At 59.5% G+C, this 56,115-nt stretch carries 53 protein-coding genes and 1 pseudogene (2 of these 54 running past the window's edge); 29 read left to right on the top strand and 25 right to left on the bottom strand.

Going from position 1 to position 56,115, the window contains the following annotated elements; all coding sequences use genetic code 11:
• The 6 genes from rlmB to dnaB all read left to right on the top strand — a co-directional run.
• Nucleotides 1–346 carry the final stretch of a 23S rRNA (guanosine(2251)-2'-O)-methyltransferase RlmB gene (rlmB, locus tag AB4N84_RS07640; protein ID WP_460045832.1) on the top strand. 413 nt of this gene lie to the left of the window's left edge, so the window shows 346 of its 759 coding nt (coding positions 414–759); the start codon falls outside the window, past its left edge; its stop codon occupies nt 344–346.
• A gap of 314 nt (nt 347–660) precedes the next feature.
• A complete protein-coding gene (rpsF, locus tag AB4N84_RS07635) occupies nt 661–1,083 on the top strand; it encodes a 30S ribosomal protein S6 (protein ID WP_062379020.1) in 423 nt (140 codons plus the stop codon).
• A 28-nt stretch (nt 1,084–1,111) separates the two neighbouring features.
• Nucleotides 1,112–1,342, top strand: coding sequence for a 30S ribosomal protein S18 (rpsR, locus tag AB4N84_RS07630; RefSeq protein WP_037015707.1), 231 nt, complete (start codon nt 1,112–1,114; stop codon nt 1,340–1,342).
• Nucleotides 1,343–1,384: 42 nt separating this feature from the next.
• Nucleotides 1,385–2,281 carry a YybS family protein gene (locus AB4N84_RS07625; protein WP_074751845.1) on the top strand — a complete coding sequence of 299 codons (897 nt, stop codon included), beginning with the start codon at nt 1,385–1,387 and terminating at the stop codon, nt 2,279–2,281.
• 20 nt (nt 2,282–2,301) lie between these two features.
• The gene (gene rplI, locus AB4N84_RS07620; RefSeq protein ID WP_062379016.1) at nt 2,302–2,748 is read left to right on the top strand and encodes a 50S ribosomal protein L9; all 447 of its coding nucleotides are present in this window, start codon (nt 2,302–2,304) and stop codon (nt 2,746–2,748) included.
• A 149-nt stretch (nt 2,749–2,897) separates the two neighbouring features.
• Complete coding sequence (gene dnaB, locus AB4N84_RS07615; protein WP_074751847.1) at nt 2,898–4,295, top strand: replicative DNA helicase; 1,398 nt, start codon at nt 2,898–2,900, stop codon at nt 4,293–4,295.
• 23 nt (nt 4,296–4,318) lie between these two features.
• On the opposite strand, the gene AB4N84_RS07610 is transcribed toward dnaB, so the two are convergent.
• Nucleotides 4,319–5,491: an alginate lyase family protein gene (locus AB4N84_RS07610; RefSeq protein WP_460045830.1), complete on the bottom strand. Its 1,173-nt coding sequence runs from the start codon at nt 5,489–5,491 to the stop codon at nt 4,319–4,321.
• Between the two features lie 262 nt (nt 5,492–5,753).
• On the opposite strand from AB4N84_RS07610, the gene AB4N84_RS07605 reads away from it, so the two are divergent.
• The gene (locus AB4N84_RS07605; protein WP_460045829.1) at nt 5,754–8,057 is read left to right on the top strand and encodes a YgiQ family radical SAM protein; all 2,304 of its coding nucleotides are present in this window, start codon (nt 5,754–5,756) and stop codon (nt 8,055–8,057) included.
• A 48-nt stretch (nt 8,058–8,105) separates the two neighbouring features.
• On the opposite strand, the pseudogene AB4N84_RS07600 reads toward AB4N84_RS07605, so the two are convergent.
• Nucleotides 8,106–8,594, bottom strand: a pseudogene (locus AB4N84_RS07600) (Hcp family type VI secretion system effector).
• 183 nt (nt 8,595–8,777) lie between these two features.
• Between AB4N84_RS07600 and AB4N84_RS07595 the strand changes: the two are divergent.
• The 4 genes from AB4N84_RS07595 to AB4N84_RS07580 all read left to right on the top strand — a co-directional run bounded on the left by AB4N84_RS07595 (nt 8,778) and on the right by AB4N84_RS07580 (nt 17,676).
• Nucleotides 8,778–9,647, top strand: a complete 870-nt coding sequence (locus tag AB4N84_RS07595; RefSeq protein ID WP_460045828.1) for an NAD synthetase — start codon at nt 8,778–8,780, stop codon at nt 9,645–9,647.
• 1,187 nt (nt 9,648–10,834) lie between these two features.
• A complete protein-coding gene (locus AB4N84_RS07590; RefSeq protein ID WP_460045826.1) occupies nt 10,835–14,128 on the top strand; it encodes a transglutaminase family protein in 3,294 nt (1,097 codons plus the stop codon).
• A gap of 144 nt (nt 14,129–14,272) precedes the next feature.
• Entirely contained in the window at nt 14,273–16,780 is a 2,508-nt protein-coding gene (locus AB4N84_RS07585; protein WP_460045824.1) for a circularly permuted type 2 ATP-grasp protein, read from the top strand.
• Nucleotides 16,780–17,676, top strand: a complete 897-nt coding sequence (locus AB4N84_RS07580) for a transglutaminase family protein (protein ID WP_460045823.1) — start codon at nt 16,780–16,782, stop codon at nt 17,674–17,676. The genes AB4N84_RS07585 and AB4N84_RS07580 overlap by 1 nt, the downstream gene beginning before the upstream one ends.
• A 155-nt stretch (nt 17,677–17,831) precedes the next feature.
• On the opposite strand, the gene AB4N84_RS07575 is transcribed toward AB4N84_RS07580, so the two are convergent.
• Nucleotides 17,832–18,008 (bottom strand): hypothetical protein, encoded by a 177-nt coding sequence (locus tag AB4N84_RS07575; protein ID WP_167362041.1) that lies wholly within the window; start codon nt 18,006–18,008, stop codon nt 17,832–17,834.
• Nucleotides 18,009–18,440: 432 nt separating this feature from the next.
• Between AB4N84_RS07575 and azu the strand changes: the two genes are divergently transcribed.
• Nucleotides 18,441–18,887 (top strand): azurin, encoded by a 447-nt coding sequence (gene azu / locus AB4N84_RS07570; protein ID WP_074751864.1) that lies wholly within the window; start codon nt 18,441–18,443, stop codon nt 18,885–18,887.
• Nucleotides 18,888–19,108: 221 nt separating this feature from the next.
• On the opposite strand, the gene AB4N84_RS07565 is transcribed toward azu, so the two are convergent.
• The 4 genes from AB4N84_RS07565 to AB4N84_RS07550 all read right to left on the bottom strand — a co-directional run bounded on the left by AB4N84_RS07565 (nt 19,109) and on the right by AB4N84_RS07550 (nt 23,604).
• Nucleotides 19,109–20,125, bottom strand: coding sequence for a 2-oxoadipate dioxygenase/decarboxylase family protein (locus tag AB4N84_RS07565; RefSeq protein ID WP_460045821.1), 1,017 nt, complete (start codon nt 20,123–20,125; stop codon nt 19,109–19,111).
• Nucleotides 20,126–20,313: 188 nt separating this feature from the next.
• On the bottom strand, nt 20,314–21,141 hold the full coding sequence (nadE, locus tag AB4N84_RS07560; protein WP_460045820.1) for an ammonia-dependent NAD(+) synthetase: 828 nt from the start codon (nt 21,139–21,141) through the stop codon (nt 20,314–20,316).
• A 62-nt stretch (nt 21,142–21,203) separates the two neighbouring features.
• Nucleotides 21,204–22,403: a nicotinate phosphoribosyltransferase gene (pncB, locus tag AB4N84_RS07555; RefSeq protein WP_074751870.1), complete on the bottom strand. Its 1,200-nt coding sequence runs from the start codon at nt 22,401–22,403 to the stop codon at nt 21,204–21,206.
• A 295-nt stretch (nt 22,404–22,698) separates the two neighbouring features.
• Nucleotides 22,699–23,604, bottom strand: coding sequence for a LysR family transcriptional regulator (locus AB4N84_RS07550; RefSeq protein ID WP_074751872.1), 906 nt, complete (start codon nt 23,602–23,604; stop codon nt 22,699–22,701).
• Between the two features lie 174 nt (nt 23,605–23,778).
• Between AB4N84_RS07550 and amaB the strand changes: the two genes are divergently transcribed.
• The 8 genes from amaB (at nt 23,779) to AB4N84_RS07510 (ending at nt 33,972) form a co-directional block, all read left to right on the top strand.
• Nucleotides 23,779–25,269 carry an L-piperidine-6-carboxylate dehydrogenase gene (gene amaB, locus AB4N84_RS07545; protein WP_460045818.1) on the top strand — a complete coding sequence of 497 codons (1,491 nt, stop codon included), beginning with the start codon at nt 23,779–23,781 and terminating at the stop codon, nt 25,267–25,269.
• A gap of 279 nt (nt 25,270–25,548) precedes the next feature.
• Nucleotides 25,549–26,832: an L-pipecolate oxidase gene (amaA, locus tag AB4N84_RS07540; protein WP_460045817.1), complete on the top strand. Its 1,284-nt coding sequence runs from the start codon at nt 25,549–25,551 to the stop codon at nt 26,830–26,832.
• A gap of 357 nt (nt 26,833–27,189) precedes the next feature.
• Nucleotides 27,190–28,323 carry an ABC transporter substrate-binding protein gene (locus AB4N84_RS07535; RefSeq protein WP_460045815.1) on the top strand — a complete coding sequence of 378 codons (1,134 nt, stop codon included), beginning with the start codon at nt 27,190–27,192 and terminating at the stop codon, nt 28,321–28,323.
• A gap of 186 nt (nt 28,324–28,509) precedes the next feature.
• A complete protein-coding gene (locus AB4N84_RS07530; RefSeq protein ID WP_074751880.1) occupies nt 28,510–29,424 on the top strand; it encodes an ABC transporter permease subunit in 915 nt (304 codons plus the stop codon).
• A gap of 2 nt (nt 29,425–29,426) precedes the next feature.
• Nucleotides 29,427–30,722, top strand: coding sequence for a high-affinity branched-chain amino acid ABC transporter permease LivM (livM, locus tag AB4N84_RS07525; protein WP_074751882.1), 1,296 nt, complete (start codon nt 29,427–29,429; stop codon nt 30,720–30,722).
• Nucleotides 30,722–31,597: an ABC transporter ATP-binding protein gene (locus AB4N84_RS07520; protein ID WP_460045814.1), complete on the top strand. Its 876-nt coding sequence runs from the start codon at nt 30,722–30,724 to the stop codon at nt 31,595–31,597. Before livM ends, AB4N84_RS07520 begins: the two co-directional genes overlap by 1 nt.
• Entirely contained in the window at nt 31,594–32,310 is a 717-nt protein-coding gene (locus AB4N84_RS07515; RefSeq protein ID WP_460045812.1) for an ABC transporter ATP-binding protein, read from the top strand. Before AB4N84_RS07520 ends, AB4N84_RS07515 begins: the two co-directional genes overlap by 4 nt.
• Before the next feature lie 888 nt (nt 32,311–33,198).
• On the top strand, nt 33,199–33,972 hold the full coding sequence (locus AB4N84_RS07510) for an SDR family oxidoreductase (protein ID WP_074751888.1): 774 nt from the start codon (nt 33,199–33,201) through the stop codon (nt 33,970–33,972).
• Nucleotides 33,973–34,251: 279 nt separating this feature from the next.
• Here AB4N84_RS07510 and AB4N84_RS07505 read toward each other — a convergent pair whose 3' ends face one another.
• From AB4N84_RS07505 to AB4N84_RS07475, 7 genes are all read right to left on the bottom strand, one after another.
• Entirely contained in the window at nt 34,252–35,388 is a 1,137-nt protein-coding gene (locus AB4N84_RS07505) for an AGE family epimerase/isomerase (protein ID WP_460045810.1), read from the bottom strand.
• A 317-nt stretch (nt 35,389–35,705) separates the two neighbouring features.
• Entirely contained in the window at nt 35,706–36,278 is a 573-nt protein-coding gene (locus AB4N84_RS07500) for a HupE/UreJ family protein (RefSeq protein WP_074751892.1), read from the bottom strand.
• A gap of 34 nt (nt 36,279–36,312) precedes the next feature.
• Nucleotides 36,313–36,927 carry an urease accessory protein UreG gene (ureG, locus tag AB4N84_RS07495; RefSeq protein ID WP_062378949.1) on the bottom strand — a complete coding sequence of 205 codons (615 nt, stop codon included), beginning with the start codon at nt 36,925–36,927 and terminating at the stop codon, nt 36,313–36,315.
• A 57-nt stretch (nt 36,928–36,984) separates the two neighbouring features.
• Nucleotides 36,985–37,659 carry an urease accessory protein UreF gene (locus AB4N84_RS07490; protein ID WP_460045808.1) on the bottom strand — a complete coding sequence of 225 codons (675 nt, stop codon included), beginning with the start codon at nt 37,657–37,659 and terminating at the stop codon, nt 36,985–36,987.
• The gene (ureE, locus tag AB4N84_RS07485; protein ID WP_074751896.1) at nt 37,656–38,156 is read right to left on the bottom strand and encodes an urease accessory protein UreE; all 501 of its coding nucleotides are present in this window, start codon (nt 38,154–38,156) and stop codon (nt 37,656–37,658) included. Before ureE ends, AB4N84_RS07490 begins: the two co-directional genes overlap by 4 nt.
• Nucleotides 38,157–38,479: 323 nt before the next feature.
• Nucleotides 38,480–39,112, bottom strand: a complete 633-nt coding sequence (locus AB4N84_RS07480; RefSeq protein WP_074751898.1) for a TetR family transcriptional regulator — start codon at nt 39,110–39,112, stop codon at nt 38,480–38,482.
• A gap of 142 nt (nt 39,113–39,254) precedes the next feature.
• Nucleotides 39,255–39,524, bottom strand: a complete 270-nt coding sequence (locus tag AB4N84_RS07475) for a hypothetical protein (RefSeq protein WP_074751900.1) — start codon at nt 39,522–39,524, stop codon at nt 39,255–39,257.
• Between the two features lie 36 nt (nt 39,525–39,560).
• Here AB4N84_RS07475 and AB4N84_RS07470 point away from each other — a divergent pair, with 36 nt between their 5' ends.
• Together AB4N84_RS07470 and AB4N84_RS07465 are read left to right on the top strand one after the other, a co-directional pair.
• Nucleotides 39,561–39,845, top strand: a complete 285-nt coding sequence (locus AB4N84_RS07470; protein WP_460045807.1) for a hypothetical protein — start codon at nt 39,561–39,563, stop codon at nt 39,843–39,845.
• Nucleotides 39,842–41,908, top strand: coding sequence for an AsmA family protein (locus AB4N84_RS07465; protein ID WP_460045805.1), 2,067 nt, complete (start codon nt 39,842–39,844; stop codon nt 41,906–41,908). Before AB4N84_RS07470 ends, AB4N84_RS07465 begins: the two co-directional genes overlap by 4 nt.
• Before the next feature lie 198 nt (nt 41,909–42,106).
• Here AB4N84_RS07465 and AB4N84_RS07460 read toward each other — a convergent pair whose 3' ends face one another.
• Together AB4N84_RS07460 and osmE are read right to left on the bottom strand one after the other, a co-directional pair.
• Nucleotides 42,107–42,637, bottom strand: a complete 531-nt coding sequence (locus AB4N84_RS07460) for a ferritin-like domain-containing protein (protein ID WP_074751906.1) — start codon at nt 42,635–42,637, stop codon at nt 42,107–42,109.
• Nucleotides 42,638–42,772: 135 nt separating this feature from the next.
• Complete coding sequence (osmE, locus tag AB4N84_RS07455; protein ID WP_074751908.1) at nt 42,773–43,111, bottom strand: osmotically-inducible lipoprotein OsmE; 339 nt, start codon at nt 43,109–43,111, stop codon at nt 42,773–42,775.
• Nucleotides 43,112–43,417: 306 nt separating this feature from the next.
• Between osmE and AB4N84_RS07450 the strand changes: the two genes are divergently transcribed.
• The gene (locus AB4N84_RS07450; RefSeq protein WP_074751910.1) at nt 43,418–44,308 is read left to right on the top strand and encodes an esterase/lipase family protein; all 891 of its coding nucleotides are present in this window, start codon (nt 43,418–43,420) and stop codon (nt 44,306–44,308) included.
• A 59-nt stretch (nt 44,309–44,367) separates the two neighbouring features.
• The gene (locus AB4N84_RS07445; protein WP_074751912.1) at nt 44,368–44,604 is read left to right on the top strand and encodes a hypothetical protein; all 237 of its coding nucleotides are present in this window, start codon (nt 44,368–44,370) and stop codon (nt 44,602–44,604) included.
• Nucleotide 44,605: 1 nt separating this feature from the next.
• On the opposite strand, the gene AB4N84_RS07440 is transcribed toward AB4N84_RS07445, so the two are convergent.
• Nucleotides 44,606–45,499 (bottom strand): DMT family transporter, encoded by an 894-nt coding sequence (locus tag AB4N84_RS07440; RefSeq protein WP_074752171.1) that lies wholly within the window; start codon nt 45,497–45,499, stop codon nt 44,606–44,608.
• Nucleotides 45,500–45,650: 151 nt separating this feature from the next.
• On the opposite strand from AB4N84_RS07440, the gene AB4N84_RS07435 reads away from it, so the two are divergent.
• Nucleotides 45,651–45,941: a PsiF family protein gene (locus AB4N84_RS07435; protein ID WP_074751914.1), complete on the top strand. Its 291-nt coding sequence runs from the start codon at nt 45,651–45,653 to the stop codon at nt 45,939–45,941.
• A 232-nt stretch (nt 45,942–46,173) separates the two neighbouring features.
• Nucleotides 46,174–47,184, top strand: coding sequence for an AI-2E family transporter (locus tag AB4N84_RS07430; RefSeq protein WP_074751915.1), 1,011 nt, complete (start codon nt 46,174–46,176; stop codon nt 47,182–47,184).
• Nucleotides 47,185–47,271: 87 nt separating this feature from the next.
• Here the strand turns inward: AB4N84_RS07430 and AB4N84_RS07425 are convergent, their stop codons facing one another.
• A complete protein-coding gene (locus AB4N84_RS07425; RefSeq protein ID WP_074751917.1) occupies nt 47,272–48,537 on the bottom strand; it encodes an Hsp70 family protein in 1,266 nt (421 codons plus the stop codon).
• Between the two features lie 298 nt (nt 48,538–48,835).
• Here AB4N84_RS07425 and cbpA point away from each other — a divergent pair, with 298 nt between their 5' ends.
• Complete coding sequence (cbpA, locus tag AB4N84_RS07420; protein WP_074751919.1) at nt 48,836–49,798, top strand: curved DNA-binding protein; 963 nt, start codon at nt 48,836–48,838, stop codon at nt 49,796–49,798.
• A gap of 2 nt (nt 49,799–49,800) precedes the next feature.
• Complete coding sequence (locus AB4N84_RS07415) at nt 49,801–50,100, top strand: chaperone modulator CbpM (protein ID WP_074751921.1); 300 nt, start codon at nt 49,801–49,803, stop codon at nt 50,098–50,100.
• 148 nt (nt 50,101–50,248) lie between these two features.
• Here AB4N84_RS07415 and AB4N84_RS07410 read toward each other — a convergent pair whose 3' ends face one another.
• On the bottom strand, nt 50,249–51,382 hold the full coding sequence (locus tag AB4N84_RS07410; RefSeq protein WP_074751923.1) for a sensor histidine kinase: 1,134 nt from the start codon (nt 51,380–51,382) through the stop codon (nt 50,249–50,251).
• Nucleotides 51,383–51,563: 181 nt separating this feature from the next.
• Here AB4N84_RS07410 and AB4N84_RS07405 point away from each other — a divergent pair, with 181 nt between their 5' ends.
• Nucleotides 51,564–52,175, top strand: a complete 612-nt coding sequence (locus AB4N84_RS07405) for a thioredoxin family protein (RefSeq protein ID WP_460045804.1) — start codon at nt 51,564–51,566, stop codon at nt 52,173–52,175.
• A gap of 60 nt (nt 52,176–52,235) precedes the next feature.
• Here the strand turns inward: AB4N84_RS07405 and ureC are convergent, their stop codons facing one another.
• From ureC to AB4N84_RS07375, 6 genes are all read right to left on the bottom strand, one after another.
• Nucleotides 52,236–53,936, bottom strand: a complete 1,701-nt coding sequence (gene ureC / locus AB4N84_RS07400) for an urease subunit alpha (protein WP_460045802.1) — start codon at nt 53,934–53,936, stop codon at nt 52,236–52,238.
• Nucleotides 53,937–54,073: 137 nt separating this feature from the next.
• On the bottom strand, nt 54,074–54,379 hold the full coding sequence (locus AB4N84_RS07395; RefSeq protein WP_074751927.1) for an urease subunit beta: 306 nt from the start codon (nt 54,377–54,379) through the stop codon (nt 54,074–54,076).
• Complete coding sequence (locus AB4N84_RS07390) at nt 54,376–54,912, bottom strand: GNAT family N-acetyltransferase (protein WP_074751929.1); 537 nt, start codon at nt 54,910–54,912, stop codon at nt 54,376–54,378. Before AB4N84_RS07390 ends, AB4N84_RS07395 begins: the two co-directional genes overlap by 4 nt.
• Nucleotides 54,913–54,957: 45 nt before the next feature.
• The gene (locus tag AB4N84_RS07385) at nt 54,958–55,506 is read right to left on the bottom strand and encodes a GNAT family N-acetyltransferase (RefSeq protein ID WP_074751931.1); all 549 of its coding nucleotides are present in this window, start codon (nt 55,504–55,506) and stop codon (nt 54,958–54,960) included.
• 28 nt (nt 55,507–55,534) lie between these two features.
• On the bottom strand, nt 55,535–55,837 hold the full coding sequence (gene ureA / locus AB4N84_RS07380) for an urease subunit gamma (RefSeq protein ID WP_062378910.1): 303 nt from the start codon (nt 55,835–55,837) through the stop codon (nt 55,535–55,537).
• A gap of 196 nt (nt 55,838–56,033) precedes the next feature.
• Nucleotides 56,034–56,115, bottom strand: partial view of an urease accessory protein UreD gene (locus AB4N84_RS07375; RefSeq protein ID WP_074751933.1) — the 3' portion only. The gene runs 764 nt beyond the window's last position; 82 of the gene's 846 nt are visible here — the last part of the coding sequence; its start codon lies off the right edge, out of view; it ends in the stop codon at nt 56,034–56,036.

The following is a 56,115-nucleotide window of genomic DNA, read 5'->3' as shown; positions in this document are numbered from 1 at the left end:
TACCGTTCGGAAGGTGGCGTGTGGCGCTGCCGAAGTGATCCCGTTGGTGGCGGTGACCAACCTTGCGCGCACACTGGAAAAACTCCAGCAGCGTGGCCTTTGGGTGGTTGGCACGGCTGGCGAGGCGGAGCAAGAGCTGTATCAGCAGGACTTGACCGGACCGACCATCCTGATCATGGGCGCGGAAGGCAAGGGTATGCGTCGCCTGACCCGTGAGCACTGCGATTACCTGGTCCGCCTGCCGATGGCGGGCAGCGTCAGCAGCCTCAATGTTTCGGTCGCTACCGGTGTGTGCCTGTTCGAAGCCATGCGCCAGCGCAGCGTGAAAGCAGCCGCCAAAAAGTAAGCCGGACTCAGTCCCCGTGGGAACAAATTCATTCGTGATGCGGTATTTCAGTCGATGAGGTGTGTGTCGTCTGTGCAACGGTCTCGCGGATGAATTCGCGCCCACAGGCCCGTATTCCCTCCGGATTGCGTGTTACAACTGCGCTGCTCAAATAATCACCAATTTCCTTGCGCCGACTCTGGCCCTTCTCTACAATTGCGCCCCTTGCTGTCATGGCAGGCGCGCATGTGCCTGTCCCTGTGCAAGATAAACCAGTGTTATTCACTCCTTGTCTGACCGCTTTGGCGGCAGGCTACAACCCGTAAGGAGCATTCATGCGTCATTACGAAATCATCTTTCTGGTTCACCCGGACCAGAGCGAGCAAGTCGGCGGCATGGTTGAGCGTTACACCAAGCTGATCGAAGAAGACGGCGGCAAGATCCACCGTCTGGAAGATTGGGGCCGTCGTCAACTGGCCTACGCAATCAACAATGTTCACAAGGCTCACTACGTGATGCTGAACGTTGAGTGCACTGGCAAGGCCCTGGCCGAGCTGGAAGACAACTTCCGTTACAACGATGCCGTGATCCGTAACCTTGTCATCCGTCGCGACGAAGCCGTTACCGGCCAGTCCGAAATGCTCAAGGCTGAAGAGAACCGCAGTGAGCGCCGTGAGCGTCGCGACCGTCCTGAGCACTCCGACGCTGAAGGCGTTGACAGTGATGACAGCGACAACAGCGATAACGCTGACGAGTAATCCACGGACCTTTTGAGGAGCCTATTACATGGCACGTTTCTTCCGTCGTCGTAAATTCTGCCGCTTCACAGCTGAAAATGTGAAGGAGATCGATTACAAAGATCTCAACACCCTGAAAGCCTACGTATCCGAAACCGGCAAGATCGTTCCTAGCCGCATTACCGGTACCAAAGCTCGTTATCAGCGTCAGCTGGCTACCGCTATCAAGCGCGCCCGCTTCCTGGCCCTGCTGGCCTACACCGACAGCCACGGCCGCTGAGACCAGGTTTAGTCGACAAAAACGCAGTAAGGGATAGATCGCATGCGCGCCATGGCTGAATTCATCATGCGCGGCCGCGTGCAGGCCACTCTCGTAGTGGTGGGATGTGCGGCGTTGCCGCTGTTGTTCTGGTTGAGTGCTGCCGCAGGTTGCCTTGTGCTCCTGCGACGCGGGTTGAGTGGCGCTTCGGGCGTACTCGCCTGGGCTCTGCTGCCGGCTTTGGTCTGGTGGTATTTCGGTGATCCTCGCACCCTGATGGTGTTGCTGGGGTCATGGGGATTGGCCGCTTTATTGCGCGCCAGCGAGTCCTGGGTCCGTGTGCTGCTGGTCAGCGTAGCGGCTGGATTGTTGTACTCGGTAATTCTGGGGGCGGTTTTCCGCGAGCCCATCGAAGCCATGGCGGGGGAGTTGCAGAAACTCCTTCCTCACGTCTTCGGTGATGTCTACCAACAGATGTCGGTAGAAGAGCGAGCGCGTCTGGGAGCATTGATTACGCCGGTCCTCAACGGCCTGATAGCAGCGGTGTTGCAGATCGTCAGCGTGGTCTGCCTGATTCTTGGGCGGTACTGGCAGGCGCTGTTGTATAACCCGGGTGGTTTCGGGCGCGAATTTCGCAGCTTGAGGCTCCCGCGGGCACCGATGCTGGTGCTGCTGGTGTGCATGTTGGTTGCGCCGAATTTCGGTCCGCAACTGGCGATGTTGACACCGTTGTGCAGCGTACCGCTCATGTTCGCGGGGCTGGCCCTGATTCACGGTCTGGTGGCTGCAAAGCGCCTGACACGGTTCTGGCTGGTGGGGTTGTACGTCACGTTGTTGCTGTTCATGCAGCTGATTTATCCGTTGCTGGTGGTGTTTGCCATTGTCGACAGCCTGATTGATTTTCGCGGCCGTCTGGCGTCGAAAGATGCCGATAACGGTTCTGCGAACGGTGAAGGTTAAAGTTAAGAGGTTATTACCAAATGGAACTCATCCTGCTGGAAAAAATCGCCAACCTGGGCAACCTGGGCGATAAAGTAAACGTTAAGGCTGGTTACGGCCGTAACTACCTGCTGCCTTTCGGCAAAGCCACCGCTGCAACCGCTGCCAACCTGGCTGCGTTTGAAGAGCGTCGCGCTGAGCTGGAAAAAGCCGCTGCCGAGAAGAAAGCTTCTGCTGAAACTCGCGCTGCTCAACTGGCTGAGCTGGAAGTGACTATCACTGCCACTGCTGGTGACGAAGGCAAGCTGTTTGGTTCGATCGGTACTCACGACATCGCTGACGCACTGACCGCCTCTGGCGTTGAAGTGGCCAAAGCTGAAGTTCGTCTGCCGAACGGCACCATCCGTAACGTTGGCGAATACGATGTTGCCGTGCACCTGCACAGCGATGTTGAAGCTACCGTTCGCGTAGTTGTGGTGGCTGCTTAAGCTGCTTGATTCCGGTGCTTCGGCGCTGGAGTCCGACCGGTTGACGACGTGTTCGTCAGCAGGTCAACGAGGGGCGCGTTCCTGTTTATCGGGTCGTGCCCTTTGTCATTTCTGAGTATCCTGTTTCAAACCCCTTATTCCGTGTGGCCATGAACGACATTTCCGCTCCCGAGCAATACGACCTGCAAACCGCTGCCCTGAAGGTGCCGCCGCATTCCATCGAGGCCGAGCAGGCCGTACTCGGTGGTCTGATGCTGGACAACCAGGCCTGGGAGCGTGTGCTGGATCAGGTCTCGGACGGCGATTTCTATCGTCACGACCACCGTCTGATCTTCCGCGCCATCGCCAAGCTGGCTGATCAGAACATGCCGATTGACGTCGTGACCCTGTCCGAGCAACTGGACAAAGAGGGTCAGACTTCTCAAGTAGGCGGTCTGGGCTATCTGTCGGAGCTGGCGAAAAACATTCCGTCGGTCGCCAACATCAAGGCCTACGCCCAGATCGTGCGTCAGCGCGCGACCCTGCGGCAGTTGATCGGTATCAGTAACGAAATCGCCGACAGCGCGTTCAATCCTGAAGGACGAACCGCCGAAGAGATCCTCGACGAAGCCGAACGGCAGATCTTCCAGATCGCAGAAGCGCGCCCGAAGACCGGTGGGCCGGTGGGCGTCAACGACCTGTTGACGAAGGCCATCGACCGCATCGACACGCTCTTCAATCTCGGTGAGGGGATCACCGGTCTCTCCACCGGTTATACCGACCTGGACGAAAAGACCAGCGGTCTGCAGCCCTCCGACTTGATCATCGTCGCGGGCCGTCCGTCGATGGGTAAGACCACTTTCGCGATGAACCTGGTCGAAAACGCGGTTCTGCGCAGCGAGAAGGCGGTACTGGTGTTCTCGCTGGAGATGCCAGGTGAATCGCTGATCATGCGTATGTTGTCGTCGCTCGGTCGTATCGATCAGACCAAGGTCCGTTCAGGTCAGCTGGACGATGATGACTGGCCGCGCCTGACCTCGGCGGTCAACCTGCTCAACGACCGCAAACTGTTCATCGATGACACGGCCGGCATCAGCCCTTCCGAAATGCGCGCGCGTACCCGTCGTCTGGTGCGTGAGCACGGTGACGTCGGCTTGATCATGATCGACTACCTGCAGTTGATGCAGATTCCGGGCTCAAGCGGTGACAACCGGACCAACGAAATTTCCGAGATCTCCCGATCCCTGAAAGCGCTGGCCAAGGAATTCAACTGCCCTGTGGTTGCGTTGTCGCAGCTCAACCGTTCCCTGGAACAACGCCCCAACAAACGCCCGGTCAACTCCGACTTGCGGGAATCCGGAGCGATCGAGCAGGACGCCGACGTCATCATGTTCGTGTACCGGGACGAGGTGTACCACCCGGAAACCGAGCACAAGGGCATCGCGGAAATCATCATCGGCAAGCAGCGTAACGGCCCGATCGGCTTCATTCGTCTGGCGTTCATCGGTAAATACACCCGCTTCGAGAACCTCGCGCCGGGGAGCTACAACTTCGACGACGACGAGTAAGGCCGACTGAGTATCGGGGAGCATCAGGCGCCGGTGTCGGCGTGCGTCAGGGTCTCCCACAGGTAATGAAAATAGCCTTTGGCCGGACGCCGCTGGATCAGCCAAAGCTGGGTCTCGGGCAATTTAAAGCTCTGTCGGTTGACGTAATGGTTGTAGGCCACCTCAAATGTTCCGTTCAGATCCCCGACCAGCTTGCCGCCGCATAACCATGGTGGCGTGGCACCTTCATTTTTTGCTCGGGCATGAAACTCCATGCTGTCACGTAGGCGTTTTGATTCGGCGCCGTATAAGTCCAGGCCTTGAACATAAGCGGTTTCGGCCACGTTGATAAATGCTGCCAACCCATAGGCGGTGTGCTCAAGGTCCCTGCAGGTTTCCTGCGCGTGGCCGTCGACGAACGTTTTTTGGCCTTCCCAGTACGCAATCAGTTGCTCATCGGTCTTGGCGCAATCCGGCGGTACGACAGGCAGTGGGCCATCGGCTTCTTGATAAACAAACGCTGGCAACCGCTTCCGCCACTGGGCCACCGCTTTGTCATACATCGCACGGTCATCCAGAAAGATGCCAATGTTGATCTGCGCCTCGATTCCGCTGGCCTGCCAGTTGCCGTAGTGACAAACCCCAATACGTTGCGCTTCACCGCGCTGGATGTCGGGCAGATATTGCGTGCGCAGCATGTGCGAGAAGCGCTCAACATCTGCCTGCGCCCACTTTTGACTGCGGTGGCGGATGATTTCTGCCGCCCGCGTCCATAGTTGAGCCGACCACGCGGCCTGTAAGGGGGCGTTTGAGTTTGTGTGGCCGTGTTGCAGTGTGGCCGCCCAAGCGTTCATGATCGTGATCGCGTTTTCGGCATACCGATCTTCACCACTGTAAGACCACGCCAAGGCTTGGGTGTACGCCGCTTGAGCGTCTCGCACTTCCTCTTCGCAGCCTTTGTCAGGTTTTGAAAACGGGCCACATTCCACGGTTGACCAAGGACTTGGCTGATAATCAAGCGCTGCCAGCGGATCGGTCATCATCGCAAGATAGGCTTCCTTCCAGGGCGAGCGCTGTTCATGAATGGCGTTTCGCACGAAGTCCAATCTCTTTGCGTCGAGCAATATTCCGGGATGCACGAAACCTTCGGCAGAGGCATTGAGGGCGATGCCCCAGGCCAGTGCTGTGAAACCAAGGGTGATAGGGCGTCTGATCATCGTTCGTTCTCTTGTTGTTTTCAGGGATGCGGCCGTCGACACGCATAAAAGGTGCTTATTTGCGGTTAATCAGAGATGCCTTTGACGGGCAAGAGAAATATTGAGCAAGGCCTGCTGGCGGCTGCCCGACGCAGATAGGGGCTTGGCAGGTACGGCGATGGATGGCTTCAATTAAGCTGAGCGTTACAGTCGGATTTGATCAAAATTTGTGCTATATTCCGCGCCCGCGATTTTTCCAACGTGCAAACACGTAGGTCCTGACATGCAAGCAGCCAAGCCGTTATTTGACTATCCGAAGTACTGGGCCGAATGTTTCGGGCCAGCGCCTTTCCTGCCAATGAGCCGGGAAGAAATGGATCAGCTTGGCTGGGATTCCTGCGACATCATCATCGTGACCGGTGATGCGTACGTCGATCACCCGTCGTTTGGCATGGCGATCATTGGCCGGCTGCTGGAGTCGCAAGGCTTCCGCGTCGGGATCATTGCCCAGCCAGACTGGAGATCCAAAGACGACTTCATGAAGCTCGGCGAGCCGAATCTGTTTTTCGGCGTCGCGGCCGGCAACATGGACTCGATGATCAACCGCTACACCGCGGACAAGAAAATCCGTTCCGATGACGCGTATACACCAGGCGGCATGGCGGGTAAGCGTCCGGATCGCGCGAGCCTGGTTTACAGCCAGCGCTGCAAGGAAGCCTACAAGAACGTGCCGATCGTTTTGGGGGGCATCGAAGCTTCGCTGCGCCGCATTGCGCACTACGACTACTGGCAGGACAAGGTTCGCAACTCGATTCTGATCGACGCCAGCGCCGATATCCTGCTGTACGGCAACGCCGAGCGCGCGATCGTCGAAGTGGCCAACCGCCTGTCCTGTGGCGAAACCATCGAAAGCATCACCGATGTGCGCGGCACGGCGTTCATTCGTCGTGACACACCGCAAGGTTGGTACGAAGTCGATTCCACGCGTATCGACCGTCCGGGCAAGGTCGACAAGATCATCAACCCGTACGTCAACACTCAGGACACCGAAGCCTGTGCCATCGAGCAGGAAAAAGGCCCGGTAGAAGACCCGAACGAAGCCAAGGTCGTGCAGATCCTGGCGAGCCCGCGCATGACCCGCGACAAGACGGTCATCCGTCTGCCGTCCATGGAAAAGGTGCGCAACGACCCTGTGCTGTATGCCCACGCCAACCGCGTGCTGCATTTGGAAACCAACCCGGGCAACGCCCGTGCGCTGGTCCAGAAGCATGGTGAAGTCGATGTCTGGTTTAACCCGCCGCCGATTCCAATGACCACCGAAGAAATGGACTACGTGTTCGGCATGCCGTACGCGCGCGTCCCGCACCCTGTGTACGGCAAGGAAAAGATTCCCGCCTACGACATGATCCGTTTCTCGGTGAACATCATGCGTGGCTGCTTCGGCGGCTGTACGTTCTGCTCCATCACCGAGCACGAAGGCCGGATCATCCAGAACCGTTCCCACGACTCGATCATCCGTGAAATCGAAGAAATCCGTGACAAGGTTCCGGGCTTCACCGGCGTGATTTCCGACCTCGGCGGGCCGACCGCGAACATGTACCGCATCGCCTGCAAAAGCCCGGAAATCGAATCCGCGTGCCGCAAGCCGTCGTGTGTGTTCCCGGGCATCTGCCCGAACCTGAACACCGATCACTCGGCGCTGATTCAGCTGTACCGCAGCGCTCGCGAACTGCCGGGTGTGAAGAAAATCCTGATTGCTTCCGGCCTGCGTTATGACCTCGCAGTCGAATCGCCGGAGTACGTGAAAGAGCTGGTGACGCACCACGTCGGTGGTTACCTGAAGATCGCCCCGGAACACACCGAGGAAGGTCCGCTCAACCAAATGATGAAGCCGGGCATTGGCAGCTATGACAAGTTCAAGCGCATGTTCGAGAAGTATTCGAAAGAGGCCGGTAAAGAGCAGTACCTGATCCCTTACTTCATCGCCGCTCACCCCGGCACCACCGATGAAGACATGATGAATCTGGCGCTGTGGCTCAAGGGCAACGGTTTCCGGGCCGACCAAGTGCAGGCGTTCTACCCGTCACCGATGGCCAGCGCGACCGCCATGTATCACTCCGGCAAGAACCCGCTGCGCAAGGTCACGTACAAGAGCGACTCGGTGACCATCGTCAAGAGCGAAGAGCAACGCCGTCTGCACAAGGCGTTCCTGCGTTATCACGATCCGAAAGGCTGGCCGATGCTGCGTGAGGCGCTGGAGCGTATGGGCCGTGCCGATCTGATCGGTCCGGGTAAAAACCAGCTGATCCCGCTGCATCAACCGGAAACCGACAGCTACCAGAGCGCCCGTCGCAAGAATTCGACGCCGGCTGGCAGTCATAAGGTGGCCAAAACCACGAAGATCCTGACCCAGCATACCGGCCTGCCGCAACGTGGCAGCGACGGCAGCAAGCCGTGGGACAAACGCGAAGAGGCTAAGGCTGCCGCAGCGGCTCGCAACAAACAGGCCGCCAAGGAGCGTGCCGATGCAGCCAAAGGCGGTAAAGGCGGCAAGAAGCCATCGCGTCAGCCGGTGTTCCCGCGCTAAGCGATACCGCCCCAAAAAACGCCAGCTTTCGAGCTGGCGTTTTTGTTTTTACATCTTTACGTTTTCGCGGATGTTCCAGCCGAACTTGACCGGGCCGCCGTCTTTGCTGCCATCGGCCTTCTGTGGCTGATAGGCGACTTCGACCTTGCCGAAGTTAAGGGTGATGTCCTCTTTGAGTGTTTCGTCACTGTTTCCCGCGTCCGTTTGATAGGACGCCACCATCACTTCCTTGAGGGTGATGATCATGTATTCGACGGGTGCGCTGCCACCGGCCTTGCGCACCGTCAGAGTGGCTTCTGGATAATGTTTTCCGCTGGAACAGGCCATCATCAAGTTAGGCGAAGCCTTGTCCAGAGACTTCCTCTAGCTCAGGTTCTGCATGCTCACCTTGCCCGCGCCACCACCGCCTCCCTGGTGCATTGAGCCCGATTGCGCCATCCCCCACTGCATCGAATGAATGTCGATTTCATCCTTGTGGACGCTGTCCATCGACTCACCCTTGACGTCGCCCAACTTCAAAAACATATCGATAGCCATGAACACTCCCTGAAAAATAGTCGTCGACGAGTTGTCGTCGCGCACCTTTTCTCACTCGGCTCCCAAGAGCAATACGCTAAGAGCAGATCAGGATCGTTCATACGAGATAAAGAAAAACTTCCTACATCGTCTGCGGTTTTGGATGCCTATTCTCGTTCGCTCTCATTCAACGAAGGAAAAAAGATGAGCAGGCTATCACTTCGGGATGGTTTTTCAGTCGCGCGCAGTCAGGCGAGGGATCGCATTGAAAACGCTATTGATCTCAAGCAGCTATTCCGCGTCATCGATGCCGATCCGGCTATCGTTGGGGCCGGTGTCGTTTACATCGATAGCGATTTCAATGTCGTGACGCTGAGGGAGTTTCAGGCGATTTGCAGTATATCGGTTAAGCGGGTCATTCTGCGTGAAGTGCCAAGGTTTATGGCGGTTCAGGAATTTGCTCGTGAGTTAGAGCATAATCCACGTGAGTCTAAGATAGTAGCTGAGGCAATCGGGGCCGCAATCGCATGTTCCGGTGCTTATTTGAGTTGGAGCGTTTTTTTTGGTGGCGGACTGGCAGCACCAGTGACGGCTGGGGCAAGTGTTTTTGTTTCGGTAGTAGCGCTGTCATCTGCAGTCGCCGGCACAGCTCAGTGCATTGTAGGCGCAGGGCGCATTGTCGGCGAGATATTCGCTCCAAGCAAGTTGGATGAGTTGGATTCACAAGCTTGGTTTGAAGACATGAACTTGATGCTTGATCGAATTACGCTCGCTGGCGCTGGGGCTTCGATATATGTGACCGTCCGATTTGTACTGGCTACACGAGCGGCAACTGGCAAGTCTCTTAATAGCGTCCTCAAGGGGCTATCACCTAGGGAAAGGCTGAATTTGACAATAGAGCTCCATCAGTACCGAATGCAAGCGACTCATCTGTCTGGGCGAATTACTAACTCCGAAATACGTCAGCAACTGCGAATCCAGCGAAAGGACTTGGCAGCTGCCATGTTGGCAGTTTGGGGAAGTTTCAGGTCTGGAAATCTACAGCCTCTGGCTATTGGGCTTTATGAGGAGTAGGTGAATGTTTGGTTGGAAGGATGGTCTAGAATTTCGCCGCAAGCATTTTGGCGTTTTTATGTGCTCGTTCTATCTAGGAGTGGCCTCATGCGCTTTTAGTTTATTTCTTGTAATGGTTACGTATTGGGCTGATTTAGCGTTTCTCGATCAAGCCAAGTTTTTTTGCGCTCTGTCTATTCTGTTTGGAACTTTTCAGACGTTGTTCTGTTTTATGATTGCACGAGGGAGGGCAGGATGGGTTACGGGTATGGTAGGAATTTTTGTGTTCTTTTTCGTCGTATCGCTCGCTGCTATAAGTTACTCGCCTCCGATTGCTTTGTCTTGTCTCGCGCTGATCTGTCCTTTGAGCGGCCTTTATTGCTTGAATTCTGGAAAATATCGTCGAATGGTCCTTTGGCTTGAGGGCAATAAAATGCGACGTCAAAAAACGCTGTAGATGTTGTGTCCTCGACTTGAGCAGAACGGAAATACGGAGTCCGGTAAGGTTGTCGATCGGTAAGTTGCAAGTGCAGGTGGGCGCCTAAGAGGGCTTGCTTTAAAAAGCGCGAAGCAGTTGATAGGAGTTGTTCATGAGGAAACAAGTTGACAACAATTCCGGTGAGGCTAAAAAGGCAGCCCGGGGAATTGAGCCACCCAAAGGTAGGCACTCAAGGAAAGACATAGCGGCAAACAATAGGCTAAGGGATCAAGCAACGGAGGCCGCAGCTCGACAAAGGCAGGCCAGGAACAAGATCACATACCCGATAGGAGCATTGGTCGTACTTCTACTTATCGGTGGGATGGGTTACCAGATCTATGACGGTTTCGCGAGCGGCTACATATTGCTCGGTGGTAGAGGCCAACCTTTTACACGTCATACCCTAAGCGAAGACCCTGCTGGATTTTGGTTGGGGATAACGATGTACACCATTTTTATCATGCTATTTATTGCAGCGCTAAGGCATATGCGTTTGATGTACAAAATGGAAGCCCGAGAGTAGCTTTCCTACCCTGCCGACGCGGAAGCAAAAAAGACTTCAGTCTCCGCCTCATTTCCGTGCGACCCTTGCACCATCCGCCGAAGCTGGCGCAATTTTGGTGCTGTGCTTAGCTGAGCGAGCACCCTCAACGCCGAAGGCGCCGGACTTGCCTGGATGGCATAAGTCTTGCGCGGTTCCGCTACCGTCCAGGCTCGCAGGAGGCACGCCGTGTCGATTCACATTGCCTTGCACCACGTCACTCATTACCGCTACGAACGCGCGGTAGAACTGGGTCCGCAGATTGTGCGCTTGCGTCCGGCGGCTCATAGCCGCACGCGTGTGTTGTCCTATTCGCTTAAAGTCCTGCCTGAGAATCACTTCATTAACTGGCAACAAGACCCGCAAGGTAATTACCTGGCGCGGTTGGTGTTTCCGGAAAAGACCGATGAGCTGCGGATCGAAGTCGATCTGGTCGCCGAGATGGCGGTGTTCAACCCGTTCGATTTCTTCCTCGAGCCCTACGCCGAGAAGATCCCCTTCACGTATGCGAAGGAAGAGCACCACGAGCTGCTGCCCTATCTGGAAAAGCTGCCGTTGACGCCCAGGTTTCAGGCGTATCTGGACAGCATTGACCGCACGCCGATCCCGGCCATCGACTTTCTGGTGAACCTCAACCAGCGTCTGGCCAGCGATATCGGTTACCTGATCCGCATGGAACCGGGCATCCAGACGCCGGAATTTACCCTTGAAAACGCCTCGGGTTCCTGTCGCGACTCGGCCTGGCTGCTGGTGCAGCTGCTGCGTCATCTGGGACTGGCGGCGCGGTTCGTGTCCGGCTATCTGATTCAGCTCAAAGCCGATGTCGAGGCCCTCGACGGTCCGTCTGGCACAGACGTTGATTTCACTGACCTGCACGCCTGGTGTGAGGTGTATCTGCCGGGCGCAGGCTGGGTGGGTCTGGACGCCACGTCCGGGCTCTTTGCCGGTGAAGGGCACATTCCGCTGGCGTGCAGCCCGGAGCCGTCTTCTGCAGCGCCGATCAGTGGCCTGGTCGAGCCGTGCGAAACCGAGTTCAGTCACGAGATGTCGGTGGAACGGATCTGGGAGGCGCCACGCGTCACCAAGCCCTATACCGAAGCCCAGTGGCTTGAGATTCAGGCCTTGGGCCGACAGATCGACACCGATCTGCTTGCGCATGACGTACGTCTGACGATGGGGGGCGAACCCACCTTCGTGTCCATCGATGACCGTGACGGTGGCGAGTGGAATACCGCTGCACTGGGGCCGAAGAAGCGTGAGCTCTCCGCCGAACTGTTCCAGCGTATGCGCACGCATTACGCGCCGCAGGGCATCGTGCATTTCGGTCAGGGCAAATGGTACCCGGGCGAGCAGTTGCCACGCTGGTCGCTGAACTGCTTCTGGCGTCGAGATGGTGAACCGGTGTGGCGCAACAATGCGCTGATCGCCGATGAGAACGAAGATTACGGCACCGACAGCGAGACGGCGGGGCGTTTTCTGCGCAGTGTTGCCGAGCGGCTGAAGCTGCCGGCGCGCTATGTATTTCCCGCTTATGAAGACAACTTCTATTACCTGTGGCGCGAAGGTGCGCTGCCCAAGAACGTCACGGCCGAAGACTCGCGCCTGGGTGACGAGCTTGAGCGGGCGCGGCTGAGCAAAGTGTTCTCGCAAGGGTTGGACAAGGTCATCGGCCATGTTCTGCCACTGGCGCGTACCGCGGCCGATGATCGCTGGCAGAGCGGTCGCTGGTACCTGCGTGACGAGCATTGCCGCCTGGTGCCGGGGGACTCCCCGCTCGGTTATCGATTGCCGCTGGCGTCGCAGCCGTGGGTCAAGGCTGCCGAATATCCGTACATCCACCCGACCGACCACAATCAGGATTTCCCTGATCTGCCGGACCGTGACGAGGTTCAGGCCAAGCTGGACGGTTTGACCGAACAGGAGAATCCGGGTGCTGAGCGGGCGCCTGCCGTCGACGAATCGGCCGATTGGCTGACGCGCACCGCGCTGGGTGCCGAAGTGCGCGGCGGCAGATTGTACCTCTTCATGCCGCCTTTGCAGTCACTTGAGGCCTACCTTGAGCTGGTCGCTGCGATCGAATCAACCGCTGAGGAACTGCACTGCCCGGTCCTCCTGGAAGGCTACGAGCCGCCCAGCGATCCCCGTCTGGCCAATTTCCGCATTACGCCGGACCCCGGCGTCATCGAAGTCAACGTGCAGCCGTCGTCCAGCTGGGACGAACTGGTCGAGCGCACCGAGTTCCTCTACGAGCAGGCGCGCCTGACCCGATTGACCACTGAAAAATTCATGATCGACGGACGCCATACCGGCACCGGAGGCGGCAACCACTTTGTGCTCGGTGGCGCCACGCCCGGCGACTCTCCGTTCCTGCGGCGGCCCGATCTGCTGCGCAGTCTGCTCAGCTATTGGCACAACCACCCATCGCTGTCGTACCTCTTTTCCGGGCTGTTCATCGGTCCGACGTCCCAGGCGCCACGCGTCGACGAAGCGCGCAACGACTCCCTGTACGAGCTGGAAATCGCCTTTTCGCAAATGCCTGCACCCGGTGAAGCGTGCGCGCCTTGGCTGGTCGACCGTCTGTTGCGTAACTTGCTGATCGACGTCACGGGCAACACCCACCGCGCCGAGTTCTGCATCGACAAGCTGTACTCGCCCGATGGCGCGACAGGCCGTCTGGGGCTGCTGGAGCTGCGTGCGTTCGAAATGCCGCCTCATGCTCGCATGAGCCTGGCGCAGCAGTTATTGCTCCGTGCGCTGGTCGCGCGATTCTGGCGTGAACCCTATGCACCGCCCAAACTCGCCCGCTGGGGCACCGAACTGCACGACCGTTTCATGTTGCCGCACTTCATTGAGCAGGACTTCGCCGACGTCATCGTCGACCTCAATGGCGCGGGTTATCCGCTGCGTGCCGAGTGGTTCGCGGCGCATCTGGAGTTTCGCTTCCCGAAGGTCGGTGATTACGCGGTCAGTGGCATCGAACTGGAACTGCGTCAGGCGCTGGAACCCTGGCATGTGCTGGGTGAAGAAGGTGCAGCGGGCGGTGCGGTTCGCTACGTGGATTCGTCGTTGGAGCGTCTGCAGCTCAAGGTCACGGGATTGCCGCCGCAACGCTATGTGCTGACGTGCAACGGCATTCCGGTGCCGTTGCAACCGACGGGGCGTGTTGGCGAGTTCGTCGCGGGCGTTCGATATCGCGCCTGGCAGCCGTTCAACGCGTTGCAACCGACGATTCCGGTTCACGCGCCGCTGGTGTTCGACATTCTGGATACCTGGATGCAGCGCTCACTGGGTGGCTGCGAGTATCATGTCGCGCATCCTGGTGGTCGCAACTACGAAACCCTGCCGGTGAACGCCAACGAAGCCGAAAGCCGGCGCCTGTCGCGGTTTTTCCGCCTCGGCCACAGCCCGGGCAAGCTAGACGTTCCTGCACTCACCATCAACGATGAAATGCCGATGACGCTGGACATGCGTCTGCATCGGTAAGGCCCGGACACATTGCCTGACGTCATGCGTCAGGCAATACGACCCCGAAAGCGGCCGCAGGGAAGCAAGCCACTGCGTGTCATGTTGTCTGCGCTAATCTAACCCCTGCGTAATCAAGCCCTATAGCTGTCTGCCGAGCCTTCCATGCCCGACCTGCTTGACCAATATCCGCTGAGTGCGGCGACTTATCACGAGATGCTCGACGCCAGTGGCGAAGTCCGGCCGCACTGGCTGCGCTTCTACGAGCATCTGCAGCGCAGCACGCCCGCGCAACTGATTCAGCGCCAAGCGCTGCTGGCCCGGCAGATTCAGGAAAACGGTGTCACCTACAACGTCTATGCCGATCCCAAGGGCGCCGATCGCCCGTGGGAGCTGGACTTGCTGCCGCATCTGATTCCGGTCGAGGAATGGCAGCAGGTTGCGGCCGGCATCGCTCAGCGCGCCCGTCTGCTCAATGCGGTGCTGGCTGACCTCTACGGTCCGCAGGACCTGATTGCCGAGGGATTGCTGCCGGCCGAACTGGTCTTTGGTCACAACAATTTTCTCTGGCCGTGCCAAGGCGTGACGCCACCGGAAGGGACTTTCCTGCATGTGTATGCAGTCGACCTTGCGCGCACGCCGGACGGTCGCTGGTGGGTCACGGCGGACCGGACCCAGGCGCCGTCAGGTGCCGGTTACGCCCTGGAAAGCCGCTTGATCGTGTCCCGGGCCTTTCCGGAGCTGTACCGCGATCTGGAAGTGCAGCACCTGTCGGGCTTTTTCCGTTCGTTGCAGGAAACCCTGACACGTCAGGCACCCAGCAGCAACGAAGTGCCACTGGTGGTATTGCTGACGCCGGGACGATTCAACGAAAGTTACTTTGAACACCTCTATCTCGCAGGCCAGTTAGGTTATCCACTGGTCGAAGGCAGTGACCTGACCGTGCGTGATGCCACGGTGTACCTGAAAACACTCAGCGGCCTGCGCCGCGTCCACGCCATCATGCGGCGTCTGGACGATGATTTCTGCGACCCGCTGGAGCTGCGTACCGATTCAGCGCTCGGTGTGCCGGGCTTGCTGGAAGCCGTGCGTCAGGGGCGCGTTCTGGTCGCCAACGCGCTGGGCAGTGGCGTACTGGAATCGCCCGGCTTGCTGGGTTTTTTGCCGAAGATCAATGAGCACCTGTTTGGTGAAGAGCTGATTCTGCCGTCTGTGGCGACCTGGTGGTGCGGCGAACCGCCTGTCCTGGCCCAGGCACTGGAGAAGATGCCTGAGCTGCTGATCAAACCGGCGTTCCCGTCCCAGAGCTTCGCGCCCGTTTTTGGACGCGACCTTAATGACGAGCAGCGCCAGGCGTTGGCCGCGCGCATGCAGGCCCGGCCCTATGCGTACGTGGCCCAAGAGCTGGCGCAACTGTCCCAAGCGCCGGTCTGGCAGGGCGAGGAAGGGCAGTTGCAGCCTCGCGCGATCGGCATGCGGGTGTATGCCGTCGCGACCGAGGACGGCTACCGCGTCCTGCCAGGTGGCCTGACCCGCGTGGCGGCCGATGCTGACGCCGACGTGGTGTCGATGCAACGCGGCGGTGCCAGCAAGGACACCTGGATTCTCGGCGAACGCACGCTGGGCAGCGAACCTTGGAAAGGCCGTCGTTCGTTGGGCGTGCACGACCTGATTCGCCGCGACCCCTACTTGCCGTCGCGGGTGGTGGAAAACCTGTTCTGGTTCGGTCGTTACTGCGAACGTTGCGACGACAGCGCGCGTTTGCTGCGGATCATGCTGGCGCGCTATGTCGACGGCGATGATCCACTGGCGCTGCAGGCCGCTATCGAGCTGGGCGAACGCTTGAATCTGGTTCCCCGCGTGGATGAAGAGGACGAGGAGGGCTCTGCGTTGCATCAACGCTTGCTCGCCGCGCTGCTCGGTGACGATTGGCCGTTCAGCCTGCGTTCCAACCTGCAACGTTTGCAGTGGGCGGCGTCGCAGGTGCGCGGCAAGTTGTCCCGCGAGAACTGGCAGGCGCTGGTGGAATTGCAGCGCGAAGCCACCAACCTTGAAACCGATGACCCTGACTTCGGCGAACTGCTGGATTTCCTCAACCGACTGGTGATGTCTCTGGCGGCGCTGTCAGGCTTCGCCCTCGACGACATGACGCGTGACGAAGGCTGGCGTTTCCTGATGATTGGTCGGCGTATCGAGCGCCTGCAGTTCCTCAGCACGAGTCTGGCAGCGTTCCTGCGCAGCGATGCGGTGTTCGATCAGGACGCGCTGGACTGGGTGCTGGAGCTGGGCAACAGCAGCATTACCTACCGTTCACGTTATCTGGCGTTGCCGCAGTTGATCCCGGTGCTCGACTTGCTGCTGCTCGATGACCAGAACCCGCACGCGGTCCTGTTCCAGCTCAAGCTGGTGACCCGTTCGGTGAAGCGTTTGAACGAAGATTTCGGCGCACCGCAGGATCGCAGTCTGGCAGCGCTGACCCAACGCTTGGCCACGTTCGATCTGGGGTGCCTGGAGGACGGTCTGTTCGGGGAAAGCAGCGTCAAGGCTGCGTTGCATGGGCTGGCGGATTTACTGCACGGCATCGGCGAGGTCAGCGGTCAGGTGTCTGACCGCCTGGCCTTGCGCCATTTTGCTCATGTCGATGATGTCAGCCAGCGCACGGTGTCCGTCTGATGAACAGCGCTCATTACCAGATCCTTCACGACACCCATTACAAGTACGACAGCCCGGTTTCGCTGGCGCAGCAACTCGCGCATTTGTGGCCGCGACGCAGTCCTTGGCAGCGTTGCCTGGAACAGCATCTTGTGATCAGCCCGACGCCCACCAGCCGCCGCGACGAACTGGACGTGTTCGGCAACCCGCTGACGCGCCTGGCGTTCGAGCGCCCGCATGACGAATTACAGGTCAATGCGCGTTTGCGCATCGAAGTGCTGGAGCGTCCCGTACTGGATTTCCAGCAGTCGGCTGCGTGGGATCACACCCGCAGCACGCTCACTTACAGCGCGTCGAAGATGTCCCCGGACATTCTCGATGCGTGCCGCTATCGCTTTGAATCGCCGTACGTGCATTTGAAGCAGTCGTTCGTCGATTTTTCGGCCAGCTGCTTCCCGGCAGGCAGGCCGATGCTGTTGTGCGCGCAGGCGTTGATGGAAAAGATTTTCGACGAGTTCACGTTCGATGGCGAAGCGACTCAAGTGGCGACGCCGTTGGTGGAGGTGCTGGAGACACGGCGTGGGGTCTGTCAGGACTTCGCGCACTTGATGCTCGCGTGTCTGCGTTCACGTGGGCTGGCAGCGCGCTATGTCAGCGGTTATCTGCTGACCCAGCCACCGCCGGGCCAACCCCGGCTGATTGGGGCGGATGCGTCGCATGCCTGGGTATCGGTGTTTTGCCCGGTGCTGGGTTGGGTGGATTTCGATCCGACCAACAATATCCAGCCGGCGCTGGAGCACATCAGTCTGGCGTGGGGGAGGGACTTTTCCGATGTTTCTCCGCTACGCGGCGTGATTCTGGGCGGCGGCAATCATGATCCCGAAGTGCGGGTGACCGTGATGCCGATTGCGGGGTAGGCGGGCGTTGTGCGCATTGCAGGCGCGCGCTTGCCCGCGATAAATGCATCCGGCTACGTAGATGTGTCGGATTTGAATACGCATCGCGGGCAAGCGCGCTCCTACAGGATGTTGCCCCTGCCCAGATTCTGCGGGTCAGGGAACCGCAATTCGGGTCATTCAGCCGGCTTTTCTTCGCTCTGCTGCTCGGCAGTCTCGCCTTCTACAGCCTCATCTTCTCCAGCCAGTGCTTCGGCCTTTTCGGCCTGTTTGCGCTGTGCTTTCTCTTCTTTCTTCTGCTCTTTAGCCAGATCGCGTTGACGTTTGGCAAAGGAATAGTTGGGTTTGGCCATGGGCAATCCTCGAGGCAGGCGATAAGTCCCGTCATTCTGCCTGAGAACGACGCTTACCCGGCGTTGTATTTTTCGCGCAGCCTTCGTCCGCGCTCGCGCAACGGCAAGAATTCAGGCGTTCAGGCCCTGCATCAGGCGCGCCGGTAATCGCTGTAGTCTTGGGCTGCGCTGCTGTAATTGCCGCTGGAACCGCAGGCATAGGCGGCAAGCAAACTGCGAAAAAGGCTATTGAGTTGCATGAAGATCGTCCTAATTGATGAGTGACAGCGCCATCTTAGGAGGGCAGTGTATTGTCCGCTGCTTGATTGTCTCGATGGGCCTGATAGAGCCGACCCAGACATGTTTCATAATAAGCTGTTGATAAATTGTTTAAAGTTAGGGCACTCTTTGTATACAAAAAAACCAAGAGCAACCCCATTCAGGAGACTCATCATGATTCGCAAGCTTGTTGCTGCATCCCTGCTGACGCTGGCCAGTGGGCATTTGTTGGCGGCTGAATGCTCGGTCGAGGTCGATTCGACCGACCAGATGACGTTCAGCACCAAAGCGATTGAGATCGACAAGAGCTGCAAGGAATTCACGGTCAACCTGAAGCACTCCGGCAACCTGCCGAAGAACGTCATGGGCCATAACCTGGTGATCAGTAAAGAAGCTGACATGCAGCCAATCGCCACCGACGGCCTGGCCGCTGGTATCGACAAGCAGTATCTGAAAGAAGGGGATGCGCGCGTCATCGCTCATACCAAGATCATTGGCGCCGGCGAAACCGATTCGTTGAAGATCGACGTGTCGAAGCTGGATCCGGCAGAGAAGTACGGTTTCTTCTGCTCGTTCCCGGGCCACATCAGCATGATGAAGGGCGCTATCACGCTGAAGTAACCCTCGCACGTTCTCGGGAAGACGCAATACCTGTGAGAGACGTCCGAGGTTACGAGGGTATGGGCCGCATTCGGACGAATGCGGTGTGTCATTCAGCAGCGATGCAATTGACCCACCGCTTTCGCCGCGCTTGCCCGCGATAGATGCATCCGGCTACGTAGATGTGTCGGATTTGAATACGCATCGCGGGCAAGCGCGCTCCTACACGAGGTTTCGCGTACTCAGGACGCGGTCATCTTGAAAATCCCCTGCGCGTTGCTGCTGTCGAAGTTCAGGTCGATCTTGCCGTTGTCCGGGTCGATCTTGCGCTGAATGAACTCGACAAACGATCCCGGCACCGTGTGCGTTCTGACGACACCGTCGGCATCCAGCAGGTCGCGGCTCACGGTGCAGGCTTTGTAGGCCGTCTGCATGACGCGTCCTGACCCCGATACCTCAATGCTGTCCTTCATCGGTCGCTCGCGCCGAATCTGTTCTTGAACCGTGGCTTCCAGGTGCTCGACCCGATCGGTCAGGTGGTTGAAGCTGTTGCCCTCGGTGGCGATCCAGGCCATTTCAGCGCTTTCGCTGAGCAACTGGCGGTAATCGTCTTCCCGCACGACACCGTGTTGGCGGCCGAAGGCGCGATACAGGCTCGGCAGCAGCCGAGTGGCTTCTTCGAGGCTGCAATGACGGGTCAATTGCAGGCGCTTGAGGATGCTCAGGTCTTCGTGGCTCAGCGGATCGCGGCTTGAGCCAACGACGCGGCTGACAGCGTTCTGGAACGCTTCGCTCAGGCGACCGGGGTGCAGTTCGGACACGAAAAACTGGGCGATGTCTTCCGGCAGGTCCATCTGGCGATAGCCCCAACCGGTCATGTTCAGTTTGGTCAGCGGATAAGTGCGTACATCGGTGAAACCCAAGGGCTCCAACAGACGGGAAAACGCCAGACGGCCCCGTGGCAGCTCGCCGTTCTGCACCCAGTCCACGGTGCGGATTGCGCCGTGATCGAACACCACTTTACGGCCGCTCTCGTGTTGCTCATCCACGTAACGAAGGCCGTCCGGCACCGCGTCGACCAGCTTGCGGAACAGGCACAGGTTCAGCGCCTCGGCGAGCCACACACGATGAATCGCGTCCTCGCTCCAGGAGAAGCTGTGCAGCGCCTGAGGGACTTCCACACGGTGTTCGAGCCAGTCAGCAGCGGGCTGGCCAACGGTAGAAGCGACGAGAGAGAAGAGGCCTTGGAAAGCAGTCATGGGTAGCGGCTCTGGGCGAGAAGGTCAGGACGCTATGTAAGCCTCGATGGCGAGCGCCATCAAGCGAAAAAAAACGACGGGTTCATTCCGTTTCAGAATGAACGGGGATTTCGGCTGCTGTCATGACACCCCGCCAATCCAACATAGGCGCGCGCCCAGACCAAGCGCGCGCCTACAAAAGCGAAGCGTTACGGCGCGTAAGGCAGGTCGCGCTTGTGCTGGGTTTTGCGGTAGGTGTTGACGATGATGTCGAACGCTTCCTGACGCAGCGGCTCGCCATGCAGGAAGGCATCGATCTCGGCATAGGTCACGCCGTGGGACGCTTCGTCCGGTTTGCCGGGCATCAGGTCCTCGAGGTCAGCAGTCGGAACTTTCTCGACCAGGTTCTCCGGCGCGCCGAAGTGGCGGGCGATGGCGCGCACCTGGTTTTTCACCAGACCGCTCAGCGGCGCGAGGTCGCAGGCGCCGTCACCGAACTTGGTGAAGAAGCCCATGACTGCCTCCGCCGCGTGGTCGGTGCCAATCACCAAGCCGCCGCGAACGCCAGCGATGGTGTACTGCGCGACCATGCGCGTGCGCGCTTTGACGTTACCTTTGACAAAATCCACGGCCGCATCGGACTGGCCTTCGAAGGCTTTCACCTGCTCCACCAGCGCCTTGACGGAGGGCGCGATGTCCACCGTGTGACGCTCGTCCGGGTTGATGAAATCAACCGAGGCAGTGGCTTCGTGCTCGTCGTGCTGAACGTGATACGGCAGGCGCACGGCGATGAACTGATAGGCGGTGTCACCCGTGCTTTCACGCAGTTCCTTCACGGCGCGCTGCGCCATCAGGCCCGCGGTCAACGAGTCGACGCCGCCACTGATGCCCAGCACCAGGACTTTCAGGCGGGCGTTCTGCAGGCAGTCCTTGATGAACTGAACGCGGCGCGCGACTTCGGCTTCCAGTTCACCCTGGTTGGCGAATGGGGCCTGGACCTTGAGCGCCTTGGCGATCTCGAGCTGTACGGCTTGCATGATTTACTCCTTATGCAGAAGAAGAAAAATAGGCATGAAAAAGGGTGCGATGGGTGCTCGAGTCAGGCTGGCACCTTGAATACGTGACGCAGGTAAGACACGAATTCAGGATCTTTGCACTGCGTCTTGCCCGGTTCATCGGAAATCTTCGCCACAGGCTGGCCTGCACAGGCGGTCATCTTGAGCACGATGCTCATCGGCTCGATGCCCGGTACATCGGCGGTCAGGTTGGTGCCAATGCCGAAGCTGACGTTGATCCGACCGCGCAGTGCGCGAAATATTTCCAGCGCTTTGGGCAGGTTCAGGCCGTCGGAGAACACCAGGGTTTTGGTCATCGGATCAATGCCGAGCTTCTGGTAGTGCTTGATGCATTTCTCGGCCCACTGCACGGGATCGCCCGAGTCATGGCGCAAACCGTCGAAGAGCTTGGCGAAGAACAGGTCGAAATCGCCGAGGAAGGCGTCGGTGGTAATGCAGTCGGTCAGCGCGATGCCGAGCAGGCCGCGGTATTCACGCACCCAGCAGTCGAGCGCGGCGATCTGACTGTCGATCAGGCGCGGGCCCAGTTGCTGATGCGCCATGATCCATTCGTGGGCCATGGTGCCGAGTGGCTTAAGATCGAATTTGCGGGCCAGGTGCACATTGCTGGTGCCGACGAACTGACCGGGAAAGTCTTTCTTCAGCACCGAGACCACGTCTTCCTGCACGGCGAAGGAAAAGCGCCGACGGGTACCGAAATCAGCCACCTTGAGTTCGGCCAGCTCATCGGGCGTGGCAGAGGCCGTCAGCCAGTCGAACTTGCGATACAGCTGATCGCGCGCCTGAACCAGCAGGGTGTTGGGGTTGCGGTAGCGATTGCGCACTTCGCTGACGATGGCAAGGATCGGCACTTCGAAGAGGATTACGTGCAGCCATGGGCCGGCGAGGCGGATGGTCAGCTCGTCGTTCTCGATGCTGGTTTGCACGTACCGCAGGTTGAAGCGGAACAGGCCGAGGAAGCGCAGAAAATCCGGCTTCATGAAGGTGATGCGTTCCAGAAAGCCGGTTTCTTCAACGCTCAGGGACAGATCGCAGAGCTGTTCGATCTGGTGGCGTATTTCCTTCAGATAAGGCCGCAAATCTTCGCTGTTACGGCAGCGAAACTCCCATTCAACGTCGACGTTGGGGTAGTTGTGCAGCACAGCCTGCATCATGCTCAGCTTGTAGAGGTCGGTATCGAGCAGGTTCTGCACGATGCGATCCGCGAAAGCGCTCTCACTCATTGTGTCGCTCCAGCCAGCAGCGGCCGCCAGGGTGCGGCCCATGGAATTCAAGTCGGTGTCGCATACAACCTTGTGGCAACGCCTGGTGTTGGCTCCAGGCCACTACGTCCGGTCTGTTATTGACGATGATGGACATAATGCCAGCGCAGAGCGGGTTGGGGCAGAAATGTTTCAGCGGGGCCCGATCACCTGTAGGAGCGCGCTTGCCCGCGATTGCGGAGTGTCTGCAACGCATTAGTCAACTGGAACACCGCAATCGCGGGCAAGCGCGCCTACAGGTATCAGGTGAGGGGCCTCACTGCGGCGTAGGCTGATCCAGCTGCTCCAGCATCCACTCCACGAATACACGAATCTTCGGCACTTCGGCCGCATGTTCCGGGTACGCCAGGTAGTAGGCGTCGCGGCTGGGGAGCGCGTGCGGCCAGGGAATGATCAGCTTGTCGTCTGCCAGCTCTTCCTCGACCAGAAACTTTGGCAGCAGCGCGACGCCGCAGCCGACCTGTGCCGCACGGATGCACATGTAAAAGGTCTCGAAGCGCGGGCCGTGGTAGCTGTGTTCGGTCTGATAACCCTGATCCTCGAACCATTCATGCCAGGCCTGCGGGCGATGGGCGTTCTGCAGCAGCACGAGGTCGGCCAGTTGTGTGGGGTCGGTGAAAGGCGTGTCGGGCAGGCTGCCCGGCGCGCAAACAGGGACCAGTTCCTCGCTGAACAGCTTCACGCTTTCTGCACCCGGGCGCGCGCCCTGACCGAAATAGAACGACATGTCGCAGCGGTTCTGCGCCAGATCGTCGCTTTCCTGTTCGTTGACCAGGTCCAGGTGTATGTGCGGATGACGCAGGCGCCAGCCTTTTAGGCGTGGGACCAGCCAGCGTGCGCCGAAGGTCGACGGCGTGGACACGCGCAGGACCTCGGTTTCGCCGCCGTAGGAGCGCAGGAAGTGCGTGGACATCTCCATCTGCGTGAGCACCTTGCGCACTTCGGCCAGGTACAACGCACCGGCGGGCGTCAGTTGCAGGCGTCGACGCACGCGCCTGAACAACAGGTGCTGGACGAGTTCTTCGAGTTGCGCCACTTGCTTGCTGACCGCACTTTGGGTGAGGTTCAGCTCTTCGGCGGCGCGGGTAAAACTCAGGTGCCGGGTCACCGCTTCGAAACATTGCAGTGCCGTGACGGAAGGCAGGTGGCGTTTGTTCAGCATATTCAGGCCTGTTAAGCGTCAGCATGAAAAAACGGAATGATATCTCGCTTAAACGTCGTTTGTTGGACTGACTGAGTCCAGCTATTACTAGAGCCTGACGCGATGACCCATGCCTGCACAGAATTCCACCATTGCGCATTCGTGTTTACGGCTCAACAGAATCCAGGAGAAATCATGCTTAACGACCTTCTATCCCGCCTCGGCGTCGACCCTGCCCTTTATCAGAAAGGCGACAAGCCTGTTCACACGCCGATCGATGGTAGCCAGGTCGCTTCGGTGAGTTGGGAAGGTGCCGCCGAAGTCGAGCAGCGCATCACCCGCGCCGAGCACGCGTTCGATGCCTGGCGCAAGGTGCCTGCCCCCCGTCGCGGTGAGCTGATTCGACTGTTCGGTGAAGCCCTGCGCAAGCACAAGGCCGATCTGGGTGAACTGGTGTCCTGGGAAGCCGGCAAGATCACCCAGGAAGGTTTGGGTGAAGTGCAGGAAATGATCGACATCTGCGACTTCGCGGTCGGCCTGTCCCGTCAGATGTACGGCCTGACCATCGCCTCCGAGCGTCCGGGTCATCACATGCGTGAAACCTGGCATCCGCTGGGCGTGGTCGGCGTGATCAGCGCGTTCAATTTCCCGGTCGCGGTCTGGTCATGGAACACCGCGCTGGCGCTGGTGTGCGGCAACTCCGTGATCTGGAAACCGTCCGAAAAGACCCCACTGACCGCACTGGCCTGCCAGGCGCTGTTCGATCGCGTTGCGGCTGAGTTTTCTGATGCGCCGCAGTTCCTGGCACAGTGCGTGGTCGGTGGTCGTGAAGCCGGCGAAGCGCTGGTGGACGACACCCGTGTTGCGCTCATCAGCGCCACCGGCAGCACGCGCATGGGCCGGGAAGTCGCGCCGAAGATTGCTGCCCGTTTCGCTCGCAGCATCCTGGAACTGGGCGGCAACAACGCCATGATCCTGACCCCGAGCGCGGACCTGGACCTGGCCGTGCGCGCCGTCCTGTTCAGCGCCGTCGGCACGGCGGGTCAGCGTTGCACCACGCTGCGTCGCTTGATCGCGCATTCGTCGGTCAAGGCCGAGTTCGTCGAGCGTCTGAAAGCGGCTTACGCCAAGGTCCGCATCGGTCATCCGCTGGAAGGCAATCTGGTGGGTCCGCTGATCGACAGGCAAAGCTACGAAAACATGCAGGAAGCGCTGGAACAGGCTCTGAGCGAAGGCGGCAAGGTGTTCGGCGGCAAGCGCCAGTTGGCAGACAAATTCCCGAACGCGTATTACGTCTCGCCTGCCATCGTAGAGATGCCAGAGCAAAGCGACGTCGTGCGCAGCGAAACCTTCGCGCCGATTCTGTACGTGGTCGGTTATGACGAATTCACTGATGCCGTGCGCCTGAACAATGACGTGCCACAAGGCCTGTCTTCGTGCATCTTCACCACCGACGTGCGTGAAGCCGAGCAGTTCATCTCCGCGCTGGGCAGTGACTGCGGCATCGCCAACGTCAACATTGGCCCAAGTGGTGCAGAGATCGGCGGCGCGTTCGGCGGCGAGAAGGAAACCGGTGGTGGTCGTGAATCCGGTTCGGATTCGTGGAAAGGCTACATGCGTCGCCAGACCGCAACCGTGAACTACTCCCGCGAGTTGCCGCTGGCGCAGGGTATTACCTTCGATTGATCCAGTAAGGTAAGTGCTGCCCGTTGTAGGAGCGCGCTTGCCCGCGATTGCGGAATGTCAGTAGGCGTCAACGTCTCTGAACCACCGCAATCGCGGGCAAGCGCGCTCCTACAAGTATTGCCCTGCAGCACATGGTTAATGATCGTGCCCACGCTCTGCGTGGGCATGTGTTGATGGACGCTCTGCGTCCGTTTTTGTATGACGCGCAGCGTCATGAACTGCGTTCCCACGCGGCGCATGGGAACGATCGGTAGACGTGTCTCTTTTCGAGGTTTTGCGATGCCGCTACGCGAAGAATGTCTGTGGGAAACGTTGACGCCGCAGAGGCCTGAGGCGCCAGCGTTGAAAGGGGAAGTGAGCGCCGATGTGTGCGTGATCGGCGCAGGCATCACGGGGTTGTCGGCGGCGATTCATCTGCTCGAACAGGGCAAGACAGTCGCCATCGTCGAAGCTCATCGCACCGGGCAGGGTGGCTCGGGACGTAACGTTGGGCTGGTCAACGCCGGGCTGTGGATTCCGCCTGACGAGATCGAGGCGGGTTTCGGTGAAAAAGTCGGCAGCCAGCTCAACACCATGCTCGGCAATGCGCCGTCGCTGGTGTTCAGCCTGATCGAAAAGTACGGCATCGATTGCCAGGCGACCCGCAAGGGCACGCTGCACATGGCGCACAACGCCAAGGGCGAAATTGACCTTCGCAGCCGCGAAGAACAATGGAAACGGCGCGGCGCTCCGATTGAGTTGCTCACCGGCAAGGCCTGTCAGGAAGCGACCGGCACGAAAGAAATCACCGCCGCCTTGCTCGACCATCGTGCCGGCACGATCAACCCGATGGCCTACACCAGCGGCCTCGCAGAAGCCGTGTCCCGTCTGGGCGGCCAGCGTTTCGACCACTCGCCGGTCAAGCGCCTGGAACGTCAGGGGCAGCGCTGGTGTGTGATCACCGAACACGGATCGCTCATCGCCGATCAAGTGGTGATTGCGTCCAACGCCTATACCGAAGGTGAATGGACTGACCTGCGTCGCAACTTCTTTCCCGGTTATTACTATCAGGTCGCCTCGGCACCGCTGACCGAAGACGCTGCGCAGCAAATCCTGCCCGGCGGCCAAGGCTCGTGGGACACTCGTCAGGTGCTGAGCAGCATTCGCCGCGATGCCGATGGCCGCCTGTTGCTGGGCAGTCTGGGTAACGGCAATCAAAAACCGACCTGGTTCCTGAAAGCGTGGGCCGACCGTGTTCAGCAGCACTATTTTCCGTACCTGAAAAAGGTCGACTGGGAATGCACCTGGACCGGCTGCATCGCGTTTACGCCCGATCATCTCCTGCGCATGTTCGAGCCTGCACCAGGACTGGTCGCGGTGACCGGTTACAACGGCCGTGGCAACACCACCGGCACGGTGGTCGGTAAAGCATTCGCGGATTATTTGTGCAGCGGCGATGCGTCTGTTCTGCCGATTCCCTTCGCCAGCATGCAGCCGCTCTCGGCCATCGGTTTAAGAAGCTCTTTATATGAGGCTGGCTTTTCGCTATACCATGCGGGGCAGTGCCTCAGAATTGTGATCTGAGGCGAAATATCTGTCATAAAACGACGCTTTTTCGCGCATCCACTAACCTGAAATGGTGCGTCCCGTAGCGGTCCCGCACCGACGGTGTGCAGTTCGGTGACGCAGGCTGTAACAACAGGGTTGTACAGGTCAGGTCGCTGTGGTTGCGCGGTTAACTCGGGAGGGTTGCTCTTTAAAAGTCGCAGGGTTGCACCTTGCGCGGTTTAGACGGTTGCACGCCCAGTAAAAAAGGGCCAGAAACAGTCGAATAACAACAAAACGACGACTTTTTTCAGAATAAAAAACCGATGGCACGCCACTTGCTCACAGCAACTCTGTGGTCGCAGTGCTAATTAAAAAACCTAGGAGCACCAACTCATGTCGCAGACGTTTTACAGGAAAGGCTTTCTGGCACTCGCAGTCGCTACTGCAATGGGTGCGGCTACTTTTGCGCAGGCTGACGTCAAGATCGGCGTTGCAGGCCCGATGACCGGCGCTAACGCCTCGTTCGGTTTGCAGTACATGAAAGGCGCTCAAGCAGCGGCTGACGCGATCAACGCTGCGGGCGGTGTCAACGGGGAGAAAATCGTTCTGGTTCAGGGCGACGACGCGTGCGAGCCAAAACAGGCCGTAGCGGTCGCCAACAAAATGGAGCAGGAAAAAGTTGCCGGTGTGGTCGGTCACTTCTGCTCCTCTTCGACCATTCCCGCTTCGGAAGTCTATGGCGACGCCGGCATCATCGCGATCACCCCGGGTTCGACTAACCCGCAGGTCACCGAACGCGGCCTGACCGCCATGTTCCGTATGTGTGGCCGCGACGACCAGCAGGGCATCGTCGCTGGCGATTACATCGTCGACGTGCTCAAAGGCAAGAAAGTCGCCGTCATCAACGACAAAGACACCTACGGCAAAGGCCTGGCTGACGCCACCGCCAAACAGCTGACCGCTCGCGGCGTGAAGCCTGTGCTGGAAGAAGGTCTGACCCGTGGCGAGAAGGACTTCAGCGCCCTGGTCACCAAAATCCGTTCCGTTGGCGCTGACGTCGTGTACTTCGGTGGCCTGCATCCGGAAGCCGGTCCTCTGGTTCGCCAATTGCGTGAACAGGGCCTGAAAGACGTCAAGTTCATGTCCGACGATGGCGTTGTGACCGACGAACTGGTGACCACTGCTGGCGGCGCTCAGTACGTCGACGGCGTGTACATGACCTTCGGCGCAGACCCTCGCATGCTGCCAGACAGCAAGGCCGTGGTTGAGCAGTTCCGCAAGTCCGGTTACGAGCCTGAAGGCTACACCCTGTACGCCTACGCGTCGGTTCAGGCCCTGGCCGCTGGCTTCAACGGCGCCAAGTCGAACAAAGGCGAAGACGCTGCCAAGTTCCTGAAAGCCCACCCGGTCAAAACCGTCATGGGCGAAAAAGCCTGGGACACCAAAGGCGACCTGAAGGTCTCCGACTACGTGGTTTACCAGTGGGACAAAGACGGCAAATATCACCAGCTCGAAAAGCAGAAGTGAGTTGAGCTCCTAGTCGGGAGCGGCGTGTCGCGGGCTTGGAACCTCGACACGACGCTGTCCGGTAATCGGTGCTGCCCTCGGGCAGCGCCGGATTTCTTCTGTTGCCATCGTGCCCGTCCCGCTATCTCTCACGAGGAGATTGCCGGTTCGCGCCAGGTTGGCCTTTCAAGTTCGTGAGCGTGCGTGATGGATGGTATTTTCCTGCAGCAAATGGTCAACGGCCTGACCCTCGGTTCGGTCTACGGCCTGATCGCCATCGGTTACACGATGGTTTACGGCATCATCGGCATGATCAACTTCGCCCACGGCGACGTTTACATGATCTCCGCCTACCTCGCAGCGATCGGCCTGGCCGTGCTGTCCTTCTTCGGTATCGAGTCGTTCCCTTTCCTGATTCTCGGCACGCTGATCTTCACCATCGTGGTGACCGGTGTGTACGGTTTCGTCATCGAGCGCGTGGCCTACAAACCGCTGCGTAACTCGACCCGTCTGGCACCGCTGATCAGTGCTATCGGTATTTCCCTGATCCTGCAGAACTACGCACAGATCGCCCAGGGCCCACGCCAACAAGGCGTTCCAACCCTGCTCGAAGGCGCCATGCGCTTCGAGGTCGGCAGCGGTTTCGTTCAGATCACCTACACCAAAATCTTCATCCTGATTGCCGCGTTCATCGGCATGGGCGTACTGACCTACATCATCAAGTACACCAAGCTGGGCCGCATGTGCCGCGCCACGCAACAAGACCGCAAGATGGCGTCGATCCTGGGCATCAACACTGACCGGATCATTTCCTACGTATTCGTCATCGGTGCAGCCATGGCGGCACTGGCTGGCGTGCTGATCACCCTGAACTACGGCACCTTCGACTTCTTTGCCGGGTTCGTCATCGGGATCAAAGCCTTTACCGCAGCGGTACTCGGCGGCATCGGTTCGTTGCCGGGCGCGATGCTCGGCGGGTTGATCCTGGGGGTTGCCGAGTCGCAGTTCTCCGGTCTGATCAACTCCGACTACAAAGACGTGTTCAGTTTCGGCCTGCTGGTAGTGATTCTGATCTTCCGTCCTCAAGGCCTGCTGGGTCGCCCACTCGTGGCGAAGGTGTAACCATGTCTGCTCCTGTCAAACCCATCGATATCAAACAGAGCCTGATCGACGCGGTCGTTGCCGGCCTGCTGGCGCTCATCGTGTTCGGTCCCATTGTCGGCATCGTGCTCGACGGCTACGGCTTCAACATGCAACCGGGGCGTGTTGCCGCGCTGGTTGGCGTCGTCGTCGTCGGACGCTTCTTCATGAGCCTGTTCCTGCAGACGCCAAAAGGTCAGGCTATCGCGCAGAGCTTCGAAAGCTCGGGTTCTGGTGTGCATGTGCTGCCACCGGGTTACAAGACCCGCCTTCGTTTCATCATTCCGCTGATGATCCTGATCGCCGTGATCTTTCCGGTGTTCGCCGACAAGTACGTGCTGACCGTTGTCATCCTCGGCCTGATCTACGTGTTGCTGGGCCTGGGCCTGAACATCGTGGTCGGCCTGGCCGGTCTGCTCGACCTGGGTTACGTGGCGTTTTACGCCATCGGCGCGTACGGTCTGGCGCTGGGTTACCAGTACCTGGGCCTGGGTTTCTGGTCGGCCTTGCCGCTGGCGGCCATTGCGGCGGCGTTCGCCGGTTGCATCCTCGGCTTCCCGGTCCTGCGCATGCACGGCGACTATCTGGCCATCGTGACCCTGGGTTTCGGTGAAATCATTCGCCTGGTGCTGAACAACTGGCTGTCGTTCACGGGCGGGCCGAACGGAGTGCCAGTGCCCTCGCCGACGTTCTTCGGCCTGGAGTTCGGGCGTCGGGCCAAAGATGGCGGGATTCCGATCCACGAGTACTTCGGCTTCGAATACAACCCGGACCTGAAATTCATCTTCATCTATGCCGTGCTGTTCCTGGTCGTGCTGGCCGTGCTGTACGTCAAACACCGCCTGACCCGCATGCCGGTCGGCCGCGCGTGGGAAGCCCTGCGTGAAGACGAAATCGCCTGCCGCTCCATGGGCCTGAACCACGTGCTGGTCAAGCTCTCGGCGTTCACCATCGGTGCCTCGACCGCAGGTCTGGCGGGGGTGTTCTTCGCCAGCTATCAAGGCTTCGTCAACCCGACCTCGTTCACCTTCTTCGAGTCGGCGCTGATCCTCGCCATCGTCGTGCTCGGCGGCATGGGCTCGACCGTCGGTGTGGTCATCGCCGCGTTCGTGTTGACCGTTGCGCCTGAAATGCTGCGCAGCTTCGCCGAGTACCGCGTGTTGCTGTTCGGCATCCTGATGGTGCTGATGATGATTTGGCGCCCACGCGGCCTGATCCGTATCAGCCGTACCGGCGTACAACCACGCAAAGGCGTGCTGGCTAAAGTGGAGGGCGCGTGATGAGCGACGAAATCGTTCTTTCCGTCGAGAACCTGATGATGCACTTCGGTGGCATCAAGGCCCTCAGCGACGTCAGCCTGGAGGTGCGTCGCAACTCGATCTTCGCCCTGATCGGGCCTAACGGCGCCGGCAAAACCACCGTGTTCAACTGCCTGACCGGCTTCTACAAAGCCACAGGCGGGCGTATCGAACTCAACGCCCGTGGCAAGAAGACCAACGTCATCCAGTTGCTCGGCGAGCAGTTCCGCGCCGGCGACTTCGCGTCGCCAAAACGCTTCGGCAGCCGGCTGTTTTACAAAATGTTCGGTGGCACGCACTTGGTGAACCGCGCAGGGCTGGCGCGTACCTTCCAGAACATTCGCCTGTTCAAGGAAATGTCGGTCGTCGAGAACCTGCTGGTGGCCCAGCACATGTGGGTCAACCGCAACATGATTGCCGGCATCCTCAACACCAAGAGCTATCGCAAGGCCGAAGAAGACGCCATGAACACGGCCTTCTATTGGCTGGAAGTGGTCGATCTGGTGGACTGCGCCAACCGTCTGGCCGGTGAGCTTTCCTACGGCCAGCAGCGCCGTCTGGAAATCGCCCGCGCCATGTGCACGCGTCCGCAGGTGATCTGCCTGGACGAGCCGGCCGCAGGTCTCAACCCACAGGAAACCGAAGCGCTGAGCAGCATGATTCGCCACCTGCGCGACGACCACGACATGACGATCGTGCTGATCGAGCACGACATGGGCATGGTCATGGGCATTTCCGACGATATCGTCGTGCTCGACCACGGCAACGTGATTGCCAAAGGCAAGCCGGAGCAGATCCGCAACGATCCGAAGGTGATCGCCGCGTACCTGGGTGCTGATGAAGAGGAGTTGGTATGAGTAAGCCGATCCTCGAACTGAAAGAGATCGACGTGTACTACGGGCCGATTCAGGCCCTGAAAAAAGTCTCGATGCACATTGATGAAGGCGAAACCGTCAGCCTGATCGGCTCCAACGGCGCGGGCAAGTCCACGCTGCTGATGTCGATCTTCGGTCAGCCACGTGCTGCCAGCGGCCAGATCATTTATCAGGGCACTGACATCACGCACAAGTCGTCGCACTACATTGCGTCCAACGGCATCGCGCAGTCGCCGGAAGGTCGTCGCGTGTTCCCCGACATGTCGGTGGAAGAGAACCTGATGATGGGCACGATCCCGATTGGGGATAAGCACGCGAGCGAGGACATGCAGCGTATGTTCGAGCTGTTTCCGCGCCTCAAGGAGCGTCGCAACCAGCGTGCGATGACGATGTCCGGTGGTGAGCAGCAGATGCTGGCCATCGCCCGCGCGCTGATGAGCCGCCCGAAATTGCTGTTGCTGGACGAGCCGAGCCTTGGTCTGGCGCCGATCATCGTGAAGCAGATTTTCTCGACATTGCGTGAGCTGGCGCAGTCCGGGATGACGATCTTCCTGGTCGAGCAGAACGCGAACCATGCCCTGAAGCTGTCGGACCGCGCCTATGTGATGGTGAACGGTGAGATTCGGCTGACAGGCACCGGTAAGGAGCTGCTGACCAACGAGGAAGTCAGGAACGCTTACCTCGGCGGTCACTGATTTTTCCAGCGGCTAATAAAGGCGCCCCGGGTGGATAACACTCGGGGCGTTTTTGTTTCGACGCATCACCCCCTGACTCAACACAAAATCCCCGTAGGAGACGTCGTAACCTCCGACGTCTCCCACACGGTTGTGCAACGTTCCTGAGTGAGTGGCACGTCTGGTGACCTTTTTTTAAAAAGGTGCCAATTGTGGAAAACAATTTTGAGCAGCTCTCAAAGCGCGACAGTTAGCCGCTGCAAATGGTTGTTTTGTCACGGTTTTGACTTGTTCAGTTTTACTGTGGGCCTGGCTGTGAATAAGTTGGTAGTAGCTGGCTGGAGGCCTTTGTTTACGTGGCTTGTGGCGTGCTGTTCAATATTTGATCAGCGAGTTCGGCCGGTATTTTCAGGCGATTTGTCAACGTTCTTCAGCCTGGTTTTTTATACAGTTTTTACAGTGTCCTGGCCTGTGGATAACTCTGTGTGCAACCGTTGGAAAGACCTTCGCAGATAGCGCAATCCCTAGGTTGCAGAGCGGGATCCTGTCCAACCGTGCAGGTCTCGGGCGAATTGCGTTGCAGATACGTTTCAGCGGGTCAAGTAAAAATGCCGTCCAGCATGCCCTCAGCCCCGAGTGGCGCGGGTTGTGCGTCTTGGAGTTGCCCCCAGAGATTGTGGGTCTGGCTGTGGATAAGGTGGGCAAAACTGCCTGCAGGCCAGATGGCACAAGGCCTTGCCGTTGTTGGTTGTTTTTTGTACAGCGTGTGGGTTGTCTGATGATCTTTACGGCAGGCTTGATCCCGACCCGTCTGCGCGGGCATTCTCCAGAACTTTCCTACACGCAACGCAGGTTGCGTTTACTCCACGCTTATCTGATAAGCCCGCAACCCTCAGTCAGGAGAACGACATGACATCTACCGTGTTCATTACCGGTGCCACCTCCGGGTTTGGCGAAGCCTGTGCACGACGTTTCGCGGAGGCGGGTTGGTCGCTGGTGCTGACCGGTCGCCGTGAAGACCGCCTGCAGGCGCTCAGCGCCGAATTGTCGAAGCAGACCAAGGTTCACACCCTGACGCTGGACGTACGTGATCGCGCGGCCATGGAGAAGGCGATCGACGGACTGCCGGCAGAGTTCGCCAAAATTCGCGGCCTGATCAACAACGCCGGCCTGGCGCTGGGGATCGATCCTGCACCCAAGTGCGATCTGGACGACTGGGACACCATGATCGACACCAACGTCAAAGGGCTGGTTTACACCACGCGTTTGCTGCTCTCGCGCCTGATCGCCTACGGCCGTGGCGCCAGCATCGTCAACCTGGGTTCGGTTGCGGGCAATTATCCGTACCCGGGCGGTAACGTGTATGGCGGGACAAAGGCTTTTGTCGGTCAGTTCTCGCTGAACCTGCGTAACGATCTGATCGGCACTGGCGTGCGGGTGACCAACCTTGAGCCAGGCCTGTGTGAAAGCGAGTTCTCGCTGGTGCGTTTTGGCGGTGACCAGGCCAAGTACGACGCCACCTACGCGGGTGCGGAGCCGATCCAGCCGCAGGACATTGCTGACACGATTTTCTGGATCATGAACACCCCATCGCACGTTAACGTGAACAACCTGGAGCTGATGCCGGTTAGCCAGACCTGGGCGGGTTTTGCGATTGATCGCAGCCGTGGTGAGACCCGGTAGCGTTAGCGGCTCAATACACGACTCGATACTGTAGCCGGCTTGCTGGCGAATGCGGAGCTTCAGACACGAATATGTATCTGACACGACGCATTCGCCAGCAAGCCGGCTACAGGTATCTGGCTGGTTTCAGCCTGACGATGTCCTGCGGGAGCGAATTCATTCGCGTGTAGGAGCGCGCTTGCCTGCGATGAGGTCGGTACATCCGCTGCAAACTCAGCGTCAGACAATCAGTCTTCGCGGGCAAGCGCGCTCCTACACGTCCACGTTCGATGCGGTTGATCAGGCTTTGAAATATTCGGCCAGACCGATATAGCAGGTCGCCAGGTGATAAGGCGTGGTCGACGGCATGTCACTGCGGCTGATCTTGCCTTGGCTGTCCAGGCACTCGTTCCAGCCGGTTGGGTGCAGAAAGTGCTGCTGCAACGCATTCAGCTGGCGCGCCAGTAGCGCCTCACTGCCGGGACGCAGGGTCAGCGCTCGCAGGTATTCGGCTTGCGCCCAGATGCGTTGGGTGCCGTCCTTCACCGACCCGTCCACGTCCAGCATCGCAGCGACAGCGCCGGTTGTTTGATCCACCCCTTGTGCCTGCGCGTGGGCAAAGGCAGTGGTCAGCGAGCCATGCAGCGGTGTGCCGCGCAGGTGCTCGGACGATTCCAGCAGGTAGAACCACTCGAACTGATGGCCCGGCTCGGACCAGTTATCCACAGCGTCCAGCGGTTTCTCCAGCATCACCCCGTGCTCGATATCCACAAAGCGGCGTTGCATCGCTTCGGCGAGGTTGTCCAGCGCCGCCAGCGTGTCAGCGTCTTCGCGCACGTCCAGCGTGGCGAGAAAGGCTTCCGCCAGGTGCATCAGCGGGTTTTGCAGCGGACCTGCGTCCAGCGACGACCAGTCTTCAGCCAAAACCGATTCATACAGGCCGTCGCCATCGGAGAAACGCTGCGCAACGACGTTGAGCGCAGCGTTAAGCACAGACTCCACCAACGGTTCGCGGACTTTCGCCCAATAATGTGCACAGGCGAAGACGATGAAGGCGTGGGTATAAAGGTCTTTACGGCGGTCCAGTGGGGCGCCTTGGGGATCGATGCTGTAGAACCAGCCGCCGTGTTCGGCGTCGTGGAAATGCCGTTGCAGGGAACGAAACAGCGCTGCGGCGCGGACGTCTGCATCCGGCACTTGCGGGTGACCCATGAAGCTGGAGAACAGGAACAACTGCCGCGCGCACGCCATGGCGCGATAACGCTGGGGCGCAAGCGGCTGATGCTGTGCGTCCAGCGCCTCGAAAGGCAGCGCCATCTCGGCATTCCAGCCCGGTCCCTGCCAGAGCGGGACGATCACATCCATGAAGTGTTGCTGCACGGCGCAAAACACAGCGGACAGTTCAGACTTGGCGCGAGGAAGAGAAACGTCAGGCATCGGATGGCGTCACGGCAGGGGCAAATTGCGCGACATGGTAGCAGGGGACGGGGTTTTTGAGTCAGAAGCAGATCAATTGCAGGAGCGCGCTACTACAGGTTCAGGGTTTACCGCCAATGTGAAGGACTGCCTGGCTTTGACAGAGGGGTCGGGCTGCTGACGACATCGATACTGAGGACAGCATCAATACCTGTGGGAGCGAATTCATTCGCGATGCAGTGGCGCATCCGACACTGTTACATCGGCTGTACCACCGTCTCGCGAATGAATTCGCTCCCACGGAGGTTAAAGGTCAGGCGTGAAGTCCCCCGTCGTACTTAACCCGCAAACAACCACACGCCGGTCGCCGCCGACAGCGCGCCAGCGATTCGCACGATCGGCGCGGCTGCGGTGGGCAGCAAGCGCACCACGGCGTAACCCGCCGCATGCAGCGCGGCGGTCGCGCCGACGAAGCCCATTGCATAACCCCACGGGCTGGACATTTCGGGCAGCTCAAGACCATGCGCCACGCCATGGAACATCGCGAACAGCGCCGTGGCGGCCACGGCCATGAACAGCGGCGGACGCACGGCCAGTGCCACGGCCAGGCCCAGCGCAAACACCGAGGCCGCGATGCCGCTTTCCAGCGCAGGCAGTGCCAGACCTTCGAAGCCCAGCAACCCGCCGATCAGCATGGTGCCGACGAAAGTGCAGGGCAGCGCCCAGCGAGCAGCGCCTTTCTGTTGTGCCGCCCAAAGTCCTACGGCAATCATCGCCAGCAGGTGATCGATGCCGCTCAGGGGGTGGCTGATGCCTGCGACAAGGCCGCTTTCGTCGTGGCCCGGGTGCGCGAAGGCCAATGCCGGGGCCAGTAACAGCGCGAGGGTGCTCAGGATTTTTTTGCCGTTCATCAATGATGTTCCTTAATGCGTTGAGGGAAAGAAATCACGCTGCTGTCAGCAGGCCCTGGCGCTCGATGAAGGCGATGATGTCCTCCAGGCCGTGACCGGTTTTCTGGTTGCTGAACACAAACGGTTTGTCGCCACGCATCTTTTTGGTGTCGCGGTCCATCATCTCCAGCGATGCACCCACCAGCGGCGCGAGGTCGATCTTGTTGATCACCAGCAGATCCGATTTGCAGATGCCCGGGCCGCCTTTGCGCGGCAGCTTGTCACCTGCCGACACGTCGATCACGTAGATCGTCAGGTCCGACAGTTCAGGGCTGAAGGTCGCGGACAGGTTGTCACCACCGGATTCGACGATGATCAGGTCCAGGCCTTCGAAGCGGCGGTTCAATTGATCGACGGCTTCCAGATTGATGGACGCGTCTTCGCGAATGGCGGTGTGCGGGCAACCGCCAGTCTCCACGCCGATGATGCGTTCTGGCGCCAGCGCCTCGTTGCGCACCAGAAAGTCGGCGTCCTCACGGGTGTAGATGTCGTTGGTGACCACGGCAAGGTTGTAGCGCTCGCGCAGGGCCAGGCACAGGGCCAGGGTCAGGGCCGTCTTGCCGGACCCGACCGGACCGCCGATGCCGACACGCAGGGGTTGGCTGTTCATCAAATGCTCTCCGTTCATCTTCTTGTGCGTTTCGTGGTGTGGCCACTGCCATAAAAATCAGGATCGAAACAGTCGGCTGTACTGGCGCTCATGCGCCATGCTCGCCAGTGACAGGCCGAACGCGGCGCTGCCGATGTGTTCAGGGTCGAGTTCGGTCGCGTGTTGCTGAGCGCTCTGCAGCAGCGGGAGCAATTCGCTGGTCAGCCGTTGAGCCGCCTGTTGCCCCAGCGGCAGCGTCTTCATCAATACAGCGAGCTGGTTTTCCAGCCAGCTCCAGAGCCATGCTGCCAGCGCATCCTGTGGATGGATCTGCCAGGCGCGAGCCGCAAGCGCCCAGCCGAGCGCAAGATGCGGCTCTTCAATCTGTTGAAGGACGTCCCGCGCTGGCTGATCCAGCTCAGGCAAACCGGTGAGCAGTTGTTGCAACGAGTAACCCATCTGCCGGCTTTCCAGGTGCAGTTCGCGGGTTTCCCGGCTGGCGCGATGCTGTTCGCTCAGCAGCAGCAGGGTCGCCCAGTTTTCGTCGGCGGCAGCCGTGCAATGCGCCAGTAACAGCGGTGCTTCGAAGCGCGCCAGATTGAGCAGCAACTGATCGCCGATCCAGCGACCCGCGCTGGCCGGGTCGGTGACGATGGCATGTTCCACCGCCATCTCCAGCCCCTGGGAATAGCTGTAGCCACCAATGGGCAGTTGCGGGCTGGCCAGACGCAACAGCGCCCAGGCCTTAGTCATTTGCGTACGCCGAATTGGTGGATGCGGGGCGCATAGTTGAAGTCCTCTTCACCCGCGCGGGAGTGGTGATGACCGCCACCGTACGCGCCATGCTCCGGCTGGAAGGGGGCCTCGATGGACTCGGTGGTTGCGCCAAGCTGATCGAGCATGGCCTTGAGCACGTAGTCGTCGAGCAATCGCAGCCAGCCGTCGCCCACTTGCAGCGCGACGTGGCGGTTACCCAAGTGATAGGCGGCTCGCGTCAGCTCGAAGGCGCTGCTGCAGGTCACGTGCATGAGTTGCTCGGGGCGCGCGCAGACTTTCACCACACGACCGTCTTCGGCCTTGAGGAAATCGCCGTCGCGCAACGGCGGCTGGCCGCGCTCAAGGAACAGGCCGACGTCTTCCCCTTCGGCACTGAAACAGCGCAGACGACTTTTGCTCCGGGCCTCGAAATTCAAAAGCAGCTCGGCGGCCCACTCAGTTTGGGGTTCGATTCGTTGATGAATCACCAGCATCGGAAAACTTCCAGCAATGTGCGATGCAATGTTTAGAGCAAGTGGCTTGCCAACTGACGGGGCGGTCAGAAATTGCCTACATACCGTGCGGGGTGATTGAGAATGGGGCGGCCGGATGGAGTGTATTGGTGCGTGTGACTGAATTCGGCACCAATAAAGTGCGCTAGGGGGGGCGTTCGCGGGCAAGCGCGCCATGAAGATTGACCGCAACTCATGTAAGCCGGGCGCTTGCCCGCGGATCGATGAATTATTCGACGACCGCAGCCACTGACTCGCTGCTATCGCAAGCTGGTTCATCCGTAGGGGTGATGCAGCGCGAAGTCTTACTCAGTACTGCCAAGCCCCTGCCAGCGTTTGGCGCCGATAAAGATGAAGCGCAATTGCTGGGTGATCTTCGCACGCGGGGTCAGGTGCTCGGCGAGCGTGACGGGTGGCGGGTCGATGAGTTCGGGCAGCATCGCAAACACGCTTTTGACCACAAGGTCTGCCATGACCGAGAGGTCGTCGGTGTTCAGGTGCTGGAATTTGGCCATCGACGCCAGGTCAGTCGCCAGGTCGGCGATGATCGCCTCACGCAACGCGCCCAGTGCCTGGCGGACTTTCAAGGAGCCGCCATATTGCTCGCGCGCCAGAAACAGGAACTGGGAGCGGTTGGCGGCGACCACATCGAGAAAGATGCGAACCGAGGCATCGATGATGCCGCTGTTGATGTTCTCGTTATGCCGCACCAGGCGGATGGTTTCACGAAAGGTCTGGCCGACCTCGCTGACCAGTGCCAACCCGAGGTGATCCATGTCGTCGAAATGACGATAGAAACCGGTCGGCACGATGCCGGCGGTCTTGGCCACCTCGCGCAGACTCAGGCTGCCAAATCCTCGGCCGCTCTCCATCAATCCCCGGGCTGCATCGAGCAGGGCATGGCGGGTCTGCTGTTTCTGTTCGGCGCGGGGGAGCATTGGATGACGGGTATCTGAATAAAGAATGGTCAGCACTCTATCAAATGCGTTTGCGTTGCGTCGAACCGGGTTTCGGCGCGCGTGAGCCTGGGCGTGAAAAAGCCCGGCATCAGGGCCGGGCTCGTTCGCAGTGACGGGCGATTCAGGAAACGCGCTGGTATTGCTGCACCAGCCGATCCGGGCCGTTGTCAGCAACGCGCTGATAACGGTGCGCCAGGCTGTTGCAGTTTTCTTCGGCAGCCACGCGTTGGTACTGGTTGATCAGGCGATCCGGACCGTCTTGCGCCAAGGTAGGCAGACCCACTTGCTGGGCAGCTTTCACTTCGCCGAGTACGGGCTGTTCGCTGGCAGGCATGGCGAACGCGCTCGAGGCGAGGAGGGAAAGAGTCAGTGCGATCAGTTGGCGTTTCATGGACGGTGCCTCTCGAAAGGGCGGGTAAGTGAACATGTGGCCAATTTTACGGGCGCACAGGATTTAAAGAAGTTTAAAGAGCTGATGGTGACCATCGACAGAATTGATTCAGGCGGCAAAGCCTTCAAGAACGGGGCTTTGCGCCAGGAGGCACGCCGCGCTCGCGGCCATTTTCAATCACGCGAGCAGGCTGCCAGGGAACTTTATCGCCATGGATTTCCGGATTTCATCAAACCCACGGAGCTTTTGTCAGTCGAAGGGCTAAGACGTATGAGACGCGTCCAGGACGGGGCGTCGGTATTTGGGGAGAAAACGCAATGACGCGAGGCCGCAAGATTTTCGCCTGGACGGTTGGCATTCTGCTGCTGTTACTGGCTGTTCTGATCATTGTTATCGCGACGTTCGACTGGAATCGGCTCAAGCCGACCATCAACGAGAAGGTGTCTGCCGAGCTGCACCGCCCGTTTGCCATTAACGGCAATCTGGCCGTGCTGTGGCGCCGAGAGCCGGATGAAGGCGGTTGGCGCGCCTGGATCCCTTGGCCGCACATGTCGGCCGAAGACATCGCGTTGGGCAACCCCGAATGGTCGAAGAACCCTCAAATGGTGACCCTCAAACGCGTAGAGATGCGTTTGGCGCCCCTGCCGTTGCTGGCGCAGCGCGTGGTGATCCCTCGCATTGACCTGACCGAGCCGAACGCAAGGATCGAGCGTCTGGCGGATGGTCGCGCGAACTGGGTATTTGATCTGCCAAAAAGCGACCCGAACGCCACACCTACCAGCTGGGTGGTGGACATCGGCTCCATCGGGTTCGACAAAGGCCTGGTCAGCTATAACGACCAGATGATCAACACCTCGGTCGACGTGGTCATCGACCCCTTGGGCAAGCCGATCCCGTTCAGCGACATCGTGGGCAGCGGCGAAGCGAAGAAGGTGTCGGACAAGGGCGCGTCAGCGCAGGACTACGCCTTTGGCTTCACCGCCAAAGGTCAGTACCACGGCCAGAAGCTCAACGGCAGCGGTAAGGTCGGCGGCTTGCTGGCGCTGAAGGACGCGGCCCTGCCGTTTCCGGTGCAGGCGGATGTGAGCGCCGGCAACACGCGGGTGGCGGTCGCTGGCACGGTTACGGATCCCCAAAATCTGGGCGAGCTGGACCTGCGTCTGAAACTCTCGGGCGACAGCCTCGGCAATCTGTATCCGCTGACGGGCGTGACGCTGCCCGACTCGCCGCCGTATTCCACCGACGGGCGCTTGATCGCCAAGTTGCACGACCCGGCGGGGGCTTCCTTTCAGTACAAAGGCTTCAACGGCAAGATCGGTAACAGCGATATCCATGGTGATCTTGGCTTCGTCGCCAGCCAGCCACGGCCGAAGCTGACCGGCGCGCTGGTGTCCAATCAGCTGTTGATGGCCGACCTCAAGCCGCTGATCGGCGCTGATTCCAACGCGGAGCAGAAAACCCGTGGCGGCGCGAGCAAGCAGCCGACAGACAAAGTGCTGCCGGTCGAAGAGTTCAAGACCGACCGCTGGAGCGCCATGGACGCGGACGTCGAGTTCACTGGCAAGAAGATCGTGCAAAGTGCCGAGTTGCCCTTCACTGACCTTTACACCCATATCGTTCTCAACGACGGTCAGTTGAGCCTGGAACCCCTGCGCTTTGGCGTGGCGGGCGGCAAGCTGGACGCCGACATCAAGCTCAATGGCCACAGCCAACCGCTGGAAGGTCGGGCGAAGCTCTCGGCGCGCAACTTCAAGCTCAAGCAGCTGTTCCCGACCTTCGAGCCGATGAAAACCAGTTTCGGTGAGTTGAACGGCGACGCCGACATAAGCGGTAAAGGCAATTCCGTTGCGGCGTTGCTGGGTACAGCCAATGGCGAGATGAAAATGGTCGTCAACGACGGTGCCGTCAGCCGGGGACTCATGGAGATCGCCGGGCTTAACGTTGGCAACTACGTGGTGGGCAAGCTGTTCGGAGACAAGGACGTGAAGATCAATTGCGCGGCGTCACATCTGGGCATCAAGGACGGTCTGGCGAAGACCAACCTGTTTGTCTTCGACACCGAGAACGCGATCATTTACGTGGACGGCACCGCGAATATGAAGACCGAGCAGCTGGACATGAAGATCACGCCGGAATCAAAGGGCTTCCGTGTCTTCTCGCTGCGTTCGCCGCTCTACGTACGCGGGCCTTTCATCAAGCCGAGTGCGGGTGTCGAGTCAGGCCCGTTGCTGTTGCGTGGCGCTGGCATGGTGTTGTTGGGCGCGGCGGTTGGGCCTGCTGCAGGTCTGTTAGCGTTGGTCGCCCCGAGTGGTGGTGAGCCTAACCAGTGCGCCCCGTTGCTGGAGCAGATACGCGCAGGCAAGGCGCCCAAGACGGTGAAGTAAAGCCCGGAATACTTGCGCCGATCCTGTAGGAGCGCGCCTGGTCTGAGCCGCATCCGGACGACGTCGGCGTGTCAGACACAGTTTGTTCACTGACAGATCGCAGTCGGGGACAAGCGCTCCTACAGGGATTTGTATCCAGCCCTTCACCCACAAAAAAGCCAGGACATCGGTCCTGGCTTTTGCATTGCCGTTAAGGCATCACAGCCCGTCGAGAATGTCCGCCATGTCGTCGGCGTGTTCTTCTTCCTGAGCCAGAATCTCTTCGAAGATGCGACGCGTGGTCGGATCCTTGTCGCCGATGTACTGAATGATCTCGCGATAGCTGTCGATGGCGATGCGCTCAGCGATCAGGTCTTCGGTGACCATTTCCTTCAGCGTGTTGCCCGCCACGTACTGCGCGTGGGAGTTCTTGGACAACAGGTCGGGATTGAGTTCAGGTTCGCCACCCAACTGCACGATGCGCTCGGCAAGTTTGTCGGCGTGCTCGGCTTCCTGCTCGGCGTGCTCGAGGAACTCGGCGGCAGCCACTTGAGCTTTCACGCCTTTGGCCATGTAGTAGTGGCGCTTGTAGCGGAGCACGCAGACCCATTCGGTTGCCAACGATGCATTGAGCAGGCGAATAATTTCTTCGCGGTCGCCATCGTAGCCTTCGGTCACGGCACCGTTTTCAACGTTGTGACGCGCGCGCTCGCGCAAGGTGCTGATATCGGTTAAATGCACATCGCTCATCATTTTTCTCCAAGTGCTGATCCGGTTTTAGCCGTCTCGCTCTTGATGCGTCGGTCGCATGGACCGACGCCTGGCAAGATCGGGTCTTAAGGTGTGAGTGGTGGGCGGCGAGAAAAGTTTGATTTGTTTACCGACTTACATCGCCCGCTCGTTGGCCTCACGCTGCTCGCAGGTCATGAAGCCCTTGCTGTCCACGCGGTCGTTGGCGCCGAACGTCACGTAATAGGCCTGCTGATGACCTTCTTTGTTGAGGATGTAGTTGTTGCAGGTGCCCGGGTGAACCTTGCGATGCACGCGAGTGGAAGGTTCGCCGCCGATGGTCAGCACCTGCTGCTCGGTCATGCCGTCTTCCACCTGCTTGACCAGCGGCTCGTTGCGATACGTCGCGTAGTCCACAGGGTTTTGCAGGGTTGTCGACGCACAGCCAGCCAGCGCGGCCATTGCAAACAGTACTGCCAGAGATTGCTTGTACATAACCGGTCACTCCACAGAAAGGCCCTCATTGGCCCGTTGCATGTATGAGCATCGGTCCATTGAAAGAGTTCGATTGAAAGATGGCGATGGGGCATTACTTCGGCTGTCATGATGGATGAATGGTTTGCGGCTAACGTTTATCTGTTCGGCGATCAATGTGGGTGGCCGAACGCTGTACCTGTGGGAGTGAATTTATTCGCGATTGGCCGGATTAGCCGATAGAGGTTCGTCGCCTGGCCGACCTCATCGCGAATGAATTCGCTCCCACGGGGTGATCCGTCTTCGACATAAGGACTCAAGTCGCCCATGACGCAAGAACAGGCCACGCGGTATCCGATTGTGCTGGTACCCGGTTTGCTGGGGTTCGTGAAGCTGGTGGTCTATCCGTATTGGTTTGGCATCGTCACCGCCTTGCGGCGCGGCGGGGCGACCGTCATTCCGGTAATGGTCTCTGCGGTCAATTCCACCGAGATCCGTGGCGAGCAGTTGCTGGCTCGAATCGAAGAAATCCTGCGGGAAACCGGCGCAGCCAAGGTGAACTTGATCGGCCACAGCCAGGGGGCATTGACCATTCGCTACGTCGCAGGCGTGCGTCCGGATCTGGTGGCTTCGGTGACCTCGGTTGCCGGGCCTAACCACGGCTCGGAACTGGCCGACTACCTCGAAGAGCATTTCCCTCAGAGCACCGTGCGCGGACGGTTGGTCAACGCGGCGATTCGCCTGACCACGCTGGTGCTGGGGGTGCTGGACACCGGGTATCGCGGCACCCGGCTGCCTACCGACGTCGACGCGGCTCACCACTCGCTGACCACCACCGGCGTCGCCCGATTCAACAAGCTGTTCCCGCAGGGTCTGCCTAAAACCTGGGGCGGGCAGGGTGACGAACTGGTCAACGGGGTGCGCTATTACTCCTGGTCCGGGACGCTGCAACCCGGCCGTACCGATCGCGGGAAGAACCTGTTCGATACCACTAATCTCACCTGCCGAATATTCGCTCGCACGTTCAAGAAAGAGCGAGGTCAATCTGATGGCATGGTCGGGCGGTTCAGTTCCCATCTTGGCACCGTCATCGGTGACGACTTTCCGCTCGACCATTTTGACATCGTCAACCAGCATCTCGGTCTGGTGGGCAAAGGGGCCAATCCTGTGGGGTTGTTTCTCGAGCACGCCAGCCGCTTGAAAGCTGCCGGTCTTTGACTTTATGAGACGTAGTTCGTGATCAGTAGGCCCCAACGGGTCGCTAAGGAAGTGATGCGATGAGCGATAAAGAACTGTATGAGATCGAGTACACGCTGGCCGGTGAACACCATGTCGATGTGATCGAGGACCTTGACGTGCCGATTATCGAGGTCGTCCACGAACTGGCGCTAAAGCACCACGTAGCGTTGGACGACGATCCGCTCGATGCCGGTAATCCCCACGTGGATCTGCCCCATGTCGCGGGCATCACCGACGTGTCGATTCACAGTGCCGAGGCCGCTGAAAAAGCCTGATTCAGGCCCCGCGCCGGGTTGTCTTCTGGCGCAGTGGTGTGGTCCAGCGTTCGGCCAGGATCACGCCACTCAGCGTCAGAGCACCGCCGATGAAGTGGTAAGCGGCCAGTTGCTCTCCCAGCGCCAACGCTGCAACCAGGGCCGTGAGAATCGGCACCAGGTTGAAGAACAGCGTTGTGCGGCTCGGGCCGAGAATGCCGATGGCTTTCATCCACAACAGCGGCGCGATCATCGACGTCGGGATGCACGCGTAGAGCACCAGAGGAATGTTGCTGGCACTCAGACCGGTCTTCTGTGAAATGAGGAACAGCGGAAACAGCGCTACGATGGCCACCAGAATCTGCAGATACAGCAGTTGCAACGGGGGCATGCGCAGCTGCCATTTCTTCAGCAGCGTGCTGTAAGTCGCGTAGGCCAATGTGGCCACCAGCATCATCAGGTCGCCCAGATTGACGCCATGCGCGATCAACACGGCCCAACTCCCTTGCGAGACCACCAGCAGAACTCCCGCAAACGACACCAGTGCGCCGACCAACGCGCCTGCGGTCAACGCCGTGCCGAGGCTGGCAATCGACATGCCCAGTGTCATGACCGGCACCAGTGAGAGGATGATGCCCATGTTGGTGGCCGTGGTGATGTTCGCCGCGTAATACGCCAGGCTCTGATAAATCGCCATGCCCAGGATGCCCAGCACGACCACTTTGCCCATGATCGGCTTGATCGCGGCACGGTTACGCAGCACCGGGCCGAGCAGGAAGGGCGTGAACAGCAAGCCCGCGAGCAGCCAGCGGTAAAAGCCGATCTCTGCCGGAAAGATGCGGCCTGCGGCAGCTTTGGTAATGACGTTGTTGCCCGCCCAGATCATGACGGTGAGCAGTGGATAAAGGTATTGCATGAAGGATCCGGCAGCAGAGTGAGGCGCCATTATCGGCTTGTCAGCCTCTGCGTCTACCTCATGGAGAGGATTCTCTGAAATATGGCGCAACATTCTTTGACTACACTGCTTCGAAAGCTGCGCGCGTGCGCGGCGCTCTCGGAGAATGTCGATGAAAATGCTGCGTGTTCCTCTGCTGGTCATGGGCTTGTTGATGTGCGCTCAAGGTTTCGCCGCCACCGCGCAGCAGAACAAAATGACCACCTGCAATGCCGACGCCACCGCCAAATCGTTGAAGGGCGATGAGCGTAAAGCGTTCATGAGCACCTGTCTCAAGGCGGCGCCCGCTCCGGCGGCGACTCAGCAGGAAAAGATGAAAACCTGCAACGCCACGGCCACGACGCAGGCGTTGAAAGGCGATGCGCGCAAAGCGTTCATGAGTGATTGTCTGAAGAAAAAGTAGGATATTTGTTACCTGGATTTTCAGGTAACGCGGGTCTGTGGGAGCGAATTCATTCGCGAAAAATCGGGTAGCCGACCAATATGTGTCGGCCGCGCGGGTCAATCGCGAATGAATTCGCTCCCACCGTTGTTCATGGCCCCCGATCAAGCGACTAACGACACGTTCGGCGCTGGTCCTCAACCGGGAACGCTGGCAGACTGCCCATCTTTTCAAGCCGCTCGTTTGAGGCTGTATGCCAACGTTTTCGCCGCGTCATGTGTATCTGGCCAGTTGCATCCTTGTATTCGGCGGCCTGCTGCTGGTACTCCCGCTCAATCTGTTGCCCAGTCTGCTGGCTGGCTTGCTGGTCTATGAGCTCGTGGACATGCTGACCCCGCAGTTGCAACGGCTGATTGCCGGTGAGCGCGCGCGTTGGCTGGCGGTCGCCTTGCTCGGCACGATTGTGGTCACCGTGCTGTCGCTGCTGTTTGCCGGGGCCATCAGCTTTTTGCTGCACGAGGCGGAAAACCCCGGCGCCTCGCTGGACAAGTTCATGATTCTGGTCGACCGCGCTCGCGGCCAGTTACCGCCTCTGATCGACAACTACCTGCCCGCCAGTGCGACCGAGTTTCAGGTATCGCTCAGCGCCTGGCTGACCAAGCATGTCGGCGAGTTGCAGCTGTTGGGCAAGGGCGCGGCGCATATGTTCGTGACCCTGCTGATTGGCATGGTCCTGGGTGCCATCATCGCGCTGCAACGCATTCCCGATGTCACCAAGCGCAAACCGTTGGCGGCGGCGCTGTTCGAGCGTCTGCACCTGTTGAGTCAGGCGTTTCGCAACATCGTGTTCGCGCAGATCAAGATTTCCCTGCTGAACACGGCGTTCACCTCGATTTTCCTGGCCGTTATCCTGCCGCTGTGCGGCGTACACCTGCCGCTGACCAAAACCCTGATCGTGCTGACCTTCCTGCTGGGCTTGTTGCCCGTGGTGGGTAACCTGATGTCCAACACGCTGATTTTCATTGTCGGCATGTCGCTGTCGATCTGGGTGGCGATGGCGGCGCTGGGTTATCTGATCATCATTCACAAGGTCGAGTATTTCCTCAACGCGCGGATTGTGGGCGGGCAGATCAGTGCGAAATCGTGGGAGCTGCTGCTGGCGATGCTGATTTTCGAAGCGGCGTTCGGCTTGCCGGGCGTGGTGGCAGGGCCGATTTATTACGCGTATCTGAAGAGCGAGCTGCGTCGGGCCGAGCTGGTTTAAACACGCTGTCGATGGGGCGCGGAGCGTCCCGAAGGGCATTCCCACGCAGAGCGCGGGAATGATCAATCAGGCGGGAATGGTTTTTCCTCAGCCGTACCGCTTCTTGGCCTCGATCGCCAGACCACTGCCGATACTGCCAAAGATATTCCCTTCCACATGCCGGGCCTTGGGCAGCATGGCGGCCACGCTGTTGCGCAGCGCCGGGATGCCGCTCGAACCGCCGGTGAAGAACACGGTGTCGACATCGGTTACGCCGATGCCCGCATCGTTCAACAGGCTTGTCACGCTTGCACGAACACGTTCCAGCAGCGAGTCGATGGACGATTCGAACAGCTCTCGGGTGAGGTCGACGGTCAGGCCGGACTCGACGCGGTCCATCGGTACCACACGGTTTTTGGCGTGGGTCAGCTGGATCTTGGTTTCCTCGACTTCCATCGCCAGCCAGTGCCCGGCACGTTGTTCGATCAGCTTGAACAGGCGGTCGATGCCCAGCGTGTCTTCGATGTCGTAGCGCATGCTGCCCAGCGCCAGCTGTGATTTCTGCGAGTACACCGAGTTGATGGTGTGCCAGGTGGCCAGGTTCATGTGCGTGCTGGTCGGCATGTAGGCACCGCTTTTCATGCGGCTGCCGTAGCCGAACAAAGGCATCACGCCTTGCAGGCTCAACTGCTTGTCGAAGTCGGTCCCGCCGATGTGAACGCCGCCGGTCGCCAGGATATCGCTCTGACGGTCATCGACCATGCGGCGCTGCGGCGACAGGCGCACCAGCGAGAAGTCCGACGTACCCCCGCCGATGTCGACGATCAGCACCAGTTCTTCACGCGTGAGCGTCGACTCATAGTCGAAGGCCGCCGCAATGGGTTCGAACTGGAACGAAACATCCTTGAAGCCGATCTTGCGCGCCACTTCAGCCAGCGTGTCCTCGGCTTCCTGGTCGGCGGCGGCGTCGTCATCGACGAAATGCACCGGACGGCCCAGCACCACTTGCTCGAACGAATGGCCGGCCGCGGCTTCCGCGCGTTTTTTCAGCTCGCCGATGAACAGCGCCAGCAGGTCCTTGAACGGCATGGCCGTGCCCAGCACGCTGGTGTCGTGCTTGATCAGCTTGGAGCCCAGCAAACTCTTGAGCGAGCGCATCAGGCGGCCTTCATAGCCTTCCAGGTATTCGTGCAAGGCCAGACGACCGTAAACCGGACGCCGCTCCTCCATATTGAAGAAGACCACCGATGGCAGGGTGATCTTGTCGTCCTCCAGCGCGATCAGCGTTTCCGCTCCGGGGCGCAGCCAGCCGACCGTGGAGTTGGAGGTGCCGAAGTCGATGCCAACGGCACGGGCTGGGGATGGGGTGCTCATGTTCTTAACGTTCCAGTCAAAAAACGGCCGCGCAGTGTATGCGAGTACGCGGGCGTTTCGTAGCGCTCAATGTCGGTTTTTCAATCTATATGTATCTATTTCACGTCGACGGCTTGAACTGAGGCTTCAGACCCCCAATCTTCAAGGCAACTCCTTATTGCACACGGCCGGTCTGAACGACGTTTCAAGCTCGCGAGGCCGTGTGCCGATAACCTTGCAACATTCAGCGCGGCCAACGTTCTCATCTGATAACGCGATACGGAACTGTGCTGGATAATCCGGAATGGGTGACCGTTAGATGGACTTCAAAGACTATTACAAGATTCTTGGCGTAGAGCCGACGGCGGACGAGAAGACGATCAAGACCGCCTATCGCAAGCTAGCGCGCAAGTATCATCCCGACGTCAGCAAAGAAGCGGGCGCGGAAGACAAATTCAAAGAGGCGTCCGAGGCCTATGAAGCGCTGAGCGATCCCGAGAAGCGCGCCGAGTACGACGACATCCGCAAATATGGCCAGCAAGGCCGTTTTCAGCCGCCTCCTGGTTGGCAGGGGCGTGGTGGCGCGGGCGCAGGTCCTGGATTTGGTGGCGGCAGTGGCTTCGAGGGCGGGGATTTCTCCGACTTTTTCAGCTCAATCTTCGGTAATCGTGGCGGCCAGCAAGGCGGTCGACCGCGCAGCACGGGTCGTCGAGGACAGGACGTGGAAATGGAACTGGCGATTTTCCTTGAGGAAACCCTCTCGACCGAATCCAAAAAGATCAGCTTCAAGGTGCCGCAGCACAGTGCCAACGGTCAGCGCATGGCTGACATCACCAAGACCCTGAACGTGAAGATTCCCGCGGGCGTAACCGACGGCGAGCGCATTCGCCTCAAGGGGCAGGGCGCTCCAGGCGTTGCCGGGGGTGAAAACGGTGATCTGTTTTTGACCATTCGTCTGGCGCCTCACCCCAAGTTCGACGTTGAGGGCCACGATCTGATCATCACCGTACCGCTGGCACCCTGGGAAGCCGCGTTGGGCACCAAGGTCGCCGTACCCACCCTGACCGGCAAGATCAACCTGACCATTCGTCCGGACAGTCAGAGCGGTCAGCGATTGCGGGTCAAAGGTAATGGTCTGTTGAACAAGCAGGGCGAGCGTGGCGATTTGTATGCGCAGTTGAAGATCGTCATGCCCAAGTCCACCGATGATGCCACCAAAGCGCTGTGGGAGAAGCTGGCTGAAAAGGCCGCATTCGACCCGAGGGCACAATGGAGTAGCTGATCATGAGCAATACCCTGGTCGTAGGCATGCAGGAGTTCTGTCAGGTGGTCGACATGCCGGTCGCCTATGTCATAGAAATCGTCGAGCACGGCATCGTCGAACCTCAGGGGCAGAAGCCAGACGAATGGCTGTTCGACACGTCTTCTTTGTCAGTGGCCAAGCGTGCGGCCAAATTGCACCACGATCTTGAAATGGAATGGGACGGCGTCGCCCTGGCGCTGAACCTGCTGGACGAGCTTGAGCAGGTGCGGGCTGAAAACCGCATGCTCAAGCAGCGGTTGGGTAGGTTTCTACAGGATTGACCGGGAGCCGAGGTTGGCCGTCGACGCCAATCTTTGTAGGAGCCGGCTTGCTGGCGAATGCGGAAGGGCAGACAGCCTTATGTCAGCTGATCCGACGCTTTCGCCAGCAAGCCGGCTCCTACAGGAGAGGGGCAGGGTTCGCAGCGTGTCACCCTTTCTTCGGCAACACCACGGTAAAGGTGGTCCCGTCGCCGACGTTCGACGTCACGGTGATGCTGCCTTGGTGCGCGTTGACCACTTCTTTGACGATGAACAGCCCCAGCCCCAGGCTGGTAGACGGGTTGTGCGTGCCGGCTTCTTCATTGAGTGAGCGCACCAGCGGGTCGAAGATGCTGCCAATGGCTTCCTGAGCAATCGGTTCGCCGTCGTTATGCACCGAGAGGCTGACATGGCTCTCGCTGCCCACCAGCGAAACCCGGATCTTGTGCGTCGCGGCGCCGTGCTGCAGAGCGTTGCCAATCAGGTTCTGCAGCATCTGATCGATTCGCGCACGGTCCCATTCGCCCTGTGTGTCGCCGGTCGAGGTGAATTCAGGATCGCAGTCCGGCTGTCCGGCGATCGCCTCATCGATGGCGTCGCGGCAAGCGACGGTCATTTCCATGGGGTTACGCTCGATGGGCAGCGTTACACCCAGTCGGCTGCGCACAAACTCCAGCAGGTCGCTCACCATGGTCGCCATGTGTTTGCTGCTGCTCTTGATGCGCTTGATATACGCCATTTCAGCGTCGCCTATCCCGGCTTTGCGCATCAGCACTTCGGACGACATGCTGATGGCCTGCAAGGGCGCCCGCAGGTCGTGACCCAGGATGGCGAGGAAGATATCCCGCGAGCGCGTGACGCGTTCGGCATAGGCAGCGGTGGATTCGGCCAAAGCTTCGTCGATCGCCTCGTTGAAGCGAATCATGTCGGTGAAGTGAGCGGTCTGCGGCGATGTCAGGCTTTCGGCCCAAAACCTGATTACCGTCGCACGCAAGTGACGAAACTCCGAGGTCATCTGCACCAGATCAAAACCGACGGTGTGTCGCAGCTCACCGTGGCTGGCTGCGGCCTGGTCCAGCGTCGGCGTCTTGCCCACGTCTTCGCCCTGCGCTTTGGCGATCTGCTCCGCTTTGGTCTGCGCCGTGTTCATGTCCCGCGCGGCGGCCAGCAGAATCGCTTTCGCATGATCGCGCAGCTCCAGGCTGTTCATCGACTCCGCGGCCGGGGTCAGCGTCGCGGCGAACTTCTCCCATTCATCGACGATGCGGTCCACGTTCTGCGCGATGAAATCGGAAAGACGCATGGGTTACTACCTTGCTGGCATGGCGCTGGATGAAGTGGGGCCATCTTAGCGCCATGTCGTGACAGGAAGAACAGGCGATTAAGCCTGATTGCCGTCATCCACTGTCATTTCTGACAGTAGACGAGTTGGTCAGGCAGGCATAGCGTGTCAGATACAGGCTTGACCACGGAGGAGAAGGGCCATGTATACCAGCGAGCTTACGCAATTTGTCGAGGCACAGATTAATCTGGCTGCAGGCAAACTGATCAGTCAGGACAGGTACACCAGTGACGCGCTGTCATACGGCAAGCTGAGTTTTTTCATGGCGCTGCGCAGAGTGCTCCAGGGACAGGCCGTCCCCGAGGATCTGGGCGTGCTGGATGCCGTCAACGATACATTGCAGAAGCTGGAGTTGTTGGCAAAGGGCAAGACCTTTCTCTCTGCCGTGGACATGAGCGTTATATCGGTGAGTGACCGAAATTTCGATGCCGAAGTCCTCAAGTCGACGCTGCCTGTGGTCGTCGAATTCAGCAAGCCGGGTCAAAACGAGTTCGGCGAACCTGACCAAAGCGCGAGGACCGGCGCGATCATTAATGATTTGGCTGGCGAGTTTCAGGGCCGTTTAAAGTTCGTTCGCCTTGCATTGGCCCAGAATCCGGAGACTGCTCAGAGGTATCCTGTTAAAACCGTTCCATCGCTGGGGTTGTTCCATCATGGAGCTCTGAAGGATCTGCAACCTGACTTTCATTTGAAGGTTTGGATCAGGAGCAAGTTGAACGACTGGTTGGACGAACTCAGCAAACAACGGACGTGACCAGCGGACGGCAACTGCCGAAGGGGGAAGGTTGTACAAGCCTTCCCCGTATTACAGGCTTCAGAACAGAAAGTACCGCTGCGCCATCGGCAGCACTTCTGCAGGTTCGCACCACAGCAGCACGCCGTCGGCCTTGACCTGATAAGTCTGGGGGTCGACGTCGATGTGGGGCAGGTAGTCGTTGTGGATCAGGTCAGCCTTGGTCACGCTTCGGCAGCCTTTCACGACACCGATCTGTTTCTTCAGGCCCAGCTGCTCGGGAACGCCTGCGTCCATCGCGGCCTGGCTGATGAAGGTGATGCTGCTGGCGTGCAGCGAGCTGCCGTAGCTGGCGAACATCGGGCGGTAATGCACGGGTTGCGGGGTGGGGATCGAAGCGTTGGCGTCGCCCATCAAACTGGCCGCGATGGAGCCGCCTTTGAGGATCAGTGTCGGTTTCACCCCGAAGAACGCCGGGCGCCACAACACCAAGTCGGCCCATTTACCGATTTCGACCGACCCGACTTCGTGGCTGATGCCGTGGGTGATCGCCGGGTTGATGGTGTATTTGGCGATGTAGCGTTTGGCGCGGAAGTTGTCGTTGCCTTCGCCATCGCCCGGCAATGGACCGCGCTGGCGCTTCATTTTGTCGGCGGTCTGCCAGGTGCGCATGATCACTTCGCCTACACGGCCCATGGCCTGGCTGTCGGAGCTGAGCATGGAGAACGCGCCGAGGTCGTGCAGGATGTCTTCGGCGGCGATGGTTTCGCGACGGATGCGGCTTTCGGCGAACGCGACGTCTTCGGCGATGCTTGGGTCCAGGTGATGGCAGACCATCAACATGTCCAGGTGCTCGTCGATGGTGTTGCGGGTGAACGGCCGGGTCGGGTTGGTCGAGCTCGGCAGCACGTTGGGGAAGCCGCAGGCCTTGATGATGTCTGGCGCGTGGCCGCCACCGGCACCTTCCGTGTGATAGGTGTGGATGGTGCGGTTCTTGAAGGCGCCCAGCGTGGTTTCGACGAAGCCGGACTCGTTCAGGGTGTCGGTGTGAATGGCTACCTGCACGTCGTACTGATCGGCCACGCTCAGGCAGTTGTCGATAGCGGCGGGCGTGGTGCCCCAGTCTTCGTGAAGCTTCAGGCCAATGGCGCCGGCCTTGACTTGCTCGACCAGCGGTTCAGGCAGGCTGACGTTGCCTTTGCCAGTGAAACCGATGTTCATGGGGAATGCTTCGGCCGCCTGCAGCATGCGCTTCATGTGCCAAGGGCCGGGCGTGACGGTCGTGGCGTTAGTGCCTGTTGCCGGGCCAGTGCCGCCACCGATCATGGTGGTGACGCCGCTCATCAGGGCTTCTTCGATCTGCTGCGGGCAGATGAAGTGAATGTGCGTGTCGACGCCACCGGCGGTGAGGATCATGCCTTCACCGGCAATGATTTCGGTGGCGGCGCCGATGGCGATGGTCACGTTTGGCTGGATGTCCGGGTTACCGGCTTTGCCAATGGCGGCAATGCGACCGTCCTTGATGCCGACGTCGGCCTTGACGATGCCCCAGTGGTCGACGATCAGTGCGTTGGTGATCAGCGTGTCGACGACTTCGGCCGCCAGCAACTGGCCTTGGCCCATGCCATCACGAATAACCTTACCGCCCCCGAACTTCACTTCTTCGCCATAGGTGGTGAAGTCTTTCTCGACTTCGATCCACAGCTCGGTGTCCGCCAGACGCACACGGTCGCCGACGGTGGGGCCGAACATGTCGGCGTAGGCTTGTCTGGAAATTTTCATCGAAATTCCTTATGCGTTCTGATCGTTCCCACGCTCTGCGTGGTAACGCCTCTCTGGACGCTCTGCGTCCGGTCTGTGACGCGGAGCGTCACGGGCTGCATTCCCACGCAGAGCGTGGGAACGATCAATGTCTTGATCTACAAATCGCCCATCACCCGTCCTGCGAAACCGAACACCCGGCGATGGCCTGCCAGGTCCACCAGTTCGACGTCTCGCGCCTGACCCGGCTCAAAGCGCACGGCGGTGCCGGCCGGGATGTTCAGGCGCATGCCTCGGCTGGCGGGACGGTCGAAGGTGAGGGCGTCGTTGGTCTCGAAAAAATGGAAATGCGAACCGACCTGAATCGGACGGTCGCCGCTGTTGGCGACGCTGAGGGTGATCGTCCGGCGATCGGCATTGAGCTCAATCTCACCGGGCTGGATCTGGTATTCACCAGGAATCATGCGCTCTTCCTCGACAGTAACGTGTAGTAAATGGCGGTGGCGTGGTACTCGCCGTCCGGGTTGCAGGCGTAATCCGGCAGCGTGCCGGAGAGCTGGTAGCCCAGCGAGCGATAGAAGTCTTCGGCAGGCGAGCCCGCCAGCGTGTCGAGGAACAGCAACCCGCGATTGTGCTGGTGCGCGGCCTGTTCCACGGCCTTCATCAATTGTGTCGCGAGCCCGCGACGACGGGCGTGATGCAGCACCAGCAGCTTCTGCACCTCCGCCCGATTAAGCCCGTTGGCCTTCTGGCACAGCGCCAGTTGCACGGTGGCCAACACCTGTTCCTCCTGCACAACGACCCACAGCAACACCTTGCCCTGCTCGACTTCTGTCTTGACGCTCTCCCACCAGCTGTAGGCCTCGTCGGCACTCAGGTCGGCCATGAACCCCACCGATGCGCCTCGATGCACCGCGTCCAGCAACAACGCGACCAGACCGTGGCGGTAATGCGCAAAGCTTTCGCGGGTGACACGTCGTAACTGAGCGGCATTCATGAGTCGGCTTCCTTCAAGAGAGAGCAATCAGGGCACACAGGGTGGTTAGGCGTTTTTGGCCGCTGGCGCCTGAGACGGCGGGGCGGAGGCGCCCGGTGACAGGTCCAGCTGCATGAACGTCAGGTCCAGCCAGCGGCCGAATTTGGTACCAACCTGCGGCATGTGTCCGGTGGTGATGAAACCCTGCTTTTCATGCAGGTGGATCGACGCGGCGTTTCCGCTTTCAATGGCTGCGACCATCATGTGTTTGTCGCAGGCTCTGGCGCGTTCGATCAGGGCTTTCATCAGCAATGGACCCAGGCCGTTGCCGCGCTGGTCGGCACGCACGTACACCGAGTGCTCGACGGTGTGACGGAAGCCCTCGAACGGCCGCCAGTCACCGAACGAGGAGTAGCCCAGCACCTGACCGGCGTCATCGACGACCACCAGAATCGGGTACGCCTGCGTCTGGCGCGCGGCGAACCACGCCTGGCGGTTGGCGAGGTCCACGGGTTGTTCGTTCCAGATCGCCGTGGTGTTGAGGACGGCGTCGTTGTAGATGTCCAGCACGGCAGGCATGTCAGTCAGCAGTGCGTCACGAATCGTATACGTCATGTTCGTTTTCACTTGTGCAGAGGGTGTTTCAGGCAATCGGCTGATGCACGGTCACCAGTTTCGTGCCATCCGGAAACGTGGCCTCGACCTGGATTTCCGGGATCATTTCGGCAATGCCTTCCATCACTTGCTCGCGGGTCAACAGCGTGGTGCCGTAATGCATCAGCTCGGCGACAGTCTGCCCATCGCGGGCGCCTTCCAGCAGCGCGGCCGAAATGAACGCCATCGCTTCCGGGTAGTTGAGCTTCAGACCCCGAGCCAACCGCCGCTCGGCCACCAGGCCTGCGGTGAAGATCAGCATCTTGTCTTTTTCGCGTGGAGTCAGATCCATGTTTTTTTCCGTTTCAAAACCAAATAAATGAAAGCGCCGCGACCTCTGTAGGAGCGTGGCTTGTCCCGCGATCGGTTGCGAAGCAATCGTAATTCCTACTGGCCGGGTATATCTGACACTCCGCGTTGTCTGGGTTTGCTGCCGGTCCCCGGCAGATCGTGGGACAAGCCACACTCCTACAGGGGAACGGTGTCGCTTATGTGCTCCAAATCCTCGGCGCCACCGCGTCGCGGCCCAACAGGGCAGGGCGCAGCAGCTTCCATAATTCGATCAGCCAG

Source organism: Pseudomonas sp. S2_H01 (genome assembly GCF_054668305.1).
The sequence above is the reverse complement of the archived record's forward strand: the minus strand, read 5'-3'. Positions and strand labels throughout refer to the sequence as shown.

Bases quoted from the DNA above. Each gene is read 5' to 3' on its own strand.
- rpsF (WP_062379020.1), top strand. From the start codon at position 661: ATGCGTCATTACGAAATCATCTTTCTGGTTCACCCGGACCAGAGCGAG.
- rpsR (WP_037015707.1), top strand. From the start codon at position 1,112: ATGGCACGTTTCTTCCGTCGTCGTAAATTCTGCCGCTTCACAGCTGAA.
- AB4N84_RS07625 (WP_074751845.1), top strand. From the start codon at position 1,385: ATGCGCGCCATGGCTGAATTCATCATGCGCGGCCGCGTGCAGGCCACT.
- rplI (WP_062379016.1), top strand. From the start codon at position 2,302: ATGGAACTCATCCTGCTGGAAAAAATCGCCAACCTGGGCAACCTGGGC.
- dnaB (WP_074751847.1), top strand. From the start codon at position 2,898: ATGAACGACATTTCCGCTCCCGAGCAATACGACCTGCAAACCGCTGCC.
- AB4N84_RS07610 (WP_460045830.1), bottom strand. From the start codon at position 5,491: ATGATCAGACGCCCTATCACCCTTGGTTTCACAGCACTGGCCTGGGGC.
- AB4N84_RS07605 (WP_460045829.1), top strand. From the start codon at position 5,754: ATGCAAGCAGCCAAGCCGTTATTTGACTATCCGAAGTACTGGGCCGAA.
- AB4N84_RS07595 (WP_460045828.1), top strand. From the start codon at position 8,778: ATGAGCAGGCTATCACTTCGGGATGGTTTTTCAGTCGCGCGCAGTCAG.
- AB4N84_RS07585 (WP_460045824.1), top strand. From the start codon at position 14,273: ATGCCCGACCTGCTTGACCAATATCCGCTGAGTGCGGCGACTTATCAC.
- AB4N84_RS07580 (WP_460045823.1), top strand. From the start codon at position 16,780: ATGAACAGCGCTCATTACCAGATCCTTCACGACACCCATTACAAGTAC.
- AB4N84_RS07575 (WP_167362041.1), bottom strand. From the start codon at position 18,008: ATGGCCAAACCCAACTATTCCTTTGCCAAACGTCAACGCGATCTGGCT.
- azu (WP_074751864.1), top strand. From the start codon at position 18,441: ATGATTCGCAAGCTTGTTGCTGCATCCCTGCTGACGCTGGCCAGTGGG.
- AB4N84_RS07565 (WP_460045821.1), bottom strand. From the start codon at position 20,125: ATGACTGCTTTCCAAGGCCTCTTCTCTCTCGTCGCTTCTACCGTTGGC.
- nadE (WP_460045820.1), bottom strand. From the start codon at position 21,141: ATGCAAGCCGTACAGCTCGAGATCGCCAAGGCGCTCAAGGTCCAGGCC.
- pncB (WP_074751870.1), bottom strand. From the start codon at position 22,403: ATGAGTGAGAGCGCTTTCGCGGATCGCATCGTGCAGAACCTGCTCGAT.
- AB4N84_RS07550 (WP_074751872.1), bottom strand. From the start codon at position 23,604: ATGCTGAACAAACGCCACCTGCCTTCCGTCACGGCACTGCAATGTTTC.
- amaB (WP_460045818.1), top strand. From the start codon at position 23,779: ATGCTTAACGACCTTCTATCCCGCCTCGGCGTCGACCCTGCCCTTTAT.
- amaA (WP_460045817.1), top strand. From the start codon at position 25,549: ATGCCGCTACGCGAAGAATGTCTGTGGGAAACGTTGACGCCGCAGAGG.
- AB4N84_RS07535 (WP_460045815.1), top strand. From the start codon at position 27,190: ATGTCGCAGACGTTTTACAGGAAAGGCTTTCTGGCACTCGCAGTCGCT.
- AB4N84_RS07530 (WP_074751880.1), top strand. From the start codon at position 28,510: ATGGATGGTATTTTCCTGCAGCAAATGGTCAACGGCCTGACCCTCGGT.
- livM (WP_074751882.1), top strand. From the start codon at position 29,427: ATGTCTGCTCCTGTCAAACCCATCGATATCAAACAGAGCCTGATCGAC.
- AB4N84_RS07520 (WP_460045814.1), top strand. From the start codon at position 30,722: ATGAGCGACGAAATCGTTCTTTCCGTCGAGAACCTGATGATGCACTTC.
- AB4N84_RS07515 (WP_460045812.1), top strand. From the start codon at position 31,594: ATGAGTAAGCCGATCCTCGAACTGAAAGAGATCGACGTGTACTACGGG.
- AB4N84_RS07510 (WP_074751888.1), top strand. From the start codon at position 33,199: ATGACATCTACCGTGTTCATTACCGGTGCCACCTCCGGGTTTGGCGAA.
- AB4N84_RS07505 (WP_460045810.1), bottom strand. From the start codon at position 35,388: ATGCCTGACGTTTCTCTTCCTCGCGCCAAGTCTGAACTGTCCGCTGTG.
- AB4N84_RS07500 (WP_074751892.1), bottom strand. From the start codon at position 36,278: ATGAACGGCAAAAAAATCCTGAGCACCCTCGCGCTGTTACTGGCCCCG.
- ureG (WP_062378949.1), bottom strand. From the start codon at position 36,927: ATGAACAGCCAACCCCTGCGTGTCGGCATCGGCGGTCCGGTCGGGTCC.
- AB4N84_RS07490 (WP_460045808.1), bottom strand. From the start codon at position 37,659: ATGACTAAGGCCTGGGCGCTGTTGCGTCTGGCCAGCCCGCAACTGCCC.
- ureE (WP_074751896.1), bottom strand. From the start codon at position 38,156: ATGCTGGTGATTCATCAACGAATCGAACCCCAAACTGAGTGGGCCGCC.
- AB4N84_RS07480 (WP_074751898.1), bottom strand. From the start codon at position 39,112: ATGCTCCCCCGCGCCGAACAGAAACAGCAGACCCGCCATGCCCTGCTC.
- AB4N84_RS07475 (WP_074751900.1), bottom strand. From the start codon at position 39,524: ATGAAACGCCAACTGATCGCACTGACTCTTTCCCTCCTCGCCTCGAGC.
- AB4N84_RS07465 (WP_460045805.1), top strand. From the start codon at position 39,842: ATGACGCGAGGCCGCAAGATTTTCGCCTGGACGGTTGGCATTCTGCTG.
- AB4N84_RS07460 (WP_074751906.1), bottom strand. From the start codon at position 42,637: ATGAGCGATGTGCATTTAACCGATATCAGCACCTTGCGCGAGCGCGCG.
- osmE (WP_074751908.1), bottom strand. From the start codon at position 43,111: ATGTACAAGCAATCTCTGGCAGTACTGTTTGCAATGGCCGCGCTGGCT.
- AB4N84_RS07450 (WP_074751910.1), top strand. From the start codon at position 43,418: ATGACGCAAGAACAGGCCACGCGGTATCCGATTGTGCTGGTACCCGGT.
- AB4N84_RS07445 (WP_074751912.1), top strand. From the start codon at position 44,368: ATGAGCGATAAAGAACTGTATGAGATCGAGTACACGCTGGCCGGTGAA.
- AB4N84_RS07440 (WP_074752171.1), bottom strand. From the start codon at position 45,499: ATGCAATACCTTTATCCACTGCTCACCGTCATGATCTGGGCGGGCAAC.
- AB4N84_RS07435 (WP_074751914.1), top strand. From the start codon at position 45,651: ATGAAAATGCTGCGTGTTCCTCTGCTGGTCATGGGCTTGTTGATGTGC.
- AB4N84_RS07430 (WP_074751915.1), top strand. From the start codon at position 46,174: ATGCCAACGTTTTCGCCGCGTCATGTGTATCTGGCCAGTTGCATCCTT.
- AB4N84_RS07425 (WP_074751917.1), bottom strand. From the start codon at position 48,537: ATGAGCACCCCATCCCCAGCCCGTGCCGTTGGCATCGACTTCGGCACC.
- cbpA (WP_074751919.1), top strand. From the start codon at position 48,836: ATGGACTTCAAAGACTATTACAAGATTCTTGGCGTAGAGCCGACGGCG.
- AB4N84_RS07415 (WP_074751921.1), top strand. From the start codon at position 49,801: ATGAGCAATACCCTGGTCGTAGGCATGCAGGAGTTCTGTCAGGTGGTC.
- AB4N84_RS07410 (WP_074751923.1), bottom strand. From the start codon at position 51,382: ATGCGTCTTTCCGATTTCATCGCGCAGAACGTGGACCGCATCGTCGAT.
- AB4N84_RS07405 (WP_460045804.1), top strand. From the start codon at position 51,564: ATGTATACCAGCGAGCTTACGCAATTTGTCGAGGCACAGATTAATCTG.
- ureC (WP_460045802.1), bottom strand. From the start codon at position 53,936: ATGAAAATTTCCAGACAAGCCTACGCCGACATGTTCGGCCCCACCGTC.
- AB4N84_RS07395 (WP_074751927.1), bottom strand. From the start codon at position 54,379: ATGATTCCTGGTGAATACCAGATCCAGCCCGGTGAGATTGAGCTCAAT.
- AB4N84_RS07390 (WP_074751929.1), bottom strand. From the start codon at position 54,912: ATGAATGCCGCTCAGTTACGACGTGTCACCCGCGAAAGCTTTGCGCAT.
- AB4N84_RS07385 (WP_074751931.1), bottom strand. From the start codon at position 55,506: ATGACGTATACGATTCGTGACGCACTGCTGACTGACATGCCTGCCGTG.
- ureA (WP_062378910.1), bottom strand. From the start codon at position 55,837: ATGGATCTGACTCCACGCGAAAAAGACAAGATGCTGATCTTCACCGCA.